General features: G+C 34.6%; 74 protein-coding genes, 10 tRNA genes and 1 pseudogene (2 of these 85 only partly in view). 33 read left to right on the top strand and 52 right to left on the bottom strand.

The window, feature by feature from the left end; genetic code table 11:
• From BFU36_RS02420 to BFU36_RS02360, 13 genes are all read right to left on the bottom strand, one after another.
• On the bottom strand, positions 1–24 hold the beginning of the coding sequence (locus BFU36_RS02420; RefSeq protein ID WP_069284551.1) for a prefoldin subunit beta. 357 nt of this gene lie to the left of the window's left edge; only the first 24 of its 381 coding nucleotides appear in the window; its start codon is at positions 22–24; its stop codon lies off the left edge, out of view.
• 2 nt (positions 25–26) lie between these two features.
• Positions 27–269, bottom strand: a complete 243-nt coding sequence (locus BFU36_RS02415; RefSeq protein ID WP_069281976.1) for a KEOPS complex Pcc1 subunit — start codon at positions 267–269, stop codon at positions 27–29.
• Positions 260–781 carry a hypothetical protein gene (locus BFU36_RS02410; RefSeq protein WP_069281973.1) on the bottom strand — a complete coding sequence of 174 codons (522 nt, stop codon included), beginning with the start codon at positions 779–781 and terminating at the stop codon, positions 260–262. The genes BFU36_RS02415 and BFU36_RS02410 overlap by 10 nt, the downstream gene beginning before the upstream one ends.
• Positions 762–974, bottom strand: a complete 213-nt coding sequence (locus tag BFU36_RS02405) for a 50S ribosomal protein L37ae (RefSeq protein WP_069281972.1) — start codon at positions 972–974, stop codon at positions 762–764. The genes BFU36_RS02410 and BFU36_RS02405 overlap by 20 nt, the downstream gene beginning before the upstream one ends.
• A 15-nt stretch (positions 975–989) precedes the next feature.
• On the bottom strand, positions 990–1817 hold the full coding sequence (gene rrp42 / locus BFU36_RS02400; RefSeq protein ID WP_069281971.1) for an exosome complex protein Rrp42: 828 nt from the start codon (positions 1815–1817) through the stop codon (positions 990–992).
• A 2-nt stretch (positions 1818–1819) separates the two neighbouring features.
• Entirely contained in the window at positions 1820–2557 is a 738-nt protein-coding gene (rrp41, locus tag BFU36_RS02395; protein ID WP_069284550.1) for an exosome complex exonuclease Rrp41, read from the bottom strand.
• Complete coding sequence (gene rrp4 / locus BFU36_RS02390) at positions 2523–3263, bottom strand: exosome complex RNA-binding protein Rrp4 (RefSeq protein ID WP_069281969.1); 741 nt, start codon at positions 3261–3263, stop codon at positions 2523–2525. Before rrp4 ends, rrp41 begins: the two co-directional genes overlap by 35 nt.
• A 1-nt stretch (position 3264) precedes the next feature.
• Complete coding sequence (locus BFU36_RS02385) at positions 3265–3966, bottom strand: ribosome assembly factor SBDS (protein WP_069281967.1); 702 nt, start codon at positions 3964–3966, stop codon at positions 3265–3267.
• Between the two features lie 21 nt (positions 3967–3987).
• The gene (gene psmA, locus BFU36_RS02380; RefSeq protein ID WP_069281965.1) at positions 3988–4713 is read right to left on the bottom strand and encodes an archaeal proteasome endopeptidase complex subunit alpha; all 726 of its coding nucleotides are present in this window, start codon (positions 4711–4713) and stop codon (positions 3988–3990) included.
• Between the two features lie 94 nt (positions 4714–4807).
• Entirely contained in the window at positions 4808–5239 is a 432-nt protein-coding gene (locus BFU36_RS02375; RefSeq protein ID WP_069281960.1) for an Rpp14/Pop5 family protein, read from the bottom strand.
• Entirely contained in the window at positions 5214–5768 is a 555-nt protein-coding gene (locus BFU36_RS02370; protein ID WP_231961220.1) for an RNase P subunit p30, read from the bottom strand. Before BFU36_RS02370 ends, BFU36_RS02375 begins: the two co-directional genes overlap by 26 nt.
• Positions 5740–6189, bottom strand: a complete 450-nt coding sequence (locus BFU36_RS02365) for an RNA-binding domain-containing protein (RefSeq protein WP_069281956.1) — start codon at positions 6187–6189, stop codon at positions 5740–5742. Before BFU36_RS02365 ends, BFU36_RS02370 begins: the two co-directional genes overlap by 29 nt.
• 2 nt (positions 6190–6191) lie before the next feature.
• A complete protein-coding gene (locus BFU36_RS02360) occupies positions 6192–6842 on the bottom strand; it encodes a 50S ribosomal protein L15e (RefSeq protein WP_069281954.1) in 651 nt (216 codons plus the stop codon).
• A 61-nt stretch (positions 6843–6903) separates the two neighbouring features.
• Between BFU36_RS02360 and BFU36_RS02355 the strand changes: the two genes are divergently transcribed.
• A complete protein-coding gene (locus BFU36_RS02355) occupies positions 6904–8112 on the top strand; it encodes a redox-regulated ATPase YchF (protein WP_069281953.1) in 1209 nt (402 codons plus the stop codon).
• Here the strand turns inward: BFU36_RS02355 and spn are convergent.
• The 8 genes from spn to BFU36_RS02315 are packed head-to-tail and all read right to left on the bottom strand — an operon-like array spanning position 8089 to position 13120.
• The gene (gene spn, locus BFU36_RS02350; protein WP_069281951.1) at positions 8089–9309 is read right to left on the bottom strand and encodes a bifunctional sugar-1-phosphate nucleotidylyltransferase/acetyltransferase; all 1221 of its coding nucleotides are present in this window, start codon (positions 9307–9309) and stop codon (positions 8089–8091) included. The two genes, BFU36_RS02355 and spn, sit on opposite strands and share 24 nt — an antisense overlap.
• Positions 9281–9907, bottom strand: a complete 627-nt coding sequence (locus BFU36_RS02345; protein WP_069284548.1) for a 30S ribosomal protein S3ae — start codon at positions 9905–9907, stop codon at positions 9281–9283. The genes spn and BFU36_RS02345 overlap by 29 nt, the downstream gene beginning before the upstream one ends.
• Positions 9897–10616: a tRNA (cytidine-2'-O-)-methyltransferase TrmJ gene (gene trmJ / locus BFU36_RS02340; RefSeq protein WP_069281950.1), complete on the bottom strand. Its 720-nt coding sequence runs from the start codon at positions 10614–10616 to the stop codon at positions 9897–9899. Before trmJ ends, BFU36_RS02345 begins: the two co-directional genes overlap by 11 nt.
• Positions 10606–11202 carry a HemK2/MTQ2 family protein methyltransferase gene (locus BFU36_RS02335; RefSeq protein ID WP_069281946.1) on the bottom strand — a complete coding sequence of 199 codons (597 nt, stop codon included), beginning with the start codon at positions 11200–11202 and terminating at the stop codon, positions 10606–10608. Before BFU36_RS02335 ends, trmJ begins: the two co-directional genes overlap by 11 nt.
• Positions 11154–11810 (bottom strand): 16S ribosomal RNA methyltransferase A, encoded by a 657-nt coding sequence (locus tag BFU36_RS02330; protein ID WP_083216341.1) that lies wholly within the window; start codon positions 11808–11810, stop codon positions 11154–11156. The genes BFU36_RS02335 and BFU36_RS02330 overlap by 49 nt, the downstream gene beginning before the upstream one ends.
• Complete coding sequence (locus tag BFU36_RS02325; protein WP_069281944.1) at positions 11807–12430, bottom strand: DUF655 domain-containing protein; 624 nt, start codon at positions 12428–12430, stop codon at positions 11807–11809. Before BFU36_RS02325 ends, BFU36_RS02330 begins: the two co-directional genes overlap by 4 nt.
• 42 nt (positions 12431–12472) lie before the next feature.
• Positions 12473–12814: a DNA-directed RNA polymerase subunit F gene (locus BFU36_RS02320; RefSeq protein ID WP_069281939.1), complete on the bottom strand. Its 342-nt coding sequence runs from the start codon at positions 12812–12814 to the stop codon at positions 12473–12475.
• A 3-nt stretch (positions 12815–12817) separates the two neighbouring features.
• Positions 12818–13120, bottom strand: a complete 303-nt coding sequence (locus BFU36_RS02315) for a 50S ribosomal protein L21e (protein ID WP_069284547.1) — start codon at positions 13118–13120, stop codon at positions 12818–12820.
• 94 nt (positions 13121–13214) lie between these two features.
• On the opposite strand from BFU36_RS02315, the gene BFU36_RS02310 reads away from it, so the two are divergent.
• The 3 genes from BFU36_RS02310 (at position 13215) to BFU36_RS02300 (ending at position 14248) form a co-directional block, all read left to right on the top strand.
• Positions 13215–13323: transfer RNA gene (locus BFU36_RS02310), tRNA-Leu, on the top strand.
• A gap of 332 nt (positions 13324–13655) precedes the next feature.
• Positions 13656–13940, top strand: coding sequence for a transposase (locus tag BFU36_RS02305; protein WP_069281937.1), 285 nt, complete (start codon positions 13656–13658; stop codon positions 13938–13940).
• A gap of 29 nt (positions 13941–13969) precedes the next feature.
• Positions 13970–14248 (top strand): zinc ribbon domain-containing protein, encoded by a 279-nt coding sequence (locus tag BFU36_RS02300; RefSeq protein ID WP_069281935.1) that lies wholly within the window; start codon positions 13970–13972, stop codon positions 14246–14248.
• A 322-nt stretch (positions 14249–14570) separates the two neighbouring features.
• Here the strand turns inward: BFU36_RS02300 and BFU36_RS02295 are convergent.
• The 3 genes from BFU36_RS02295 to ahcY form a co-directional block, all read right to left on the bottom strand.
• A tRNA-Leu gene (locus tag BFU36_RS02295) sits at positions 14571–14655 on the bottom strand.
• Positions 14656–14706: 51 nt separating this feature from the next.
• Positions 14707–14793, bottom strand: a tRNA-Ile gene (locus BFU36_RS02290).
• A 48-nt stretch (positions 14794–14841) separates the two neighbouring features.
• Positions 14842–16092 carry an adenosylhomocysteinase gene (gene ahcY, locus BFU36_RS02285; protein WP_069281930.1) on the bottom strand — a complete coding sequence of 417 codons (1251 nt, stop codon included), beginning with the start codon at positions 16090–16092 and terminating at the stop codon, positions 14842–14844.
• A gap of 146 nt (positions 16093–16238) precedes the next feature.
• Here ahcY and BFU36_RS02280 point away from each other — a divergent pair, with 146 nt between their 5' ends.
• A complete protein-coding gene (locus BFU36_RS02280; protein WP_069281928.1) occupies positions 16239–16964 on the top strand; it encodes a peptidylprolyl isomerase in 726 nt (241 codons plus the stop codon).
• Here the strand turns inward: BFU36_RS02280 and BFU36_RS02275 are convergent.
• The gene (locus BFU36_RS02275; RefSeq protein WP_069281926.1) at positions 16954–18009 is read right to left on the bottom strand and encodes an NAD(P)-dependent glycerol-1-phosphate dehydrogenase; all 1056 of its coding nucleotides are present in this window, start codon (positions 18007–18009) and stop codon (positions 16954–16956) included. The two genes, BFU36_RS02280 and BFU36_RS02275, sit on opposite strands and share 11 nt — an antisense overlap.
• 72 nt (positions 18010–18081) lie before the next feature.
• On the opposite strand from BFU36_RS02275, the gene BFU36_RS02270 reads away from it, so the two are divergent.
• Together BFU36_RS02270 and BFU36_RS02265 are read left to right on the top strand one after the other, a co-directional pair.
• The gene (locus BFU36_RS02270; RefSeq protein ID WP_069281924.1) at positions 18082–19989 is read left to right on the top strand and encodes a beta-CASP ribonuclease aCPSF1; all 1908 of its coding nucleotides are present in this window, start codon (positions 18082–18084) and stop codon (positions 19987–19989) included.
• A 41-nt stretch (positions 19990–20030) separates the two neighbouring features.
• Positions 20031–20105, top strand: a tRNA-Val gene (locus tag BFU36_RS02265).
• Positions 20106–20398: 293 nt separating this feature from the next.
• Here the strand turns inward: BFU36_RS02265 and BFU36_RS02260 are convergent.
• Both BFU36_RS02260 and BFU36_RS02255 read right to left on the bottom strand, forming a co-directional pair.
• A tRNA-Leu gene (locus BFU36_RS02260) sits at positions 20399–20483 on the bottom strand.
• Between the two features lie 33 nt (positions 20484–20516).
• Positions 20517–20786 (bottom strand): UPF0147 family protein, encoded by a 270-nt coding sequence (locus BFU36_RS02255; protein ID WP_069281922.1) that lies wholly within the window; start codon positions 20784–20786, stop codon positions 20517–20519.
• A gap of 51 nt (positions 20787–20837) precedes the next feature.
• On the opposite strand from BFU36_RS02255, the gene BFU36_RS02250 reads away from it, so the two are divergent.
• Positions 20838–21194 (top strand): Sjogren's syndrome/scleroderma autoantigen 1 family protein, encoded by a 357-nt coding sequence (locus BFU36_RS02250; protein ID WP_069281920.1) that lies wholly within the window; start codon positions 20838–20840, stop codon positions 21192–21194.
• On the opposite strand, the gene tmk is transcribed toward BFU36_RS02250, so the two are convergent.
• From tmk to BFU36_RS02235, 3 genes are read right to left on the bottom strand one after another with little or no spacing between them, the layout of a single operon-like run.
• On the bottom strand, positions 21172–21741 hold the full coding sequence (tmk, locus tag BFU36_RS02245; protein WP_069281918.1) for a dTMP kinase: 570 nt from the start codon (positions 21739–21741) through the stop codon (positions 21172–21174). The genes BFU36_RS02250 and tmk overlap by 23 nt on opposite strands.
• Entirely contained in the window at positions 21729–22814 is a 1086-nt protein-coding gene (locus BFU36_RS02240; protein WP_069281916.1) for a Clp1/GlmU family protein, read from the bottom strand. Before BFU36_RS02240 ends, tmk begins: the two co-directional genes overlap by 13 nt.
• Positions 22811–23344 (bottom strand): hypothetical protein, encoded by a 534-nt coding sequence (locus BFU36_RS02235; protein WP_069281914.1) that lies wholly within the window; start codon positions 23342–23344, stop codon positions 22811–22813. Before BFU36_RS02235 ends, BFU36_RS02240 begins: the two co-directional genes overlap by 4 nt.
• A gap of 33 nt (positions 23345–23377) precedes the next feature.
• Here BFU36_RS02235 and BFU36_RS02230 point away from each other — a divergent pair, with 33 nt between their 5' ends.
• Genes BFU36_RS02230 through BFU36_RS02215 form a run of 4 tightly spaced genes read left to right on the top strand, consistent with a single transcriptional unit; the run spans position 23378 to position 24967 of the window.
• Positions 23378–23905: an AAA family ATPase gene (locus tag BFU36_RS02230; RefSeq protein WP_069281912.1), complete on the top strand. Its 528-nt coding sequence runs from the start codon at positions 23378–23380 to the stop codon at positions 23903–23905.
• Positions 23896–24396 (top strand): CDP-2,3-bis-(O-geranylgeranyl)-sn-glycerol synthase, encoded by a 501-nt coding sequence (locus BFU36_RS02225; protein WP_069281910.1) that lies wholly within the window; start codon positions 23896–23898, stop codon positions 24394–24396. The genes BFU36_RS02230 and BFU36_RS02225 overlap by 10 nt, the downstream gene beginning before the upstream one ends.
• A gap of 9 nt (positions 24397–24405) precedes the next feature.
• Positions 24406–24735, top strand: coding sequence for a hypothetical protein (locus tag BFU36_RS02220; protein WP_069281909.1), 330 nt, complete (start codon positions 24406–24408; stop codon positions 24733–24735).
• A 13-nt stretch (positions 24736–24748) separates the two neighbouring features.
• Positions 24749–24967 carry a hypothetical protein gene (locus BFU36_RS02215; protein WP_069281908.1) on the top strand — a complete coding sequence of 73 codons (219 nt, stop codon included), beginning with the start codon at positions 24749–24751 and terminating at the stop codon, positions 24965–24967.
• Here BFU36_RS02215 and mcm read toward each other — a convergent pair.
• Positions 24964–27024, bottom strand: a complete 2061-nt coding sequence (gene mcm / locus BFU36_RS02210) for a minichromosome maintenance protein MCM (RefSeq protein WP_069281907.1) — start codon at positions 27022–27024, stop codon at positions 24964–24966. The two genes, BFU36_RS02215 and mcm, sit on opposite strands and share 4 nt — an antisense overlap.
• Positions 27011–27550, bottom strand: a complete 540-nt coding sequence (locus BFU36_RS02205; protein ID WP_069281906.1) for a hypothetical protein — start codon at positions 27548–27550, stop codon at positions 27011–27013. The genes mcm and BFU36_RS02205 overlap by 14 nt, the downstream gene beginning before the upstream one ends.
• Positions 27551–27583: 33 nt before the next feature.
• Here BFU36_RS02205 and BFU36_RS02200 point away from each other — a divergent pair, with 33 nt between their 5' ends.
• The 4 genes from BFU36_RS02200 to moaC are packed head-to-tail and all read left to right on the top strand — an operon-like array spanning position 27584 to position 30066.
• The gene (locus BFU36_RS02200; RefSeq protein WP_069281904.1) at positions 27584–28093 is read left to right on the top strand and encodes a THUMP domain-containing protein; all 510 of its coding nucleotides are present in this window, start codon (positions 27584–27586) and stop codon (positions 28091–28093) included.
• Between the two features lie 35 nt (positions 28094–28128).
• The gene (locus tag BFU36_RS02195; protein ID WP_069284546.1) at positions 28129–29370 is read left to right on the top strand and encodes an ORC1-type DNA replication protein; all 1242 of its coding nucleotides are present in this window, start codon (positions 28129–28131) and stop codon (positions 29368–29370) included.
• Positions 29371–29423: 53 nt separating this feature from the next.
• Positions 29424–29621: a hypothetical protein gene (locus BFU36_RS02190; RefSeq protein WP_069281902.1), complete on the top strand. Its 198-nt coding sequence runs from the start codon at positions 29424–29426 to the stop codon at positions 29619–29621.
• On the top strand, positions 29614–30066 hold the full coding sequence (gene moaC, locus BFU36_RS02185; protein ID WP_069281900.1) for a cyclic pyranopterin monophosphate synthase MoaC: 453 nt from the start codon (positions 29614–29616) through the stop codon (positions 30064–30066). The genes BFU36_RS02190 and moaC overlap by 8 nt, the downstream gene beginning before the upstream one ends.
• Here the strand turns inward: moaC and BFU36_RS02180 are convergent.
• From BFU36_RS02180 to BFU36_RS02160, 5 genes are all read right to left on the bottom strand, one after another.
• Positions 30063–31280, bottom strand: coding sequence for a replication factor C large subunit (locus BFU36_RS02180; protein WP_069281898.1), 1218 nt, complete (start codon positions 31278–31280; stop codon positions 30063–30065). The two genes, moaC and BFU36_RS02180, sit on opposite strands and share 4 nt — an antisense overlap.
• On the bottom strand, positions 31277–32266 hold the full coding sequence (locus BFU36_RS02175) for a replication factor C small subunit (protein WP_069281896.1): 990 nt from the start codon (positions 32264–32266) through the stop codon (positions 31277–31279). Before BFU36_RS02175 ends, BFU36_RS02180 begins: the two co-directional genes overlap by 4 nt.
• A gap of 6 nt (positions 32267–32272) precedes the next feature.
• Positions 32273–32722: a YbhB/YbcL family Raf kinase inhibitor-like protein gene (locus tag BFU36_RS02170; protein ID WP_069281894.1), complete on the bottom strand. Its 450-nt coding sequence runs from the start codon at positions 32720–32722 to the stop codon at positions 32273–32275.
• Between the two features lie 39 nt (positions 32723–32761).
• Positions 32762–33373: an archaeal proteasome endopeptidase complex subunit beta gene (gene psmB, locus BFU36_RS02165; RefSeq protein ID WP_409349228.1), complete on the bottom strand. Its 612-nt coding sequence runs from the start codon at positions 33371–33373 to the stop codon at positions 32762–32764.
• Positions 33374–33442: 69 nt separating this feature from the next.
• Positions 33443–34651 carry an amidase gene (locus BFU36_RS02160; RefSeq protein ID WP_069281891.1) on the bottom strand — a complete coding sequence of 403 codons (1209 nt, stop codon included), beginning with the start codon at positions 34649–34651 and terminating at the stop codon, positions 33443–33445.
• 588 nt (positions 34652–35239) lie between these two features.
• On the opposite strand from BFU36_RS02160, the gene BFU36_RS02155 reads away from it, so the two are divergent.
• The 9 genes from BFU36_RS02155 to BFU36_RS02115 all read left to right on the top strand — a co-directional run bounded on the left by BFU36_RS02155 (position 35240) and on the right by BFU36_RS02115 (position 39952).
• Positions 35240–36241 carry an acryloyl-coenzyme A reductase gene (locus BFU36_RS02155; protein ID WP_069281889.1) on the top strand — a complete coding sequence of 334 codons (1002 nt, stop codon included), beginning with the start codon at positions 35240–35242 and terminating at the stop codon, positions 36239–36241.
• Between the two features lie 23 nt (positions 36242–36264).
• Positions 36265–36888, top strand: coding sequence for a hypothetical protein (locus BFU36_RS02150; RefSeq protein ID WP_069281885.1), 624 nt, complete (start codon positions 36265–36267; stop codon positions 36886–36888).
• A 5-nt stretch (positions 36889–36893) separates the two neighbouring features.
• A complete protein-coding gene (locus tag BFU36_RS02145; protein WP_069281884.1) occupies positions 36894–37382 on the top strand; it encodes a hypothetical protein in 489 nt (162 codons plus the stop codon).
• Positions 37383–37411: 29 nt separating this feature from the next.
• Positions 37412–37508, top strand: a tRNA-Glu gene (locus tag BFU36_RS02140).
• 821 nt (positions 37509–38329) lie between these two features.
• Positions 38330–38419, top strand: a tRNA-Tyr gene (locus BFU36_RS02135).
• A gap of 58 nt (positions 38420–38477) precedes the next feature.
• Entirely contained in the window at positions 38478–38708 is a 231-nt protein-coding gene (locus BFU36_RS02130; protein ID WP_069281883.1) for an LSM domain-containing protein, read from the top strand.
• A gap of 15 nt (positions 38709–38723) precedes the next feature.
• The gene (locus BFU36_RS02125) at positions 38724–38909 is read left to right on the top strand and encodes a 50S ribosomal protein L37e (RefSeq protein ID WP_069281882.1); all 186 of its coding nucleotides are present in this window, start codon (positions 38724–38726) and stop codon (positions 38907–38909) included.
• On the top strand, positions 38909–39814 hold the full coding sequence (gene speE / locus BFU36_RS02120; protein ID WP_069281880.1) for a polyamine aminopropyltransferase: 906 nt from the start codon (positions 38909–38911) through the stop codon (positions 39812–39814). The genes BFU36_RS02125 and speE overlap by 1 nt, the downstream gene beginning before the upstream one ends.
• A 33-nt stretch (positions 39815–39847) precedes the next feature.
• Positions 39848–39952, top strand: a tRNA-Ser gene (locus tag BFU36_RS02115).
• A 7-nt stretch (positions 39953–39959) separates the two neighbouring features.
• Here the strand turns inward: BFU36_RS02115 and BFU36_RS02110 are convergent.
• A complete protein-coding gene (locus BFU36_RS02110; protein WP_069281878.1) occupies positions 39960–40157 on the bottom strand; it encodes a hypothetical protein in 198 nt (65 codons plus the stop codon).
• A gap of 677 nt (positions 40158–40834) precedes the next feature.
• Between BFU36_RS02110 and BFU36_RS02105 the strand changes: the two genes are divergently transcribed.
• Entirely contained in the window at positions 40835–41089 is a 255-nt protein-coding gene (locus tag BFU36_RS02105) for a hypothetical protein (protein ID WP_069281876.1), read from the top strand.
• Positions 41090–41217: 128 nt separating this feature from the next.
• A pseudogene (locus tag BFU36_RS14175) lies at positions 41218–41337 on the top strand (putative integrase); the annotation flags it as partial.
• 62 nt (positions 41338–41399) lie between these two features.
• Here the strand turns inward: BFU36_RS14175 and BFU36_RS02095 are convergent.
• Positions 41400–41472: transfer RNA gene (locus tag BFU36_RS02095), tRNA-Gln, on the bottom strand.
• A 155-nt stretch (positions 41473–41627) separates the two neighbouring features.
• Between BFU36_RS02095 and BFU36_RS02090 the strand changes: the two genes are divergently transcribed.
• Positions 41628–41720, top strand: a tRNA-Thr gene (locus BFU36_RS02090).
• Here BFU36_RS02090 and BFU36_RS02085 read toward each other — a convergent pair.
• From BFU36_RS02085 to gcvT, 9 genes are all read right to left on the bottom strand, one after another.
• A complete protein-coding gene (locus tag BFU36_RS02085; RefSeq protein ID WP_083216432.1) occupies positions 41702–41845 on the bottom strand; it encodes a ribbon-helix-helix protein, CopG family in 144 nt (47 codons plus the stop codon). The two genes, BFU36_RS02090 and BFU36_RS02085, sit on opposite strands and share 19 nt — an antisense overlap.
• A gap of 83 nt (positions 41846–41928) precedes the next feature.
• Positions 41929–43083: a SufD family Fe-S cluster assembly protein gene (locus tag BFU36_RS02080; RefSeq protein WP_069281874.1), complete on the bottom strand. Its 1155-nt coding sequence runs from the start codon at positions 43081–43083 to the stop codon at positions 41929–41931.
• Position 43084: 1 nt separating this feature from the next.
• Positions 43085–44524: a Fe-S cluster assembly protein SufB gene (gene sufB, locus BFU36_RS02075; protein WP_069281872.1), complete on the bottom strand. Its 1440-nt coding sequence runs from the start codon at positions 44522–44524 to the stop codon at positions 43085–43087.
• Between the two features lie 63 nt (positions 44525–44587).
• Positions 44588–45334: a Fe-S cluster assembly ATPase SufC gene (gene sufC / locus BFU36_RS02070; RefSeq protein WP_069281870.1), complete on the bottom strand. Its 747-nt coding sequence runs from the start codon at positions 45332–45334 to the stop codon at positions 44588–44590.
• Between the two features lie 17 nt (positions 45335–45351).
• Positions 45352–46347 (bottom strand): AbrB/MazE/SpoVT family DNA-binding domain-containing protein, encoded by a 996-nt coding sequence (locus BFU36_RS02065; protein WP_069281868.1) that lies wholly within the window; start codon positions 46345–46347, stop codon positions 45352–45354.
• 75 nt (positions 46348–46422) lie between these two features.
• Positions 46423–46788, bottom strand: a complete 366-nt coding sequence (locus BFU36_RS02060) for an Hsp20/alpha crystallin family protein (protein ID WP_069281867.1) — start codon at positions 46786–46788, stop codon at positions 46423–46425.
• Positions 46789–46794: 6 nt separating this feature from the next.
• A complete protein-coding gene (locus tag BFU36_RS02055) occupies positions 46795–47541 on the bottom strand; it encodes a proteasome assembly chaperone family protein (protein WP_069281866.1) in 747 nt (248 codons plus the stop codon).
• A gap of 2 nt (positions 47542–47543) precedes the next feature.
• Positions 47544–47951, bottom strand: coding sequence for a glycine cleavage system protein GcvH (gene gcvH / locus BFU36_RS02050; protein WP_069281865.1), 408 nt, complete (start codon positions 47949–47951; stop codon positions 47544–47546).
• 14 nt (positions 47952–47965) lie between these two features.
• Positions 47966–49006, bottom strand: coding sequence for a glycine cleavage system aminomethyltransferase GcvT (gene gcvT / locus BFU36_RS02045; protein WP_069281863.1), 1041 nt, complete (start codon positions 49004–49006; stop codon positions 47966–47968).
• A 35-nt stretch (positions 49007–49041) separates the two neighbouring features.
• On the opposite strand from gcvT, the gene gcvPA reads away from it, so the two are divergent.
• Both gcvPA and gcvPB read left to right on the top strand, forming a co-directional pair.
• Complete coding sequence (gcvPA, locus tag BFU36_RS02040; RefSeq protein ID WP_069281862.1) at positions 49042–50406, top strand: aminomethyl-transferring glycine dehydrogenase subunit GcvPA; 1365 nt, start codon at positions 49042–49044, stop codon at positions 50404–50406.
• A complete protein-coding gene (gcvPB, locus tag BFU36_RS02035) occupies positions 50390–51916 on the top strand; it encodes an aminomethyl-transferring glycine dehydrogenase subunit GcvPB (RefSeq protein WP_069281860.1) in 1527 nt (508 codons plus the stop codon). The genes gcvPA and gcvPB overlap by 17 nt, the downstream gene beginning before the upstream one ends.
• On the opposite strand, the gene BFU36_RS02030 is transcribed toward gcvPB, so the two are convergent.
• The 3 genes from BFU36_RS02030 to BFU36_RS02020 are packed head-to-tail and all read right to left on the bottom strand — an operon-like array spanning position 51909 to position 52986.
• The gene (locus BFU36_RS02030; RefSeq protein WP_069281856.1) at positions 51909–52337 is read right to left on the bottom strand and encodes a signal peptidase I; all 429 of its coding nucleotides are present in this window, start codon (positions 52335–52337) and stop codon (positions 51909–51911) included. The genes gcvPB and BFU36_RS02030 overlap by 8 nt on opposite strands.
• Positions 52318–52647, bottom strand: a complete 330-nt coding sequence (locus BFU36_RS02025) for a 3CxxC-type zinc finger protein (RefSeq protein ID WP_069281853.1) — start codon at positions 52645–52647, stop codon at positions 52318–52320. Before BFU36_RS02025 ends, BFU36_RS02030 begins: the two co-directional genes overlap by 20 nt.
• Positions 52648–52662: 15 nt before the next feature.
• A complete protein-coding gene (locus BFU36_RS02020; protein ID WP_231961218.1) occupies positions 52663–52986 on the bottom strand; it encodes a hypothetical protein in 324 nt (107 codons plus the stop codon).
• A gap of 19 nt (positions 52987–53005) precedes the next feature.
• On the opposite strand from BFU36_RS02020, the gene eno reads away from it, so the two are divergent.
• Complete coding sequence (gene eno, locus BFU36_RS02015) at positions 53006–54265, top strand: phosphopyruvate hydratase (RefSeq protein WP_069281851.1); 1260 nt, start codon at positions 53006–53008, stop codon at positions 54263–54265.
• On the opposite strand, the gene BFU36_RS02010 is transcribed toward eno, so the two are convergent.
• Entirely contained in the window at positions 54262–54513 is a 252-nt protein-coding gene (locus tag BFU36_RS02010; RefSeq protein ID WP_069284544.1) for a hypothetical protein, read from the bottom strand. The two genes, eno and BFU36_RS02010, sit on opposite strands and share 4 nt — an antisense overlap.
• Positions 54514–54610: 97 nt before the next feature.
• Here BFU36_RS02010 and cdvA point away from each other — a divergent pair, with 97 nt between their 5' ends.
• Both cdvA and cdvB read left to right on the top strand, forming a co-directional pair.
• Complete coding sequence (gene cdvA / locus BFU36_RS02005) at positions 54611–55408, top strand: cell division protein CdvA (RefSeq protein WP_083216340.1); 798 nt, start codon at positions 54611–54613, stop codon at positions 55406–55408.
• Between the two features lie 18 nt (positions 55409–55426).
• Positions 55427–55501, top strand: partial view of a cell division protein CdvB gene (cdvB, locus tag BFU36_RS02000; protein ID WP_069281849.1) — the 5' portion only. It continues 696 nt past the right edge of the window; the window shows 75 of its 771 coding nt (coding positions 1–75); its start codon is at positions 55427–55429; the stop codon falls past the right edge of the window.

Genomic DNA, 55501 nt, shown 5'->3' with positions numbered 1-55501 from the left:
TTCTGGGGGTAATTTTTCAGCCAAACTCATTTCACCTCTTCCAATGACTTTAGAATTGTATATAACCAGAGTATATAAGAGTTCATTATAGCTCTTGTCCTTGTTAGTGTAGGCGAGTTAATTATAATTCTAAGAGGATCTCTCTCAATTTTAACATATTTCGTATCTATTTTCTCAATTATTATTGAATTATAAATAATATCTTCAATATTCTTAAATTTCTCTGCATCGTCTGCTTCATCTTTTAACTTAATCTCTACTAGTGCCATAATTCTAAAGAAATTCTTAAGAACTTATTATTATTTTTATCCATAAAAGTGACCTCACAAAGATTACTGTCAACTTGTTTAAAAAATGATAGAATTTTACAATTATTCTTAGACTCTGACAAAATCGGATATCCAAGATCTAGTATAAAATCTTTGACGAAAGCACAAGTATTGTATAAAATACATATGGAGCCTCTCTCTATCTCATTTAACGTTATACCAAAATCGGAAGGAAGAGAAATTCCTCTAATCTTAAATATATACTTGGGTGAGAGCATTACTAAATCGTAAAGTATCATCTTATATGGATTACCTTTTAGTGTACTGATTAATAGTAAATATGGGGAATGAAGGGATAATGCTAATGCAAAAATTTCCTTTAAATCCCTTCTACCTCTATTTATCTTTAGAGAATCGGGTATAACAATTTCTAACGTGTTTAAAAAGTTCCTAACTCTAATATTAGCATCCCGCGAAGATGTTATAATAACGTTAATAGGGCGTATATGCAAGCCCTGCCCACTTTGCTCCACATTTCCTACAATACCAAATGCCAGATGCCAACCTAACAACTTTTCCAGCTGTCTTACAATAAGGACATTGATGATCTTGATACCTTCTCTCCATTATTTCTTTCCATTTCTTTCTTATCGTAGATCCATATCTTGGCCCAAATCTCCCAGCTATACCAGTTACCTTACCCATACTCTTTCACCTTATCTAAATATTTAATTGCTTTTTAAGTTCTTCTATTAACTTAGCTGCTGCTACCCGTGCTATATTCTCGGCTTGATCTATATCTTGTATCAGTAAACTTCCCTTTCCAGATTTCTGTATACCCACTATTTTATAATCAGCTGTATATGAAAATGAAATCTTAGCTTCTATTATCGATTCCTCCTCTAAATCTGGATCAACCACTAAGTATTTATCTACCTTACCTAGTGATACAGAAACCACAGGGTAGTTCATGGGTAATTTTCCTATTTTTTCTGACTTATTAATAGATATTGATCCATTAGACTGCTCTACCTTATACACAGATGTATTATATAGAGCAGCAATTGATGCTAACATACACGCGTCTAATACATTACCATTATAATCTAATACGTAGACGTCTAACCAAACAGTCCATACACTTTTACCTGGCTCAATGACAAGCTTTGTTAAATCGATAGCCTTTGAATCCCTTAAACTTCTATCTATTACCCTAGCCAATTCTATCGCATTTTCATCTGGAGGACCAGGTTCAAAAGTTTCATAAGCTAGTGGTAAGAGTTCCACATTAACTATTAAATTTCCTTGATTTGGAGTATCTTCATATGGCTTACCTAGCTCTAATTTTACACCGGCTAAAACCATCGTATTTCCCAGTTTTACCAAAGCAGACCCATCGGCCTTCTTAGCGTAATCAACAGTAATAGAAATTGGCCTATACTCGTTTAATTTCCTTCCATCTTGTCTAATGCCTTTATCAAATAGGCTTATAATACTTTCTTTCTTTATAATTGGGATTACGTTTTGATTAGAAGGCGTTGCAGACATAATTATACTCCCTCCTCCTTGAATTCTATAAATCTAGATCTTAACGCCTCCTTCTCAAGGTTATATATAACGTTTATACCCTTAATAGCTAGATTCAAGGCTTGTCTAAATTCGTCTGGACTCATATTTCCATTAAGCTGAAATAAAGTAACTTGATTTAATGAAGGCATTATCGCGATAGGCATATCTGCCTCTCCCCACATATCTTCAGGCTCGTTTAAGTCTAATACTATCACTCCATCTGCTTTGCCTACTGCAACACCTGCTATTAGATCTTTCATAGGTATTCCTGCGTCAGCTAAAGCCATAGAAGCAGCCATCAATGACACTAATCTTGATCCTGCATCAGCTTGCAATACTTCTGTGAATACATCTATAACCGTTCTAGGGAATAAATCAACTAGCACAGCTGATTCAAGCGCTTCACGTATAACTTTCGATAACTCTATTTCTCTTCTACTCATCACAGGGTTTTTCCTATCATCGGTGGAAAATGGAGCCATATGATATCTGACTCTTAATACAGCCCTATCTGGTAAAGATAAGTGTCTAGGATGCATTTCTTTAGGTCCGTAGACTGCAGCTATTACTTTTGTATTACCCATCTCAAATATAGCAGAACCATCAGCATTTTTCAAAACGCCTAATTCTATTCTTATATTTCTTAATTCATCTGCCTTTCTACCATCTAGTCTTTTTCCGTCATCAAGAATTAATCGTGGTTTCTGAATTTGAAGCACCTTTTTCACCCAGTTTTTCTTGTATGAATTTCTTAATTCTATCAGTTAATCCTTTTATATGTGACTCACTTTCAATCTTTCGTATAGCCTCAATTAGAACTTTTTCAGCTAGCTGGGAAGGACAATTAGCTAAGATCCTCCCATTATTAGCTACTAACATACTACATCCACTTTCTAACGTTAATGTTTCATACATACTCCTATTTTTACCTATTACACGAGGTACTTTTACCGGCATAATATCAACTACAATTCCTGAGGTTACTCTGCCTAAATCCTTTCCCTTAACTGAAAGAACTGGATCAATAGTTCTATCGTAGTTTTCGACTTTAGCTATTACATAATCTCCAATATCTAGATATTTCCTTAAATCTTCACCCGGCGTAACAGGTCTACCCAGCAAATTAGATGCGGGCAAGTAGGCATGATATGGGGCTTTAATGTCAACGATCCATCCATATATCTCTATATCATCTATTAAACCGATTACAATATCCCCTACTTTAGGATAATAATACGACCCTTCCAAGGGTATTATTTCAAATTGCGAATCTTTAACATCAAATAATCCTACTATTGTTGAATAGTACTTATTGCCAATTTTCAAGACATATGGACTCCATGGAATCTGAAAATCTCCTTCAGCTATTAATTCGCCGGGAACTACTATTGATCGAGGTTGTAACAAAATTTTTTGTTGGCTCATCTCATCTCACTTGTATAACTTTTACTTCTACTTCACCTTTAGTTAATCCATTTAATTTATCTATAACTTCTTGCTGAGCACCAGCAGGTATTTCTAATTCGGCTATTAATGTCCCATCTTCTAACCAATTCGACTTTTTAACATCTCCTAAATTATGAAGCTGTGATTTAACTTTCGAACTATATTGAGATGGAACCTTAATACTGATTAAAGCTCTCGCAATCTTTATAGGTATTATTCTAGAAATCTCTTTCACTATCTGCATTGCTTGAGATTCAACATCTCTATTTAAGTCTATTTGAACCCTTGCTTGTTGCATTGCTATTTCTATCCTTGTTGGGGGTATAGGTAAATTAGTCTTTGGGTCAACGGCATTCCTATGAATAAAATCTATTATTTGCTTCCTTTTAGTCTCAACCATTTCCTTTCGTTGCTCGGTTGTTACTGGTAACTCGCCCTTCATTAAAATTTCCTTAACAATTGTCTCAAAATCTGTAGTGCCAAAAACTTTCTTTAGTGAAGATGGTGAGGCTTTAAGCCCCTTTTTAACATCTTTATAGATGGTATCCGAAATAACTATATCCGATAAACTAATACTCTTGCCACTTCTGAAAGCTAACGCTTCTTTTGGCTTAACTAAAATTTCAAATCTTTCACCTTGAGCTTCATACTTAACTACTACATAATCACGCTCCTTAGCCATAAAAAAACTTCACCTTTTATCTTATAATTTCTGTAAATATGTGCTTTTCTCCTCATTGGTCATCTTAAGAAATACGCCAGTCTGTGTAGACGCATATCCTATTTCAACTGTGCTAGGAGTTAATCTCTCATTAGGTTTTAAGGTAGACATCAATGCCCTTAAAGCCAAAAGTATAGTTTCATCCATACTCATATCTTCTTTGTAATTCTTTTCCAAGAACTCAGTTGCCGTATAATAACCTTGACCTATAGCAACAGCATAATATGGCATAAATTGTCCACTGGGCTCAGTCATGTAAAGTTTAGCCGTGCTCTTATCTATACCTGCTATTACTAAAGCCACACCGAAAGGTCTTACGCCACCGTGTTGAGTGTACATTTGTTTCACGTCAGCAACGGCTTTAGTTAGGTAATCTATACTTATTGGCTCATCATAAATCAATCTGTGTTGTAACGCCATATTTCTAGCATAATCGATAAGAACTCTACCATCAGACGCTAAACCGGCAAAGCTGCAGCCTACGTGATCATCTATTAAAAAGACCTTCTCTATATTGTCGACATCAAGAAGATTTTGAGCACGCCTTTTTTCACTAGCTATTACCACACCGTTCTTTGACTTTAACCCTATAGCTGTCCAACCTTTCTTAACTGCTTCAAATGCATAATCTACTTGATATAGAGATCCGTCTGGTGAAAATATAGTTATGGCTCTATCGTATCCCATTGCTGCTGGTCCAAATGCCATATATTATCCCATCAAATACTAAGTAGTCCCTAATTTTAAAAATATTGTTCAGCTCGTCGCAGAGATCATCACTTCGCAGTCTGGAGCGGCTTCATCATTTAATACCAATTATCTTTTTCGCCCTTTTTAAACTACTCGTTGTTCTTCTGGGCACCACAAGTGCCTTAGTTCCACTAACTTCCTTCACTAAAGGTATACTAGCTATTACAACCTTATACCCAGCTCTATTGGTCGATATAATGCCCTCTTGAGTGTCCTCTCTGAAGAATATCACTCTAGGATTAGCTATTTCTAACCATATGCTCCCTAATAGTTCCTTAACCGCCTTACGTATTTCTTTCTCCACGTCAATTCCTTTCACATTTTTATCTGATATAACATAAAATACAATGTATCTCTTTGACTTAGAAATTTTTTTATTTTTTACAATCTTTACATTTAATAGCTTTCTTGAAATATACAAGAATGTGAGAGTAACTAGCCAAACAATTATTATAACGTCAAGTCCTAATTGCCATATATTCATTTAACAACTTTATCGGATTTAAAAGTGCAAACTTAAAAGCTTCCTCTTCATCAGCCCCAAGAATATTTAGGTAATCTATTTTAGAAATTGGACTCCATAACTCATTATAGTCTTCGGCATAAGAGGAGAAAATTACATTCGGAATCCATTTATAGGCATACATCAGCATTCTGTAAACTACTATTCTTGAGGATTTTAGAGGAACTTCAACAAATTTATTATGAAACCTAATTAAATTTAGCATAGTTTTTTTAAGGACTTTTATATTTTCCCCATCTATAACAATTACGTTTACACGTTTATCAATAATGGAATACCTTAGAGAATCTAAAGATAGAGGTTTTATGAAAATTAACTGTTTTCTTTCCCTTTTGAGATTTGCCAGAGTTCTCCTTAGTGCATCGATACTATCAGTCCTAATGGTAATCCTCTTAATACCTACTTTGCCATCCTCAGCGAAAGTTAAGTTATATCCCAGTTTTTGAGCATAAGGGAAAACGTCAGAATTTAGTATACATGGTTCTATCACTAACAACTTTTCTAAACTCCTCCTTTATGTTTTCAAAGGAATCATTAAAAGATAATACAACTCTTATTATATCGTCCCCCTCCTTTAAAACTAGCCTATTCTCAGCTATAATCCTTTGTTTATCAAATCTCAGATATAATTTACGAGAATCCCAGTGGGATTCAAACGTAGCGAAAAGGAACATTAAATCTGTAGGTTCCATCTTACTAAGAATAGTTTTCAAAAGATCATTACTATTTTTTCTGTCAAACTTGTATTCAATAATTATTATTTTATTCTTATAATGGCCAGTAACTATTGTTTCGCTCTTTTTCGAACTTAAAATAGAAGGAGCAAAAAAATTTTCCACAGAGCTAATTATTCTGTTATAATCTTCCGTTTCATGGACAAATATTGAAACAATAGCTTGATTCACTCTCATGATTACTTTCCTGGTATCCTATCGTACTCTTGTAACCTATTATACTTGTTAGCTTCATGACGCTTCTTCTCTTCCCTTTCTTTAATTTTCTTATTCCACTTGTACCTAGTAGTTCCTTTTAGTCCTCTAGCTTTCCTTAATCCTCTAACTTTCTTACCCGCTGATGTTAAACCTCTGAAAACTCTACGCCTATTAGCGGGATCTTGAAGCCACTTTAAATTAGGATCGTTCTTTATTACTGGATGAGATGGATCAACAAGAATTACTTCGTAATATTTATACAAACCATCTTCTGCAACGTAGTAACTGCCTAAAACTTCTAAGTTAGGATATTTTCTTGCCGCTTTCTCCTCAGCTATCCATCTGTATCCCTTAGATGGAGAATAACCATAAACACCCATCCTTTTAGGTCTTCTACCTTTATTTGGTCTTATCTTATTTGAACCTCCCCTTCTAACCCTTACTCTAACTACTATGAAGCCTTGTTTGGCCTTATAGCCTAAGGCTCTGGCCCTATTTAATCTCGTAGGTTTAACAATTCTAACGATAGAGGGCTGTTTTCTCCATTCAATTAATCTCTGCCTTATCACACTTTTTTTCCACTCATCAGATTGCCACGTATTCTCTACATGGTGGTACATTGATAATGCCATCTTTTATCCAAATTATTAGCTAAACAACTAATTAATAAAAGTGTCCACTAATCAGAATCATATGATAAGCATAGGAATAGTTGGAAAAACAAACGTAGGAAAGAGTTCTTTCTTTAGTGCAGCGACTCTAAAAGATGTAGAAATAGCCGATAGACCATTCGTTACTATTAATCCTAATGAAGCAATAGGGTATGTAAAAGTTAGATGCGTGCATACCGAATTTAATGTAAAGTGTAATCCTAAAAATTCAGTTTGTATAGATAATTATAGATTTATACCAATAAAACTAGTAGATGTCGCTGGGCTTATCCCTGGGGCACATGAAGGAAGGGGCTTAGGCAATAAATTCTTAGATGACTTAAGACAAGCTGATGCCCTTATCCACGTAATTGATGCCAGTGGATCGACTAATGAAGAAGGTCTCCCAGTAGAACCGGGTTCAAGAGATCCAGAGGAAGATATAAAGTTTATTGAAAATGAACTTGATGAATGGTTCTACTCCATTATAAATAAAGATTGGGCTAAATTTGCAAGAACAACTGACTTATCGGGAAAAGATCTCGTTGAAGCTTTGCTAAGTAAGTTATCTGGAATATCGGTGAACAGATCTCACATCATTGAAGCTTTAAAACAAACAAAGCTTGAAAATTTAAAGTTGTTACAATGGACTGAAACCGATTTAAAAGATTTCGCTAGAGTCCTCAGAATCATTAGTAAGCCTATGATAATAGCAGCTAATAAGTCTGATATGCCTCAAGCTAGAAGGAATATTGAAAAACTGAGAAAGAAATATCAATGGATTATCCCTACTAGTGCTATTTCTGAGTTAGCGTTAAGAAAGGCTGCTAAGTCAGGAATTATACATTACATCCCTGGAGAAAGTGATTTTATCATATTAAAAAAGGATATAAGTGAAAAACAAAAATCTGCATTAGAGTATATAAGAAAGAATGTTTTGGAAGTTTATGGCTCTACCGGTGTTCAACAAGCCCTAAATGTTGCAGTATTTGAAGCGTTAAAGATGATAGTTGTTTATCCAGTAGAGGATGAGAAAAGGCTTAGCGACAAAAACGGCAATGTATTACCAGATGCAATTTTACTTAAAAAAGGTTCAAATCCAAGAGACTTAGCGTATTCTATTCACACAGATTTAGCTAAAGGCTTTCTGTACGCTATAGATGTAAAAAGAAAGATGAGAATTGGAGAAGAATATCAACTGCAGGATGGAGATGTAATTAAGATTGTCTCAAGCACTGCTAAACCTTTTTAAGTAATTTGGGAAGAAGAACTCTCCGCGTTGTACATCTCTATCTACTACAGCCCCTGGAAAGATCCAAGCATAGGCTCCTATTTTTACTCCAGGCAATATCGAAACATTTATTCCAGTTCTAACATGTGCTCCAACAATCGCGCCTAGCTTCTTTCTATTACTGTTAACTCTTTCATTTTTTATGGTAACCTTAACCTCCTTCTCGTCAAATCTTAGATTTGCAGTAATCGTTCCTGCTCCAAAATTAACATCTTCACATATCACACTATCCCCGACATAGCTTAAGTGAGGTATTTTTGTGTCCTCCATTATTATGCTCTCTTTTATTTCATTAAAAGCCCCAATTTTTACATTACTCCCAATAACTGTATATGGTCGTATATATGCGTTTGGACCTATGGTGGAATTCTTACCTATATATGCTGGACCTTCAATATATGTGCCGGCCTTAATCCTAGAATTCTCCTCGATAATAACAGTTCCTTTTATCTTGACGTTATCTTCAATCTCTCCTAAGATCTTACTAAATGTCTGCCTTTGTAGGAATATCTTATTTATCTCAATTATGTCCCAAGGCTTTCCTATATCCATCCATAAACCATGATATGCTACTACTTTTACGTTCTCAGATATCTGATTTATTGCGTCCGTAAGTTCATACTCGCCCCTTACCGATGGTTTCAATTTATCTATAAATGAAAAAATATTCTGATCTAATTTATATATGCCTGCGTTTATTAGATTAGACTGAGGATTTTCTGGCTTTTCAACAATTCTAATTAGCTTCATATCAGCGTTATGAATAATAACTCCATAATTCCTTGGATCTTTCACTTGTGTAGCTAATATGGAATTTCCGTTCGATTCCAAAATCTGCTTAATCGCGTCCTCTTCAAATACAATGTCCCCATAAAGTACTAAGAACTCATCCTTGATGATTCCTTCTACTGCTCTAAGTGCCGAAGCAGTACCCTTACCTTCGCTTTGTTCAATAATTTTTATATTTTTAATTGTTTTAAAATAATCTTTGTGCTCAGGACTAATAACGACTATAATATCGTCGACATATCTTCTCAAAATTTCAATGTTTCTTAAAATAAGAGGATAATCAAGAATAGGTACAAAAGGTTTAGGTCTAGTATGAGTTATCGGTTCTAATCTTTCACCTTTACCCGCTGCTAATATTACTGCTTTCAACTTGCTTACCTAAATTTTCTGGAGTTTTCAAAACTTTAGTTTTTTCCACTTCAGCCTTTCTCAGAGGATATATCTTCTTAGCAGAATTAAATATCTCATTTGCAACCTTCCCAAATACTACTTCTTGGACAAAATCATCGAAGGTTAGCTCGCTAGCCTTCTTTAAAAATATTTCACTCATTATTTTTCTAATAGCCGTCTTCTGTGCCTGCTGGCATTTATACGTGGTTAGTACTAATCCTTTTACTCTCACAGTGTAGCCGTCCTTAGTAGTAACATCAACTATAGTATTTATTTTAGAGCTCTTCCTTCTAATTAGTGACCTTAAATAATCTCTTGATAGTTCATGACCATAAAACATCGTTAACAACCTATCTCCACTATAACTTGTGATTTTGAAGTATAAGTGAACGTAAACTTGACTAAAGTCTCCAGTTAAGTCATAAAGTGTTGTTTCCACTTTTCTACCTATTGTATAGTTTGCATCATAAGCGGGAGTAGAACCTAACGGTACTTCACCGAAAATTTTAGGTGCTATTATAGTATACCACTTCTTCATCTTCCATTTATCTTTTATCGCTCCGCTTTTAGCTGACATTACCCATCTCCTTATCATTGTGGATTATTCTGGTATAAAGTTTTCTCAGAAAATGAATTATGACTCTAGCCTCCTCTTCATCCTTTATACCTCTTACTAAAGACCTCTTCAATGCGATGTACATTTTATAATCATCATCAGTTCTCTTCAGTAACTCATAGAGATCTTTAGAATATTTATCTATTAATTTTATAGATTTTTCTGAAATAGTTTGATTACCAATATTATTAGTATTAAGAGACTTAAATTTCCAAATTTCGTATAAGATAATACCTACAGCATGAGACAAATTAAGAACAGGATAGCTAGGATTAGCCGGAATATACATGAGAAAATCAGCCTTAAATATTTCTTCTCTAGTCAACCCTACGCTCTCCCTCCCAAAGATTATTGCGACTTTCTTATCCTGAATTAAAGGCAAAATCTCCCATGGTCTAACCGATTTCCTTAAGATATCTCCCTTATTATCAGCAATACTTGAGGTGGCTATCTTAATATCTACGTCACTAATAGCCTCATCATAACTTTTAATAATTTTAGCTCTTTCTAAAAAATCAGCACCTCCTGCGGAGAACCTAAAGGCTTCTTGAACACTAACCCTAGGATTAACGATATAAAGCTCATCAACTGCAAAGTTCTTACATAGTCTAGCCACAAAACCAATATTATATTCACCTTCCGGCTCTACTAGAACTACCCTAATCCACATACTTTATCAACTCTAAAGTTACTATTCTTTCATATCCAAATACTTTCTCACGCTTCTGCAAGACTGAGTATCCTTTATTTTCAATAGTGCTTAATATTAAATCTTCGTTACTTAGCGAGGAAAAAACCAAATATATTCTTCTCGCTGTAGCAATTTTTAGAAACCTTAAAATAACTTCGCTGCCGTCTTTACCCCCGGACCAACTATAGCCTATCCATTTATCATACTCCTCAAATGGAAGATACGGAGGATTAAACACTATCGTATCAAATTTAAAGCTTCTTAAACACGTAAGTAAATCACAATTTACAATATCATACTTAATTGAATCTATACCATTTATCCGCAAAGAGCATAAAGTAGCTTCTACAGCATAAGGATTAATATCTATAAAAACCACCTTGGCTCCTCTCTTAATTGTATAAATGCCTAAAATTCCGGTACCAGAACCAACGTCAATGACTTTCTCACCTGTACTAACATTAATCATGTCAAGAATTAATTCCGTATCATCCGCTGGCTCATATACTTGCTCATTTACGCATAGTTTAATCCCATGGAATTCAATAATTCTATGACTTGACAAGGTTTGAAATCCCTCACTCTTAACTCACTTTCTGAATCAAACCCGCACAACTTAGAAACTTTGCGTATGCTTTTATTTCTATACTTGCTTACACACTCAATAATTTTGATGATATTATCATTATAGTCCCTAATTCGATCAAATATAGTTATTATTGAATAAACTTTAGGCATAGGAACAAATGATTGAGGGGGAATAACATCCCTAACGTTTATATTGTAAAAGAAATTAACTAAAAAGGAAATGTAAGTTGGATCATTTACTAACTTATCAACGAAATCTTTCTGAAGTATTAAAACTAATCTTCTTACTTGATCTAATTTAGCTACTTCCTTAAAGAAATCAGAAGTTATGTCATAAGGTAATGAGGAGACGATTTGCCCCCTAATTATAGGAAGATTTCTTCCATCTCCTATTATCAAGTTATAATCCCTTAAGTATTTGATTAACCTGCCATCTATCTCTATGCATAAATCAGGTTTTAAAAACTTAGTAATATTCCCCTTTCCGCACCCTATCTCAACTATAGGCCTTTTACTATAATCTACATAAGTAAGGAACTTATTAATGACACTTCTATCCTTAAGAAATACTTGTGAAAGTCTCACCTTAACTTTTCAAGATAACCCACGTAGATAAGTTGTTGTTCAGTTTTTTTATTTTCATCCACTATTGGATACGCAAATAAGTAATATTTCTCTTCACCTTTAACCTCATTTATAATCCTTTCTACTATTATTGATACTATATCTTTAACCCCTACTCTATCCTCGATATCCTTAAAACTCTCAAAGGGTTTCTTTTTCCTTTCCTCTAAGATTACTCTTAATGTTTTTTTACCTATATTCGGTAAAAGTTCCAATGCGTGCAACTTTAATGTAAGCGGTTCAGCTTTATTAAAAAATTCTACGAATGCCCTCTCTTTCTCTCTTACTATTTTTTGTACTACTCTAGGTAAGTTCTCTTTAGATAGGGAGGTAAGATCGTCATAAACTATATGCCCATCCACTTTTACTTCTTGTTCAGATTCTAAATCTATCCTCTGCTCTGGTGAAAAGTTTAAATTGAATGAACGCAAAGTAAGCTCTAATAACAAGAAGTAATCCTCACCAATAGCTTGAATTAACGGTTTGTCCCTATGAAACTTATGTTTATCCAGAGGATTACCTTCTCTCATATAGTCCAAAACATATACTATACGTTCTCTTACCATCCTCTTTCTTTGCAATTTGTGTCCCGAATAAATAATGTATATTTTAAAAGTAAAAACTCAACTCTTCACGTATTTCCTTATTAAATCAACTATCTTCTGTATATCTTCTGAAGTATACGTCTTACCAGCATCCATTATAAGAATACTTCTAACCTCATCAGCAGTTGTAGGACAAATGCTAGCTATAACAGCTCTGATATCCTCCCTACTGACAATACTTTTAAGCTCTTCCATCAACTTCTCAGCATCTTCTGCACTACATTTTTCCACATCATTTAAATAATCAAAAGTCTTTTGCAACAAATTAGAAGAAACACCTGACTTTATAACGTCTGATAATAATTTTTTAGCTACAGAATAGGGAATGTAATGCTCTTCAACAACGTAAATAGATGACAATTTTCAGCTCACCTTATAAGGAACTAGGTGTTCTGGCCTAATGATTAAAACCTTTTCCTTTTCACCTAAAGTAACAGAAACCTCATATGCCCTTCCTCTTCTCCCAACTATTTTTCCTACTTTACCTTGATATCTTCTATGTGGCATACCCGCATGTACCGAAGAGTTTATCTTTATAACCACTTGGTCACCCAGATTATAAGTGTACATTAGCCTACTCAAAGGAGGAACTGCTCCTCTTTCCCTAGGATTCTTTCTTAATAAATTTCTTGATCTCGTTCTATATCCTTTGGAATGCTTAACCATACTAATCCCTTCATAACCATTATATAACACATAATTAAGATTTTTGTTGGAAAAACATTTAAGGTATAACTAAGGTATACTATATGCAAATATTGCGGGGGTGCCCGAGCCTGGTCAAAGGGGGCGGACTTAAGATCTAGGCCCCATAAAAATAAGAGATCCGCTGGCGAAGGCCTGCACGGGTTCAAATCCCGTCCCCCGCACTTAATTATAGACTGATCAAAAAGTTATTAATTCAAACTTATTGAGGAAAATCGTAAGATTATTGCAAGATACTAAAAAATCATCTAAAATGTAAGCCTCGAAAACTAGAAGAAATATCATTGCAACGTACATTAACGTGTGTGGACAACAATTTGGTTGATATAAATTGAATTTTCTTTATTGTGGAAAAGTATTTTTAGAGTTATTTATTAGGGCGAGAACGGGTTTGATTTCCTAGCACTTAAATCAACGAGAAACACAATAGCAAGATGGCTGAAAATATTCTTCCACAATATACTCTAAATCCATCGCTTAAGTAAAAAATTTACAGTTGGACGAAATTGTTGTCCACACACGGAAGAGGATTGCTGGACTAGATAGGCCGAAGTCGTTAACGGAAAGGGTTCAAGAGTTTGACGCTAAGGAAGAGGTGTTAAGGGAAATGGTCTTCGTAAAGCTTTGCCGTAGGCTAATGCACTATTATAGGACTCTAGCTTCCCACTTAGCCAGAACGTTATGGCAACTAGGCGTTTTAACGGTCTTTGTTGGTTATCCTTACTTCATTTCTCAAGATAAGGGTAATAAGTTTACTTCAAAATATTTGGTCTTATCGTAAATTAATATGAGTTATAGTGAATAAGCTTTATGAGTATAAAGGTGTTTCTCGTCGTTGAATATAATACTTCTAGGCTCTGTACTTATCATGAAGTAGAGGTGGCTAGGAGACCTAGGAGAGTTATTAATTGTCCTTTATCCCACAAGTTGCATAGTGATGTTAATGGTGATTTGAATATTATGAAAATGGGAGTAAAGAAAGTAGTAGTAACGTTGAAAAAGCCATTGTCTTTCTTAGTAACATCTAACGGAATAACTCCCGTAAAGGGGAGTAATGCTTTGGACCTAAGTAGAACCCTCGCCCTTTAGGACGGGGAGGAGGTCAGAAGGATACGCGCGCCAGTCTTTTTAGTTTAGTGATACAGATAGAGGCTAAAATTCATTGCCTAGAGGGAAGGAGATTAATAAGTGACTACTATAACTTATATTTTAACTCGAGAAATCAAAAACATCCGGTAATAATAATCTAAGTATCAAATCCTCAATGAGAATTATCGTACTAAAGAAAGTGACAAATGCCGTAAATAGAAGTCTAGAAGCTCTCAAGTGTATACTAGCACTCTAAAAATGGAATTACTGTCAGAATTTTTTGTAACTTTATGATTTCATTATAATAAATTTGGGAAAAGCATGCGGGGGACGGGATTTGAACCCGTGCAGGCCTTCGCCAGTAGGGCCTGAGCCTACCCCCTTTGACCTAGCTCGGGCACCCCCGCAAATACAATTCTGAAGCAGAAGCTTAAAAAGTATAATCTGCGGCATCAAGGTGGGCCCGCGGGGACTTGAACCCCGGACCACTCGGTTTCTCAGCGCTCTTATGAGCCGAGCGCTCTACCTAGCTGAGCTACGGGCCCACAAATATATCAACAAAAATCTTGTTTTTAAGACTTACGCTTACATTTTTACGTACCATATTTCCATTGTTTCATATACTCCTTTTGCTCCTCAGTGAGCTCATCTATCTGTATGCCCATAGTCTTTAATTTTATCTTAGCTACTTGGTAGTCTAATTCCTCTGGTACATTATATACTTTATTTGATAGTTTACCCCTATTCTTTACAAGATACTCTACCGCTAACGCTTGGTTAGAGAAACTCATGTCCATAACCTCGCTAGGGTGTCCCTCTGCTGCAGCTAAATTAACTAATCTGCCTTCAGCTAATAAATACACTTTCTTGTTATTAGGGAGTTCATATTCATCAACATAAGGCCTTATATTCTTTACACTCTTTGCTACTTCTTTCAGCCCCTTGACATCTATTTCCACGTTGAAATGTCCTGCATTAGCAAGAATTGCACCGTTCTTCATCTCTAGAATATGCTGTATACCAATTACGTTAAGACCACCAGTGGCAGTTACAAACATTTCTCCTACTTTAGCAGCGCTTGACATAGGCATAACCTCAAACCCGTCCATTACTGCCTCTAAAGCCCTGATCGGATTCACTTCTGTAACTATTACTCTAGCACCTAAACCCCTTAGTCTGTTTGCTATACCTCTTCCTACCCAGCCATAACCTGCTACTACAGCAACCTTTCCAGCTATTAAAATATTGGTAGCTCTTAGTATGCCATCAATAGCGCTCTGACCCGTACCATATCTGTTATCAAATAGATATTTAGTGTAGGCATTGTTTACTGCTACGACAGGATATTTCAGAACACCTTGCTCTTCCATTGCCTTTAACCTAACTACGCCAGTAGTGGTTTCCTCAGTACCTCCAATTACTTTTATGTCAGTTAATTTTTCATGAAGATATGCATGCAAGTCTCCGCCATCATCCATAACTATATCAGGTTGATGTATTTTTGTTATATTTTCTATATTCTCGTAATATTCGTTTTCATTTTCACCCTTCCATGCAAACACATAAATATCATCATTGGCTAATGCTGCTGCTACTTCATCTTGAGTGGACAGTGGATTACTAGCTGCCAATGCAACCTCGGCTCCTCCTATTTTTAATGTTCTAACTAAAGCTGCCGTTTCCTTTGTAACGTGCAGAACTGCGCTCACACGAATACCAGTGAGTGGCTTCTCAACGGCAAATCTTTTTCTTATCTCTAATAAGGCTGGCATATGAATCTCAGCCCACTCGATTTGCCTTTTACCCATGTCTGCTAACGAGATATCTTTTACCTTATATTTCATTTCAGAACCACCTAAGTTATTTAATAGTTATAAAACTACTTATAGGGACAGAATATTTAATCATTATTAGTTGAGTAACTATATTATTGTAGCTACTGTTTCACTAGTTTTAAAAACCTTGATCTTAACTATTCATAGGGCTAATAATGTTTAAAGATAAAGATTTTATTTATATAGAATATACAGCAAGAGTAAAAGATACCGGAGAAATAATTGATACAACTAATGTAGAAGAAGCAAAAAAAGCTAACATATATGATGAAAATGAAACATATGGACCAAAACTTGTAATTTTAGGAGAAAATAGAATATTGAGAGGATTAGAGGAGGCGCTGTATAACTTTAATCTTAATGAACAAAAAACTATTGAAATCCCTCCAGAAAAAGCTTATGGTGAGAGAGATAACACTAAAATAAAGACGATATCCCTAGGAGAGTTGAGAAGGCAAGGAATAAGACCAGCACCTAACATGATTGTAAGATTATCAGATGGAAGCTTAGCTACGATAAGGAGTGTCAGTGGAGGGAGAGTTATATTAGATCTTAATCATCCATTAGCTGGAAGATCGTTAGTGTATGATGTTAAGGTTGTGAAAGTACTTGAGACTCCTAAAGATAAGATTATGGCACTGATCGAAAGAAGATTTGGACAAACTAATTTAAAGAACCTTAGTGTTGAAATAAATGACGAAAAGAAGAATGTTATCATCAATTTATCAAAGGATCTTTACTTATTACAAAATCTTCAACTTAATCTCTATTACTTGGCTTACGAGATAATTAATTATGTATCTCAAGACTACACAGTTCAATTTATTCAGCAGTATTCGAAGTCCACATTTTATCCAGAACAAAGCCAAACTAGTCAATAACTCCTGTTATTGTAGCTATTTTCTCAGCTGAATTCCACGTTAAACCTCTATCCCCTAAAATTGTATATCTTTCAGGCCTTATTGTGTGTGCAATAGTTAAGGCCTTTATAACTATCTCATCTGATAATCCTAACTCCTTAGCTTTGACCGGAAATCCTATTTTCTTTAATCTCCTTCGAATTGTTCTCCAATTTATATTGTGCAAATAAGCCATCATAATAGTACCTAATCCTACTAATTCGCCGTGTAATGCTTTCTCAGGCTCTAATATCTCTACTGCATGTGCGAACAAATGCTCTGATCCGCTTGCAGGTCTAGTACTACCAGCCATTCCCATTGCTACACCACTACTGATTAGTGCCTCCATTAGCATTCTTGTACCATATTTTATGTCCTTATTAATTATCCTTGTACATTGAAACGCATGTTTAGCTGACATCAGTGACAACGATGCAGTGTAATCTCCATAATATTCTCCCCTTATTTTTGAAGCTAGCTTCCAATCCCTCACAGATATTATTTTTCCAATAGTATCTCCTATACCAGCGTTGATTAGGCGCCTTGGTGCTGAGCTTAAAATTTCAATATCTGCGATGATAGCTAGAGGTTCCTTAGCCTTCACAGAAACAGCTTTAGATAAACCCTTAATTGAGGCAAAAGGTGACGTAATACCATCATGAGAGGGAGAAGTAGGAATGCTAATGAATTCTAGATTATTCCTGAAAGAAACATACTTGGCAACGTCAATTACCTTTCCTCCACCAATACCCAGCAAAACCTTAGCGTTTATTCTCTTTACTAATTCCTCTACATAATAAACTGAATCTAAACTTGCGTCACGGATAACTACAACCTCATACGAAATATCTTTAGGGAAATTCTCAGCAATCTTCTCAGCAATTTCTTTAGTATATTTCTCACCAGTTACTATAAGATAAGGAGGTTTTAAGTCCAATTGACTAAAATAGATTGGAATATTTTCTATAATATTATTACCAACTAATACTCTCCTAGGTAAACTTATTACATGCTCTTTACTAACCACAGATATTAAAGAGAAGATTTAAATATTAAAAATTAGCATACATAACTCTAGTTAATAGCTTCTTCTAAGCTGGTGAATAGTTTGGTATCAAGCAGAATGAGCATAGTAGCTTCTATATATAATGAGTTAAAAGATCTTGGAATAACTAGAATAGATTATGAAGGACCAGAGATAGCTATTTATGTAAAGAAACCAGCATTAGCTTTAGAAAAAAATGAAACTATAAGGAAGATAGCTAAAGAAATAAAGAAGAGAATAGTAATTAAAGCTGATAGCAGTGTTAGAAAAGACGAAAAAGAAGTTGTAGAGATAATAAAGAATTTAGTTCCTCAAGAAGCTCAAGTTACAGAAATAAAATTTGACGATGAATTAGGAGAGGTATTGATAAAAGCAAAAAAACCAGGGTTAGTAATAGGTAAAGGAGGACTAATTCAACAAAAAATATTTGCAGAAACCTACTGGAGACCAGTGATAGTAAGAGACCCTCCATTAAAATCTAGAACATACGAGAGCATATTAACACATATTTATAACGAGACTGAATACAGAGCTAAGATGCTTAGAACATTTGGTGAAAGAATACATAGAGAACTACTTTTTAGCAACGGCTACGTCAGAATAACGGCTTTAGGAGGTTTTCAGGAAGTAGGAAGATCAGCAGTATTAGTTGAAACCCCAGAGAGTAGAGTATTATTAGATGTAGGATTAAATCCTAGCGTGACACAAGGTGAGAGACTTTACCCAATGTTAGATCAGTTAAAGTTAGAAGAACTTGACGCCGTTGTAGTGACACATGCTCACTTAGATCACTGTGGAATGATACCATTTTTATTTAAATATGGATACGAAGGACCAGTTTATGCAACGCCACCAACTAGGGATATTATGGCATTGATGCAGTTGGATTCCTTAGATATAGCAGAAAGAGAAGGAAGACCTACACCTTATTCAGCTAAAGAAGTGAGAAAAGAGCTATTACACACTATCACTCTCGATTATGAAGAAGTTACAGATATCGCACCAGATATTAGGCTAACGTTCTATAACGCAGGACATATTTTAGGTTCAGCAATAGCGCATTTGCATATTGGTGATGGAAAGCATAATATAGTATATTCTGGAGACTTCAAATACGCCAGAACTAGGTTATTGGATAAAGCAAATGATGAGTTCCCAAGAGTCGATACACTAATAATGGAAACTACATATGGGGCTAAAGAACAAGAGAATAGAGAAGAGTCTGAACTTGAACTTTTGGAAGTGATAAATAAGACCTTAACAAAAGGAGGAAAGGTATTAATACCCGTCCTAGCTGTTGGCAGGGGACAAGAAATAATGCTGGTTATAAACGACATGATGAAGAAGAAACTAATTCCAGAAGTGCCAGTATATGTAACAGGATTAGTTGATGAAGTTACTGCTCTTCACAATGCTTACCCAGAATGGTTAGGAAGGGAGGTAAGAGACTCTATTCTGTATAAAGACGAAAATCCATTTACTTCAGAGTTCTTCAAAAGGATTGAAGGGTTTAAAGAGGACATAGCACAAGGAGAACCCTCGATAATAATAGCCACTTCCGGAATGCTTAATGGGGGACCTGCCTTAGAGTTCTTTAAAGCTCTAGCACCGGATAGTAAAAATTCAATAGTGTTTGTAAGCTATCAAGCTGAGGGAACTTTAGGGAGAAAAGTAAGAGATGGAGCTAAAGAGATTCAAATCATTGATAGAGATGGTAGAGTTGAAAACATAAAAATTGGTATGGAAATAAAAGCTATAGAAGGATTCTCCGGACACTCAGACAGAAGACAGCTGTTAGCGTTCCTAAGGAATATACAGCCTAAACCTAAAAATGTTATATTAAACCATGGAGAAGCTTCATCAATTAGATCTTTTGCAAACTACATTAAAGAAGAGAATAGATTAGGATATAAGCCAAATATCTACACGCCTAACATTCTTGATAGTTTAAGAGTGGCCTAAAGGAAAATTTTTAAAGAGTTAAGATTATAGATTATTCATAAGGGCCCGTCGTCTAGCCTGGTTAGGACGCCGCCCTTACGAGGCGGAGGTCCTGGGTTCAAATCCCAGCGGGCCCATGTGGTTATCTTACTTGCTCCTGCTTCTCGCTTTTTAAATTTATCTAATTTTTGTTAACATCAACTAAAGGGTTAGTTAAACCTCCCTTCTTTTGCGTTTTAGTTCTTGTTCTTTAACGCGTAAACGTAATCCGATCATTACTTAGTCTCTATATGGTTTAATCTGTATGCTTATGATACATACTATCTCCGGCTATGCTTAATTCATTAGACTAAGAGATATTTCAACAAGTATGCTACTTTGCTAGGAATAATTGGATTGAGCTAGATGCAATGCTCTATAGGGAAAAAGATGCGGGGGACGGGATTTGAACCCGTGCAGGCCTTCGCCAGCAGGGCCTAAGCCTGCCCCCTTTGACCTAGCTCGGGCACCCCCGCACACTATAATTTAGAACATATCTATTTAAAAAACTAGTCCTTAACTGTCTCTAAAATTGAAACAACATTCCATATTGATATCCTTGCGTGGGTAGGCATATTAGGATCTTGACTAATATCCTCGAGAATACCGATAGCGTTTGCTGCCCTAACTGCTGGACTCAAAGCTGAATCCTGCAAATTTCGTATTGCATCCGTTGCAGCTCTTCTAATATTTCTTGGCACACTGGTATCATTAACAATTTTTTGTAATAAAATTACTGCTTGTTTTATCTTAGCCTCATTGTCGTAAGGCATCGAAATCTCTTATCACCCCATATTTACTTTTAATAGTAGAGAGTTTAAGATTTATTTATGACAAATCAGACGGAAGAGGGAGTGAAAAGAGCTGCCGATTTATTAAGGCAAGGCGCCACTATGCTAGAAGAAGCTTGTCCATTATGTAAAATGCCGTTGTTTAGATTAAAAAATGGTGATATAGTTTGCCCGACACACGGTAAAGTGTATGTTGTCAAGAACGAAGAAGAAGAGAAGTCAGTAAAAAAGAAACTTGAGTTAGAGGAGATAGAGAGTATACTGATTAGTGGACTATACTCTAATGCGAAGAAAGTTAAAGAAGACCCATCAGATTCTGAAAGCCTTTTGCAGATTATAAGGTATCTAGACGCGTTGGAAAGGTTAAAGAAACTTAGAGCAAATGATTCTCTATAATATGTATTACATCTTGTAGTATTTTTTCTTTCTCTCTAGTTGCATCAATAACATAAAGTCCATATTCTTTTGCTAATTCTAAATACTTTTCTCTGACCTTAGATAAACTAGAGATCTTTTCGTTAAAATTAAATTTGTCGTTTTTAATTATTCTTGATAAAGCTATTTCAACTGGTAAATCTAGAAGTATCCCTATATCTGGTTTAGGAAATTTAGAATTCACCACTTTAATCCAATCTTCATCTCCGCTTAAAGCTCCTTGGTATGCAATGCTTGAAAAATAATATCTATCAAGAATAAACACATCAGCGTCTTGCTTAGATAACCAGTTGATATGGATTGCTCTGTCTGCAGCAAATAATAATGTTAGTGTAATAGGGTCTTTCCAACCTAATTTTTCTATAAGGTTTATTATTTCTTCAGAAAACGGCTCTCTTGTTACTATAACCCTTAAACCCTTTTTAAGTGTAAGATAATCCTTTAGCATATTAGATAACGTAGTCTTTCCAGAGCCGTCTATACCCTCTATCGCAATTATTTTTCGCATTTCCTAAACCTAATTCTTCTTTCTTCAAATTTATGATTTAGGCTTATATACCCTAATATTACCCCGCTAAATTTGTCTGCTTTAGTAAGTAACTTAATATAATTACCACTTATCTCCCTTAGGATAGCAGCTCCTATAACTCTTCCCCTATCTATAATACCTACTAAGGCTCCTTTTAATGTTTCAGAATCTATATAGTATCCTAAACAAGGACTTTCAACTGATAACTGTAAATACTCTCCCCAACTATTGTACAAAATATCTGATAACGATATGCCTATAATATCTTCTGAAGATAATGTAACTAATTTTGCATCGCTTTCAAAATATCTCTTATACTTCAATACTCTACTTATTTTCCTCCTGTTTTTATCTTTATGAAGACCAACCTTATTTAATATTTTTACTCTATTCCTATAATTTAGAGGCAGTATATCTCTAATTCTCGTATCAAATGTTATTATATAATCTGGATCAATTGAATAGATTAATTCAAATTTATGTAGCATTGCTTTTAATCCATGGATCCATCCATCAGTATCTATAACAGTAATCTTCTGGTGCGGTTCTTTTTCATAAATTCTTAAAATCTTGGAAACGTGTAGACGAGGATTAGTAGAAGGAGTTATGTCCCCAAAAAATTCTAAATCATTGTACTTGTAATATTCGATATCAAGAGAAGTCACTGTTGGGGTAGCTGATGATACGAACGTTGGCAAAAATAGTGAAGACTGTCCTACATCGGCATCAATTATTTTGATAAAAGGGACAGATAAATTGGAAATTAGATTAGTAAAATATGTTTTTCCAGAATCTATATCCCCTAAGAGTAGAACTGAACCACCTGTCTGGCTTATTTGTTCTGCTACTTCATCCCAATTGAGAGACAAATCAGTATTTAATACTTTACAGTTCATTTCGAACTTCGTGTTCTCATCAAAAATTAGTGTATATGTCTTAGATTCTGGTATTTTAACTAAATTATTTCTTTCAAATCTTATCCCAACTATTCTGATTTCTCCTTCAGTCACCTTTATATCACAAGGACCTTCAATCAATATTTCCTTTTTCATGATGAAGCCCTTAATGCTATACTATAAGCTGCTCTCAAGTCTCTATCGCTCAGTTGATTAAAATGAGTTTTCAAATTCGTATGTTTCTCATCGACATATTTTACGTTGTCAAAAATTTTGCAAAGTATTTCATAAACATCCCTACCATAACTATTACCCACTCCAACACCAATTATTTTTCTTCTTGCTGGGTAAATTAGTAATACTTCGCTTAATAGTTTGATTAATGAGGAAATATTAGGGGCTTTATGACATTCTATTACTTCTCCATCAAGTATTACAGCTATGCTAAGATAAGAAGAGTTAGTATCTATACCTATAAGTAACTCATTGAACTCCTCTTTTCCCCTTGATAACGCTATAATCTTTCCTAATGCCTTGAGGAAATCTTCCTTTGTTCTAACATTATTTACTGTAATGTTAACCTCTCCTTTCTCGCTAAGCTTCACGTTACGTTTTTTTAACTCGCTTAAGAATTCTCTATATATTTTTGGTGAATCAGTAGTTATTGATACATTTTTTATTTTCACATATAGTTATAGCATTATTAGGAGATTTAAACTTTGGATATCTTATCTTTCATATTTGAAAGGGGCAAGTTGGTTTCGATATATGGGGAGGCTGGTGTTGGGAAGACTGCTTTGGCTTTAGAAGTCGCGTTAAAACTTAGACCTTCAGTGTTTATATCCACTGAGGGAACCAATTATGAGGCAAGACTAGAGAAAATCAGAGTAGGTGAGGGAGTATATTTTGCCTCTGTAAATAACAACTATGAACTACAAAATGCAATACTTAGGGCTATTGAATATAAACCAAGACTGATAATAGTGGATACTATTAATTCTTTATATAGAATTAATCATGATCCTTTAGAATTATTGAGAAATCTTGTAGTGTTAAGATCAATTTCAAAATCTTGTTCCAGAGTTTTGCTTCTCTGGCAGTCTTCTTCTAGCAACAGAGTAGCAGGAGAAAAATTAATGAGAAAATTATCTGATGATGTATTAAGGTTAACTAAACAATATATTATAGGTTATTTAAGGAGATGCAAGTTTAAGATAACCGATAAAGGTGTAGTCGGATGTCTTTAATATTACAATTATTAATAAGCATAATATATTATTTGCCAGCCCTAACTGCAAATGGAAGTGCGCCATTTATTAAGAAAGGAACGCCGGTCGATCTAGGAAAGAGTTTCTTTGATAAGAGAAGAATATTAGGAGATGGGAAAACTTTCGAAGGATTAATTATTGGTTTAACTTTCGGCACTACTACGGGTTTAATTATTTCCAAATTATTGTCATTTGATTGGATTCTTATTTCTTTTGTTGAGTCCTTTTCTGCATTAGTAGGAGATATGTTAGGCGCGTTCATAAAGAGAAGATTAGGAATACCAAGAGGGGGGAAAGCAGTAGGATTAGATCAATTAGATTTTATTTTAACTTCAACACTAACCTTACTGCTATTTCATGTTAATTTATATTGGTATCAATTTGTTTTTATTTGCTTGCTAACCTTTCTATTACACACGAGTACTAACCGAATTGCTTATTTACTAAAAATTAAAAGTGTTCCTTGGTGAGTATTATCTATGCCGAAAAGATCTAGTAAACTTTACAACGAGGTTATAAACAGTTATGTAATCATTATTTTAATTCTCATAATGATAGTAGGAATTTTAGGAGTGATTGCCTTTCCCTATTATATATCCCCATTAAATAATGGGCAAGCTTTAAATACAGCAGGTTATTTAGCCTTAGGAATATTGGTAGTAATTTTTCTTTTACTTGGAATATACTTCATTGATAGAAATGAATATAATTTAGGTGCTATGACTATTCTAATATCCTTAATTATATTAGTCTTAGTTGTATGGAGTATCTACGGTTTCAATACAGTAAAATCTATATTTGGGATTTAGCATTCTAACTCTTATGGAGCCAATAAAAGTAAAATTATCGTCAGGGAGAGAAGTAGAGATCAATGATGATATCGTAGCAATTCTTAATGAATATGTAAGGACGCAAATAACTCTAGAAGAGTTAGCTAAGAGAATAGGACTGTCTGGTTGGGAAGAAGCTTACGAATTGATAAAAACTGTGCCAGCGTGGATTATGTGGACACCTCTTCCAGTATATAAGAAATTGGTCTAAACTTTTTTATAACACTCGGGCTTTGATTCATATATTATACCACTTTTTCTCATATCTATAATCAATTTTTCTACTGTAGATTTATCTATACCAATTTGCTGTGCCTCCTTCTCTACGTCTTTGACTTTAGCACAATCATTACTACCAGCTAAAGAATCTATTATCTCCAGAATCTTCATCATCTTTTCTCTGGCACTCTTAGGTTTCCCAGTCATAATAGTATCTATATCAATTTTACCGCTCTCGATATCAACTCCCACACTCTCTAGGAATAACCTCATAATGTTTATAGCCCTTTCGGCGTCTTCTTTAGTAACAATAGGCTTAAGTGCCATTTTAGCATAAGCCTCACTGAGCCTTATTAAGGATTCTAACTGTCTAGGAGTAATTAATATTGGACTATCCGGGCTATCCATACTTTTTTTCCTCATCTCCACGAAAAAGTCAACAATCAATTTTTTAGCTTCCTCAGTAATCTTTGGACTAACATATTTTCTAGCGTATGCAATATATTTCTTTAATAAGTCCATTTCTATAATATTTCTAGAAACTTTGCCTGAATGAACATCCACTATGTAATTTGCTAATTCCTTATCTTGTTCACTGGGCTGATCTTTTAATATAAATATTAGATCAAATCTGGATAAGATCGTCGGGGGGAGATTAATATTATCTGATACTGGTCTTCCAGAAATATATCTACCTAACTTAGGATTTCCAGCCGCTATCACAGAAGCTCTCGCGTTTAACTTAGCAATTATTCCAGCTTTAGCTATAGAGACCGTTTGTTGTTCCATCGCTTCATGAATTGCAACTCTATCTTCCTCCCTCATTTTGTCTATCTCGTCTATTACCGCAACTCCGCCATCTGCTAGCACTAGAGCTCCAGCCTCAAGATAATACTCTCCAGTACCTTTCTCTCTTACTACTGCTGCAGTTAAACCAGCTGCGGTAGATCCTTTACCCGTTGTATAGACCGCTCTAGGGGCTACTTTAGCAACAAATTGTAGCATTTGTGACTTAGCAGTACCGGGGTCTCCTATCACTAAAACATGTATATCTCCTCTGATACGAGTATCGGGATTATTCTTAGGAACTCCACCAAATAACGCTAAAGCTAAAGCTTCCTTTATCTCCCAGTGTCCATAAATTGATGGTGCAATTGACGCAATTATCCTATCCCTTATCCACGGATCTTTTGACAATTCTTTTATTTTTTCTTCATCTTCCTCAGATATGATTACTTCATCAAGAACTTTTTGAGAAACTTCTATACTGTTTACCTTCATAAATACATCAAATATTGACTTACTACCTCTTTTAACTAACGAATCTTGCTTTATCTCCAGTATTCCACTAACCTTAACCCTATCACCGGGTCTAGCTGAGTCGACTAAATCATCTTCTAAAATAATTTCTAATTGCCTTGGTAACTGACCAGAGGGTAAATCCTCAGGTCTTTCTTGTAAAACAGCCTTTTGCCAATCTACAAACCTAGTTTTGTCCGGGACTAATCTGAATTGACCCAACTTACCGCATCTAGGACATATACTTGGCATTTCAACGATCTCTGGCATTTCTCCCTCTTCTGGCCACTCAAACTCTGCCATACAGTCAGGGTGAATATGCTTAAAAATTGCCTTATATACTCTCTCCTTTACCGGTGTTACCTTTACTAAAATTCCTTCTACACTAATTAACTTATTTATCTCCGAGCTTCTTATTTTTCTAAGCTCAAAAACCCTAGGAATATTAATTATCCTTACGTGAACTTTATCAATATCTCTCTGATAGGTAGGATCTAATTGAGAAATATAGTCATACAGGGCGTTTTCAAGAATAGGAATTACGGTTTTAGTATTATTTATAATTTCTTCAGCTATTTTCTCATTAAACGACAGTATGTCAGAGAAATTTATTACTATACTTTTCCTTCTATATGCTATCATTTCATTTATTTTATCTTTATATTTTATTTTTCCCTTCTCATCCTTATACGTTGTCAGAAATTCAATAAAAAGGTCTCTATAGTCAGCTTCTTGCCTAGGTATTTCCAATTATATCACCATACAGTTCCTTGATAAGTTGTCTTATCGTATTATAGATTAAAAGCTCTTCTTCTGTCATATTATTGATCAAATTTTGATCTTCTATCTCAAGAAAAGCTAATTGCATCACCTTCCTAGACCGTATCTTATATATTTCATTAAGTATATTTTTAGCTTTTCTAATTTTATCAACATTATCAATACTACTCTCTTTATTAAGAATATCAATATACGATTTTACTTTAAAGAAGAAATCTCTACTAAGTGGTACTAGGGAAGCTGACGTATTCGCACTCTGTTTTTCTTGAAATAATATTCTGCCTAGGTCTTCTACAGATACCTCATCCTCAATTTTCACTATATTTTTTCTCTCAAGCACAGATGCTAGCCAATAAGGTAATTCATCTTGACTACCTTTAATTAGTTGCAAACCGCTTAAGGTAATTGAGCTACCGTTCCAGTCTTCAAGGACCATGACTTTATGTTTATATACCCTAGTTAATCTTCTAATTGCTTTGAGCCTAACTCCGATCACATTTTATTATCTTTAGCTTTTTACTTTAAATAGATGGAGGAGATAAAATGCTTAATAACTACAAAGACTGGAAAAGCTATTAAGTGTATACCAGAGATTTTAAATAGGTTACTAATTAAAGACCCTAACGCTAAAGTTATAGAATATACTAAAAACGTTTTACTGATTAGTTCACTATTAGACCCATTAACTATTTATGGGCTGTTAATTTCTCATCCACCCTCATGTGCAGAAAAAATCTTCCCTTTTCAATTAATTACAAAACCATTGGAGAAAGATTTAGTAGAAAAAACTATAAATTATATAAGACAGAACTTTAATGATTTAAAGAAGTTTTATGTTAGATGTATTAACAGAAACTCTAATATAAACTGTAAAACAATAGAAATTGCAATTGGCATTGGACTAAAGAATTTTTGGCAAGTAGATTTTAAAAATCCTGAAATAATAATTTATGTTAATGCGTTAAAAGATTTTTGTGGAATATCCTTTTTGAGGAAGGGGCAAGAAAAGTTTCGGCTAACTCTCTCAAACAAAATATAAGGTAATACCACATATTTTAGATTAGGGTGAAAGTATTGGTATCAACTAAAGACATCTTATCCGATACATTGCGTACGCCAACAGTCATAATAAAACATAAAGATAAACTATCACCAGATTACGTTCCTAATAGCCTACCTCATAGAGAAGATAAGATAAGAGAATTAGGATTCATATTCAAAAACTTACTGATAGAGGACATTAAAGATTCAGAAAGAGTTGTAATAGTAGGCAGAACTGGAACTGGAAAGACTGCCACAGTTAAATCATTTGGAAAGAATTTTGAAGAAATAGCTGAGAAAGAGTTTGGAGTAAGAGTAAAGTACGTTCACATAAACTGCTATAGGCATAGAACATTGTATCTGATAAGCCAAGAAATAGCAAATGCACTAAAACTTCCTATACCATTAAGGGGACTTTCCTCTCAAGAAGTATTTAAGGTAATTCATGAATACTTAGATAAAAGAAATATTCACGTGATTGTGACGTTAGATGAGTTTAGCTATTTCTTAAACACTGTATCAAACGATGAGATATATTTCTTAGTCAGACTATATGATGAGATCTCTGCTATAGTAAAGAGAATAAGTTATGTATTCATCGTTAATGATACACATACACTCTCTAGCTTAGATAAAAGTATAAGAGACCATATACTTAGAAGAGTAATTGAATTTCCACCTTATAAAGCATCTGAACTATACGATATTTTAAAGGCAAGAATAGAAGAAGCATTTAATGAAAATACAGTTGACGAGGAAGCCTTACAATACATATCAAACACTTATGGATTTGATAAAGGTGGAAATGGAAATGCTAGAATAGCGATAGAGACTTTAGGGCTAGCGGCAGAAATAGCTGAGAAGGAAGGATCTCCAATTGTCCTTCTTGATCACGCAAAGAAGGCAAATTCAACAATAAACCCCGAGGTACAGCAAATTTTAGATAGTTTAAGTTATCTGGAACTTCACCAGCTAATACTTCTGAAAGCACTAATTAGAATATTAAATAAAAATAGGGTTGATGAAATAAATATAGGTAATCTTGAAAATGAATACATAGAGTTATGTAAAGAACTAAGTGAGGAGCCTAGAAAACATACCCAAGTTTATGAGTATTTAAGAAAGCTAAAAGTGATAGGAATAATAAATACTAGACAGAGTGGAAAGGGAATGAGAGGACGAACTACGCTAGTCTCGTTATCATTACCTTTAGATAAAAGGTTAGATGATTTCATAACACAACAAATAATGGTGAAATTACAATCGAAAATTTAATTTTTGATAAACATAAATTAAAAATAATATATCTATTAGTAAAATATGGTGACATGAACATAACTAAACTGTATAGACTCAGTGGATTACATTATAATAAGCTAAAAAAAGAACTAGAAGATTTAGAAAAAATAGAGGTGATTGAAATTATAGGAAGCGATCAAAGAGCTAAGATTATAAAAATCAATTATTCTAACCCTAAAATATTAGTTTTAATAAACTTGCTCGAAGAATTGTATAAAGATGAGTGAACAAAAAGTTAGTATGATAGATATTTCAAGCAAAGAAGTAGTATTAAGGGAAGCTGAAGCTGAAGGATTTATAAAGCTAAGACATGAGACAATAGAAAAAATAAGGAAAAATCAAATAGAGAAAGGCGATGTAATTACAGTATCAAAAACCGCTGGGATATTAGCTGCAAAAAGAACCCATGAGTTAATACCACTATGTCACCCTATACCACTAGAGAAAATAGATGTTGAAATCGATATAGAGAATGAGGGGGTAAGAGTTAAATCAAAAGTTTTAGCACATTACAAGACTGGCGTAGAAATGGAGGCATTAGTAGCAACCTCAGTAGCCCTACTTACTATATGGGATATGGTAAAGAAATATGAAAAAGACGATATAGGAAAATATCCATTTACTGAAATAAAGGAAATTAAAGTAACAAATAAGGAAAAGAAACCATATTAAGATTTATTTAAAGACTCTATGTACTCCTTCTCTTTTGGACTAAATTTAAGTTGTTTTTCATACTTTTTGTAAAATAAAAGGAAATATGGAAATGTATCGTTTATCGTTTTATCATAAGAAGAATGTACGCTAATCTTTTTTATGATCTCATCTCTTAAATCTCTAATTTCTTTACTCTTAAACAGTTGTTGTATATAAGAGGGGAACTGATATTTTTTCCATTTAGGCTTCCAATTTGGTTTCTTTTTTTCGATCTCGGCTAATGCAACTCCAGAACTCATCATATCATATGCATAAGATAACAAATCCCAATCTCCAGCCTTAGCTCTCTTTAAGAAAATCGAAGCTTTAGATAAGGAATCATAAGCCCTCCATATATCCTCAATATTTTCGTATTGTATCGGAATATTTTCAGATACCCATCTTAACAACATATCGTAATCCACTTGAGAACTAGTAGCAGCACTCTTAGCTTGCCAAGCATAGCGTGCCCAAAATATATCCCTTAACGTCTCAAACGGGTCAAGTTCTCTCTCTTTCCTTCTCGCTAAAGATTTAACTAAATCTAACGTTATCTTCCCATATCCTTCTGCTATACCTTGTAGCATGTTAATCGCATATCTTGCATCACCCTCGCTAGTATCAATAATGTAGTCTAAAGCTTCATCATCACAATTAATCTTCTCTGATTGACATATCTTCTTAAGTATTCTTCTCAATGGATATTTCCCTAGCTTATTTAAGCTAATCATCTTTACTTTATTTCTAAGCTCTCTAAGCGATTGATTCCAAGGATCGTTGGCAGTCATTACTATTGGATATTTAGTGTTCTCAATTAATTCTAAAATACCTTGAATGGCCCCCATATCCTCTCTTAAATTTATACCATCTATCTCGTCCAATAGAATTAATTTTCCTTTAGTCCCAAAAATACTTCCGTAGATAGCAGCTTTTTCTGCTATATTTTTTATATCCTGTAGTCTTCTGGAGTCACTAGCGTTCATCTCTAACATTTCTAGCTTATAATCATGTGCTAGAGCTTCAGCAATAGTCGTTTTACCTACTCCAGGTGGCCCGTAAAGCAACACAGCTTTGGCATCTGGTTTGCCCTTCAACCATGAATCTATCCATGACTTTAACTCCTTTTTAGCTTCGTCTTGATTTTCCACCTCATCTAAAGATTTTGGCCTATATTTCAGAAACCACTGAATCATTTATTATCTCCCAAATATTTATTACCATATATTGCTATTTTAGCCAAGGTGGCTGATAATTGAATTTCATCATCAGCTCCTTCAATTATCCTAAATTCAGCCTCACCTATATAATCTAATAAAAGTACTCTCAGCTCATCAGATATTTGAAGATCTGACGAAGTTAGCTCTCTATGGATTTGCTTTATTATATCCTCTCCCGAAAGCCCATGAACCACTAGCAAAGTTTTTAACTTTTCTCTAGCTTGCATAAACTTTCCTTGAAGTGCTAAATTCAGCATCTCTCTTATTTCTTTAGGCTGAGCTAGTCCTAAAACTTTGTACACTGAGTCTACAGTTACCTTACCATAAGCTGAAGCAGCTTGTAATATGTTTATACTCTTCCTCATATCGCCCATAGTTATATCATATATTGTGTCTAAAGCCTTCTGATCATATTCTACTTTCTCGTTCTTTAAAATATACGCTAATCTGCTTACTATGTCTTCTCTCTTTAACGGATAAAATCTAAATAACGCTGTTCTCGATTGGATAGGTTCTATTATTTTACTAAGATAATTACAAGCTAGAATGAACCTAGTACTTTCAGTGTATAATTCCATAGTTCTCCTCAGCGCTTGTTGTGCGTCAGCGGTCATATTGTCCGCTTCGTCTAGCAAAACAACTTTAAAAGGCACATTAGTTGGAGCAACAGTTCTAGCGAACTCCTTAACTTTATTCCTTATTACATCAATACCTCTTTCATCGCTTGCGTTAAGCTCTAAAAAGTACTCAACATAACTTTCGCCATATAGATCATGAACCAGAGCTAAAGCTGCAGTAGTCTTTCCAGTACCGGGAGGTCCGGCGAACAGCAAATGAGGCATGTTTTTTTCTTTCACGAATTTTTTTAACCTTTCTACAATTTCCTTCTGATTTACAATATCATCCAAACTTCTTGGTCTGTACTTTTCAGCCCATAAGACTTCTTCTACTTTCCCAGACATTTAGCATCACTTTCTCTTATATTTACCCATAACATAACCTTTATCTATTTCATGACCCTTCATTAACGACTTTAACTCATTAGCATCAACGTTCTTCACTTCCTTTAAAATAGTATCTAATGCATATACGTAAAAGTAGTATCTATGTGGTGGGTGAGCTTTAGGAGGACAAGGACCATTATATCCAACCCTACCAAAATCATTTACGCCTTGTATACCAAATTCTGACTTATACACCTTAGGAACTCCTTCTGGCAATTTATTAGTTGGTATATTATAAATGACCCAGTGAATAAAAGTCCCGCCGGGTGCATCAGGATCCTCTACAATAACGGCATAACTTTTAGCGCTTGGTACAGCATCCCATTCTAAGGTCGGTGACAAATCCTCTCCATCACATGTATATTTGGATGGTATAAGGTCTTCAACCTTAAAAGAACTCGTTCTAACTATCATCAAGATATATATTAGCCTCAACTAGTAAATAAAAGTCATCTATATCTTCTTAAGGTAAAACTCATACTCTTCATGTCCAACACTATTAATCTTTGTCACAATAACGCCAGTCCCAGTAAAGGAATCCCTTTTTATAGCAGAGAATACTGCCCTTTTAGCTAAATCTACAGCCTTGTCTAAACTCATACTCTCATCATACTCATCCTCTAAAACACCCATAGCGACTGGAGAACCAGAGCCCGTAGCCACATACTGTTCTTCAGTGATATCCCCTAAGTAATCCAGATTATATAATCTTGGTTGATCATCGTAACCTCCAATTAATATTTGAACTAAATATGGAAAATACTTAGTAGCTGATAAGATATTAGCAAGCCTAGTCGCAATGCCTTTCACAGAAACTGGACCATATCTAGTTATCGAATTATAATGATATATATTCTTTAATACATCGTATATAAATTGTAAATCAGCTACACTACCTGCTGTTGTTATACCTATCTTGTCCGTTATATATAGTACCTTCCTAACCATTTTATTTGCCACAAAGAACCCTGCACTTGCCCTTCTATCTGCAGCTAGCACTACACCGTCCTTTACCCTTATACCAACAGTCGTTGTACCCTTAAGTATTTTATTTTTTATCTCCAAAAACATCCCCAGATTTCCTTACAGAAGACTTAAATAAAAAAGTGATGTTAGAAATGTTCAAGAACAAAATTAAGGAGAAACGCTCACTTTAATATTATATATCTCCATTAAGTTCTTAGAGAACTCTAGTAGATCACCATCCTTGTACAACTCTCCGCTAATCATTAACCCTATTGGCAAGCCATTAATTTTACCAAAAGGCACACTTATTGAAGGAGCTCCAACTACGTTAAATAGTTCAGTAATAGATATCAAAGAGTCTCTGAACTTAAGCTCATTATTTATGACCTCAGAGATTTTAGGGGCAGTAATTGTAGTAGTAGGGGATAATATAAAATCAACTTCTTTAAATATTTTTAAATATTCCTTTAATAACTCCCTTCTAAACCTTAAGGAGTCTATATAATCAACAGCAGAGATGTTCAGACCATTGACAAGTAGAGAATAAGTATCCCTAAAATAATATTTGTCCTTATAGTTAATCAGCCAATCTCTATGATAGGAGGAAGCTTCAGCTAACCCTATGATCCTCCTCACCTTACTCCCATTCTCCTTCAATAAGGGTAAATCAATATTTATTAGATCAAAGTAAGAGGAAATTTTATCTAAACCCTCCAATAAAACTTTAGAGACCTCATTATTTTCATTAAACATGAAGAGCCCTAGTCTCGGTCTACGTCTTAATTTCGATAAAACAACCTTTTTCCTGTCGTTAGGCAAAACTGTAGAAAACACTTTATAAATAACATCTACATCCCTAGCCAAGAATCCAATAGTATCCAAAGTCCAGCTAAACGGAATCACACCATCAGTGGGAATTAATCCCGTAGTTGGCTTAAAACCAATAACGCCACATAATGAGGCTGGAACTCTAACTGATCCTCCAGTATCAGTCCCTATCCCAACATCTACTAAACCCAAACCTACCGCTACTGCTGAACCTCCACTAGACCCACCACTAATCCTTTGGTCGTCATAGGGATTTTTTGCAGGACCAGCTATGCTTGAAGTATTAGTAGCACCTAGAGCAAACTCGTGAGTATTGGTTTTACCTAAAATTACTCCTCCTTCTCGTAGTATAATATCCACTATATAAGCATTTTTACTAGGAATATAATTTTCCAAAATCTTTGAACCAGCTGTAGTCCTAATATCTTTAGTTAGAATTACGTCCTTGACTCCGAAAGTTAAACCAGATAGCTTACCCTCAGACCTACCTTTAATCTCCTTAACAGTAATAAAAGCATTATATCGAGAATTTAATTCTTCTAACCTCATCTTCACTCACACAGAATAGTGGTTCTGGTAATTTGTTTGACAATAAGTCATCAATACCTTTTAATTCATTCCTCTCGTACAACATAATTCACCTTTTGATCATAACTCAATGGTAACTAACTTAAATTAATCTTTATTTTTTACTCAGTGACGTTTAACTATCAGTTTAGCAATTCTCACATCAGAAGTACAGTTAAATATGTCAATGGTAACTTAGTCATAAAAGTAAAGTGGATAGTCAAAGCCGTAAATGATAAGTGATAATGACGTCAAATTTTACTAGATCTATTCACACTCTTTAATTAATTTATACCTTAATAACCTTACTACTATTAACCATACTCAAGGAGTTGTCCCTTATTTTACTTCAAATCTTATAGCTAGTCAAAAGATAAATTCTAAATAAAGCCTGGAAGCAGTTATTCAATTTCTTGCTATCAATAAAAGAATTACTTAAACTTAATATTGGAAGTCCTTTTTATTGTTGTTATTTTTAGTATCTATTAATATATTATTGTCATTACTAAAGTCTAAACTAGAAAAACTGTGCATATACTTTTTATACTTTTTAAACAAAAGGTTTATCAAATGAAGGCGGTAATAGTTCCAGGAAAGGGAAAAGGTTATGTAATACAAGACGTCCCCGAACCTAAAATAGGTAAGGATGAAGTCCTAATTAAAGTAAATAGAGCTGCATTATGCTATAGGGATTTATTACAATTACAAGGTTATTATCCCAGAATGAAATATCCAGTGGTTTTAGGACATGAGGTGGTAGGTACTATAGAACAAGTTGGGGAAAACGTAAATGGTTTTAAAGAGGGAGATAAGGTAATATCATTACTTTACGCTCCAGATGGCACTTGTAAATATTGTAAAATGGGTGAAGAAGCGTATTGTCACTCTAGGCTAGGTTACTCTGAAGAACTGGATGGATTTTTTGCAGAAAAAGCCAAAATAAAGGTTAACAGCCTAGTTAAGGTAGGCAGCTCAGTATCAGATGAAGGTGCGGTATTAGTACCATGTGTAACCGGTATGGTTTATAGATCTTTAAGAAGGGCTAATTTACAAAAAGAGGAAACAGTATTAGTAACTGGGGCTAGTGGAGGAGTCGGAATACATGCAATTCAAGTAGCTAAAGCATTAGGGGCTAAAGTTATAGGCGTTACCACATCTGAAGAAAAAGCTAAAATTATATCTAAATTCGCTGACCACGTAATAGTTGGTAACAAGTTTTCCGATGAGGCTAAAAAAATTGATGACATAAACGTAGTAATCGATACTGTAGGTACACCTACTATTGATGAGAGTCTGAAAAGTCTTTGGATGGGAGGAAGGTTAATTCAGATTGGAAACGTAGATCCATCTCAAATTTATCAACTTAGACTGGGATACGTCATCCTCAAAGACATAAAAATAATTGGGCATGCTTCTGCAACTAAGAGAGATGCGGAAGAAACATTAAAGTTGACTGGAGAAGGTAAAATAACACCAGTTATAGCAGGGACAGTGAGACTGGACGAGATTGATAAAGGATACGAGATATTAAAGGATAAGAAGAAAATAGGTAAAGTCTTACTAAAACCTTAAATTTTTTACTTATATTAAATATTGTGAACCTTAAGATTTCATGGATAGAGATACAACAAGACCTATTACCCCACACTGATACGGACTCTGAAAAGGATTTAGAGTTTCTGGCAAATGAAATTCTAGAGGCTTACGAAATAGGAGGTACATCAGAGGAAATAGAGTTGGATGACAAATTATTTACCATCACCACAGCTTTAACCTCCAAACTCACCTCATCAGCCGACATAGCGAAAATCATCGAGTTATACCGATTAGGTAGATGGGGAAAACTACTATCCGGAGATATTTCGAGCGTTATAGGTGAAAGCGTCGCTTATACCTTACTAATACAAAAATTTGACATAAATATAAAAGATATATTACCTTTTAGAAACGTAAAATATACGAAGACGATAACAGATTTAGTAATAAACATTGAAAAATACCCTAAGTTAAGAGAGTTTTTAAGAGCCGATAGAGGACTCCTTTTCGTCAATGTTAGGGCTACTATGAGCTATAGAAGATCATACATACTTAAGAGACTAATTGAAAGTATAAGTATAATAGAAAATGTAAGATATCCCGACCACTTCGGACTAGTCTCTTACGTAGTGAAACTTAACGATGAGTATCATAGCATATGCCTAATCATTAGACCTAGGTGACACAAATGAACTGCGTAGAAAATCTGCATAGGGCTATAATATTGACTTGGATAGGAGATTATAAAACAGCAAATGAATTAGCAAAACAGTGCCTAAATATACTATCTGACGCTAGAGAAATAAACAAAAAAGTTAAGGAAGTCTTGAGAGAGACCGATAAAGAACACTTAATACCGAAGAAGTTAAGAGAAAAGGGTATAACGACCACTGACCTAATACAATTAGCACTCTTTCACTTGGCTAAGAGGTTATCTAGGAGAGAAGAGAGTGTATCGGAAATTATGGAGAAAAATGGAGTCAAATTCAGTATAATTCAAAATAGTAATAAAAAAGAGATAAGAGGTTATTGCGAGACTTGCAAGGGGTATAAATACTCATTACTCAAAAACGCATATGGATACTATATAATTTATGATGAAATAATCTTCTCAGAATTCTTTCAAGGAAACTTGAATGATGTAATCGATGAGATACTAAATAACATTAAATTTTAAAATGACTTTTCCTCTAATTTATGGTAACTGCCGCGGTAGTATAGCCCGGTCAAGTGCAGGTTATGCATGCCGAAAGTATGCGGGCCTCTCGAGCCCGTGACCCGGGTTCAAATCCCGGCCGCGGCATTTTAAGGTTATAGGAAAACACCCTAATACCCCCATATACGTTTCTATGATCTTATCTAAAGGACCTAGATAAGTCTACCTTTCCTTACCGTCTTGATCTTTCTCTATGATATAGACATAATACTTACCCTTAATCTCTTTAAAGAATTTAGAATTGACGTAAAAGTTAGGCATTTCAATACGTTATTTTTCGCTTATTTTTATAAACAGTTCTAACTATAAAAATCATGAGAAGAATTAAAAAGTTAAATAAAAATTACCCATTATAATACTTTTTTCAGGTACTAATATGAATACAATTTTTAGTAACTAAAGTGAGGAGTTTACACAATTTTCTTATGATAAATTTCACTCTCTTCTCATTTATGATAAAGGGAAAGCCTCGTGATTTATAGTAGTGAGGAAATAGAATAATAACTACCCTAATACTAATCAATCCTTGGGAAAAAATATGGAGGAGAACTGTTAATGGTTCTAAACCTTCTGGAACCGCCTTACTTTGATTTATGAAATTTATCTTTAGGAACGTATTCCCTTCTCATACTTTTTGAATTATTAGATATGAGTATAATGCAAAAGCTCCAACGTTTTGCTGACAACTTTGAAAAATTAAACAAATAGGAAGCTTCAAAAGCACTTAAGCTAATCCCTAATACACTTACTACATTTGCATATCAAGAAGATCTTCATTTAAAGATTTTGTGAAAAATTAACCTAATAACACACTGAAGTCCTCATGATATACCTTAGTTTATATGCTTTCATTTAGACGGTTGGGGATAAAACTTATAATGCCTTATAGATAATTAAAAATACGTGTACCCGCCGTAGCTCAGCCCGGTTTAGAGCGCCCGGCTGTAGATAGGGGGATAGAAACCGGGTGGTCCGGGGTTCAAGTCCCCGCGGCGGGACTTCTTTTCCAATTAACTTTTAAAGCTCAATTCATTCATTTCTGATAGGTGGAATTTTTTGGCAGAAACAGCTCACAAGGTACTAGCAGAATCACTAAACAATTTAGTATTAGTGAAGCTAAAGGGAAATAAGGAAGTAAGAGGAGTATTAAGAAGTTATGATCAGCACATGAATTTAGTATTATCAGATTCGGAAGAAATACAGAGCGATGGAAGCGGCAAAAAACTAGGAACAATAGTTATAAGAGGAGATAATGTAATATTAATCTCTCCACTACAAACGACGTAGAGAGGTAATGGAAAAATGAAAGGAACACCATCTTTTGGAAAAATGAATAAGACCCCAACGCATATAAGATGTAGAAGATGTGGTAGGAACTCATATAACGTTAGAAAACATTACTGTGCCGCTTGTGGATTCGGAAGAACAAGGAAAATTAAGAGATATAATTGGCAGAACAAGAAAGTTAACGGGGTTAGGCTAGTATAATGATGGGTTGGCACTGGCTATTAGAATGGCAGACTCCATATGAGTTTCATGGTCACTTAATAGACAAAGTTCTAGCTGAAGAGAAGAGTGAATATCAGCATGTAATGCTTGTTGAATTTAAGAGATTCGGAAAGGGGCTGATAATCGATGGTAAGGTTCAATCTACTGTCTATGACGAACACATATATCATGAGTTATTAGTTCATCCTCTTTTACTATCCCTTCAAAATCAACCTAAAGATATACTCATTTTAGGTGGAGGAGAAGGAGCTACTTTAAGAGAAGTACTTAGGTATAAGAGTGTGGAAAGAGTAGTAATGGTAGATATTGATGAGAAAGTAATAGATTTTGCCAAAAAATATCTAGAAGAATGGCATAAGGGTGCTTTTGAGGACAAGAGAACGCAGTTAATAATAGGAGATGGTTATAAATTCGTAAAAGAAACTAGCCAGAAGTTTGATGCTGTTATCCTAGATTTAACTGATCCAATTAAAGATTCTACGTCCTACATGTTATACACTAAGGAATTTTATGAAAGTTTAAAGAGAATATTAAAAGATGGTGGGGGAATTGCCACTCAAGCTACTTCTCCTTCATTTTCGGTTGAAGTTTATGTTACGATATATAATACAATAAAGGAAGTGTTTAGAATTGCTTCAGCCTCATATACTTATATGGCGTCTTTTGATGGATTATGGGGGTTTGTTTATGGCGGAGTAGATCCTTCATCTCTATCTCCCGCTGAGATAGATAAGAGAATTAAAGAGAGGATAAACGACAAATTAGCGTTTTACGATGGATACTCTCACGAAGTTTCATTTAAATTGCCTAAGAATATCTTGGAGGAATTTAAGAAGACAAATAGGATATCTACTGAAGTTAATCCTGTTTATGTTCCCGCATAAAGTTTATTTTATATCATTTTTTAATCTATAATTGCCGGGGTGCCCGAGCGGACTAAGGGGGTGGGCTCGAGAACTCCAGCGTAATAGGGGGACCCACTGCCTCTCTGAGGCGCACGGGTTCGAATCCCGTCCCCGGCGCATAGCTTTAATCATATTTTTCGTCATCCTTCTTCTCAATATACTTCATTAATATTAAGATAAATAAAGCCCACAATACTGAAATAATTACCATAAGATCTCCTAATAGATATTGACCAATAAACTCTAAGGCAATTCCTAAGGCTGCTAGAAATATAATACCCGAAACAATGTATAAAGTTTCCTCAAAATCTGGCTTATCCATAATTGATATTATTCTTGGTAGTTTATTAAATTTTTAAAGATAAATCTCTAAGCAATTTCACTTATTCATATCTGCATGAGGAAATCTGAAGGCAATCATTCGAAAGAGAATAGAAAACTTAGCCTCAATCGATGCTCTCTAAGCTAGAAACTCAGTTATTAACGTTTTTAAGGTCATTACAATTTTCAAGCTTAATACCATTTACGTAAACGTGGAGACCACTCCTAAAGCGTAAAGAATACTACTAGCCCAGACTCGTAATTTCTAAATAATACTCACCATTAACCCTCTTAGTCTCACTAACAATCAAATGATCCTCATAACATCAAGCTTAAGCTCATTATTAGATAACTTGTGAAGATAGTAAAGAGGTTTACGACAGTCAAGACGAAAAGGAGGAGGTATATAAAAACGAGATTCTGAAGTTCAAGATCTTTCTGGAGTATGTTCTGGAAAAGAGGAACAAGAAGATAAAGCTGAGCAAGGAGGTTAAGAGTAGCAGAGGAAGAAAACGGCGTAGTTCCTATAAATACGCCCAACGGCGAAGTTATCTCCGAGAAGGAGTTTTTTCTAGGGGTTAACGGAGGAGGCGATAGAAAAGATGCCGTGTATGGCAAAGTATTACGAGAAGGTGACGATAGCGTTGATAGACGCGTTAAGGGAATCAAACGCGTGAGATGATATCGGCCCCACTGAGAAGGAGGATTAAGGATGAGGAGTTAGAGCGTTTAGCAGGGCAGTATAGTTACACACTGTCGAGGAAAGATATTGAGGAGTTCAGAGAATTAGGTAAAGTTAAGTGTATGAGTAAGGGCGAGTTAGTGTCGAGGTTTGGGAAAGATGAGATAGAGGATCTGGAGGCGTTTTACTTAGTGCGACATGATTATAACGACTTTATTGGCGAAGAGGAAGACGTCTGTGTTAAGGAGTGACAGCGAAAAAATAAAATTGAATTTTTGTCTTAAGCGAGGAATTTTTGCTTCTTTCAACTCTACCTCTGATTGGGGCAATTACCCCAAATATTTAAGCTTTAATTACCGGAAAGGGGCAGAGTTAACATATGGCTTATAGAGTTTTTGTAGCTGGGCAATATAAAAAACGTCAGAGAGGGGATAAGTATTATGTTTACTGTGTAGAGAAGGACGATGGTGGTAAGATAAGGGAAACTTACATTGGTCCTTTAGACAAGATTGTTGAGTTTTACGTTAGGAATGGGGATGTGGGGGGTATCTTCCACAAAGGTAGCCGGGCCCGGATTCGAACCGGGGTCCCAGGGGCCAGAGCCCTGGATCCTTGACCGCTAGACTACCCGGCTATTATTATTTAACACTTTTACCTTAAAAAGTTTGATAACGTATCTTCAAAGCCGTTTTATGAATCATTATCAACAATTTTGTGTAACCTTTATTTAGTTTTGAGAAAACATAGGGCGATAAGTTTTAAATGTCTCAAAAACGATATTATAATCGTGCCGCCGTAGCTCAGCCTGGTTAGAGCGCCGGCCTTGTAAGTTAGAAGGCCTAAGATAGCCGGCGGTCGCGGGTTCAAATCCCGCCGGCGGCTTCTTCTAAATATTTTTCTATGGCTTTCCTGATCACTTCGCTTCTACTCATTTTTTTATTTACTGCAAACAAATCCAGTTTTATTAAGAGCTCCTCTTCCGCTTTGAAAGTTATTACTCTGACCATTTTTCATCAAAAAGTATATACGTCACGTACTATATTATAAGAAAACTTTGATAATAAGTTAATAGAGAGAGAGTAGACTGAAACTAATAACCAAGACTCCTTATAATCTCCTCTATTTTATTCACTAATGACTCAGAGTCCTCAGCCTCTATTATAAATCCCCTAATGATCAAACCTTCTGCTTCTTTTCTAGGTAAACCTCTAGTTTGAAGATAAAATATTTGATTTTCATCTATCTTTGATATTGCAGCTGAGTGTTTAGCCATGTTCACTCTCCCAGTTTTAACTTCTAGCATAGGTGCTACAATTGATTTTGCTTCACTACCTAAAATTAGAGACCTACCTATTATTGAGGTGGAGGAGTTCGTGGCAGACTCAGAGATTGTAGCTACCCCCCTTACCACAGTAAAGGCTTTACCAGCTGCAATAGCTTTCATTACACCATTACTTACACTTCTCTGCCCTATATGGACTACATTATTTACTACATCTATTTTATTTTCTGACAAACCTAAAGCTCTAGACGTAAATTTGCTCACGCTACCCTCTTCCAAATTAGTTATAAATTGAACGTGGCCCATTCTATTACCATTGACAAATATTGATGAGCTTAAATTACCCTTTATATTCGATTTTATGAACGCAAACAGTAAACTGTTATCACTTGAAGTATTAATGAATTGTAATTCCACTTCTGCATTCTTCTCTATATTTAACGATATAATTGGACTAGCCAGGGAGTTGTTTCCTAAGTTAGCTAAATCATAAATAACTCTGATTTTGGAGTTCTCAGGGGCGTCTATTACTATATGAGACGGTGAATATAAGTTATCTTCAGAGATATAATGATTGATGTAGAACTCTCCTTCTCTGTTTATTATCATTCGCCGAGAGAGGGATAGGGCCAACGCTACTAACTTATGCTCTTCTGTGCTAATTATATTATCATGAATTTCATCATCCAAAATAATACTTTTGCTAATTTGGATATCGTCATTCTTAATTTGGATGATGTTATTCTTGTCTTCTTCTATTCTATGAATTCTTTGCAAAGAAATTTTCGATAAATTCAATAACTCGTATGAATTCCAATCCGTATAATTCTTTATGGTAGGTGAATCGTGAATTACTTGATATGGTTTAGATAAGTATAATGAAAATGCTTCTTCCCTTTCAACTTTTCTGTCAAAATTTTCAGAAATTATTCTTTTAGCAGATTCAATTTCTACTACTCCCAATTTAAGCCACTGCGCCTAGCTTATCTAATTCTAACTTTATAACCTTATTTAACATTGTAGCATATTCAAATGGCAACTCCTTCATTATTTCATCTATGAATCCTAATACTAACATTGAAGTAGCTTCTTTTTCATCAACACCTCTAGTCATTAGATAGAATAGTTGATCCTCATTCATCCTAAATGTATGAGCTTCATGAGCTACGTCAGCATCTTCTTCTAAAACTTGATTGTGCGGATAAGTATAAGCTTTAGTCTTGTCATCTAGCATGAGAGAATCGCATTTAACAAATGCCTTTGACTGTATGGCTCCCTTACTTATTCTTATTAATCCTCTATATACGTTAACCCCGCCATTAAATCCAATGTTTTTGTTAACAACCTTACTTTTAGTGTAAGGGGCAGCGTGGATCATTTTGGATCCACTATCCTTCCACTCTCCTTCTCCACTGGTCATTGTAACTACTAAACTAGTTGATGAAGCATTCTTGCCCCTAAGTATCGTTGATGGATAAACGAAGCTATATTTGGATCCTAACGATCCCTCTACCCATTCTACGGTAGAATTCTCATCTGCCCACGCACGTTTATTGTTAAAGTTAATTACATTCTTACTCCAGTTCTGAATTGTAGTAAACTTAATATGAGCGTTCTTTTTCGCGTAAAGCTCAACCATTCCATCATGGAATGAGTATTTCTTGAATTGGGGTGCTGTACAACCTTCAATAAAGTGTATATAAGAATTCTCATCTGCTATTAGTAAAGTATGTTCAAACTGTCCTTCTAGCTCTGAACCAATAATGAAGAATCCCTCTACTGGCGTAGTTATCTTGACGTTCTTAGGTACGTAAACGAAAACTCCTCCGCTCCATAAAGCTCCATGAAGTGCTGAAAATTTATGATCGGATGCTGGGAAGATCTTCATAAAGTACTCTTTCATCATATCTGGATACTTATGTACTGCCTCATCTATCGGTAGCATTATGACGCCCTTCTTTTGTAGCTCTACTTTTACGTTTGAGTATATTGGCTCTGATTCTAGAACTGCAACCAAACCCCCTAAAAACTTCTTCTCGCTTTCTGGTATACCTAACTCGTCGTAATATTGCTTTATTTCTTTTGGTAGCTCATCCCAATTCTGAACCTTCTCTACACTAGGTTTAACATAAAGTTCTAATGCGGAAATATCTAAACTGTTTAATACATCTGGAAGCCAATTTGGTGTTGGTAGTTTCTCAAATAATTCCAAACTCTTTAATCTTAATTTAAGCATCCACTCCGGTTCTTTCTTAATTTTAGAAATCTCTTCTATCGTAGACCTACTCAATCCAGACTCTACTATTCTTCTATGAAATTCTAACTGCGTTAATCTATTATGCTTGGCATCTATGGTAGCGTTGATGATCTCGTTTAAATCTAATGATATTTTATCTTCAGTCATTTTGATAACCTATCTTTAACTCTGTTAAAGATAAATATAAGTCTATCTTTAATAAAAAAATATCTATGAATTATTCTCAATTATTGCTTCGTAACCTTTCTCATCTATCAATTTAGCTAACTCCATTCCTCCCTCAGCTATAATTTTCCCCCTGTATAATACATGAACCTTATCAGCTTTAACGTAGTCTAATATTCTCCTATAATGTGTTATGATTAGATAGCCAACATTTATCTCATCTTTCAGTTTATTAATGAAATATGAAATAATTCTTAATCCGTCTACATCAACCCCTGAATCTGGTTCATCTAAAATAGCTATTTTAGGCTTTAATAACAACATTTGTAATATCTCTACTCTCTTTTTCTCCCCTCCGCTAAAACCTTCAAATACTCCTCTATTTAACAAGGAATCCGCTAGTCCTACTTCCTTACTTAAGGATTTTATCTTGCTTATCACCTCTAGTGCTGAGGAACTAGTACCGCCTACCTTGTTATATTCAGTAACTAAAAGTGTTGATAATCTGACTCCTGCTATCTCTATAGGATTTTGGAAGGCTAAGAATAGACCCTTTTTCGCTTTTTCGCTCGTCTCCAAATTAGTTATATCTTCACCATCGAGTAATATTCTACCTTTAGTAATCTTATACTTAGGATGTCCCATCAAAGCCAATGACAATGACGTTTTTCCACTTCCATTAGGTCCCATTAAAGCATGAACTTCTCCGCTCTTAACTTCTAAATTAATGCCCCTAAGAATTTCTTTTCCTTCTACTTCTACATGTAGATCTTCAATTCTTAAAATAGTCATAGTATGTCTCTTTCTTTTTAGCTTGTTAAATCTTTTTCTATCCAAGGCAAATCCTCTAGGAAAATGCTACACATAGAGTTGTTGAGAGCATTTTCTAATAAATTCACTAAATCTTCTAAATACAAACTAAATGATTGTGGCAAATTATCTTTAATTTCAAATAAAGTTTGTCTTATTTGAGCAATTAAATTAAACCCATTTGATATTCTCTTTACGCTGGGAAATAAAATACTCATTATTATCTCATCTAATACATCATTAATGTTATTGAGTATTGTCTTTAAAGGCTCAACAAACTCTTTATTATCTATTTTACTAGCTGATATAATTAAGCGGGAAATTATGTAATCGACGTTCATAAGCAATGGTACATTTATTAATATGAAAGAATTTCTATAATATTCATTATTAGATTGGAACTTGCTTCCTATTATTCTTCTCAATAGCATTAAATGTATTTTCTTTAAGTCATCATTTGATAGTAAATCACTTACGTTACTACTATTACCCGATATAACACTTACCAGACTATCTATTCTCTTAGAAATGATGTTCAATATACGCCTAAGTAATGATTCTACGCCAAGTTTTTCAGTATCCAAAAGGCATTCTATTTTTATTCTCTTCTCTGAACTTTCAGTAACTTCTGCACCAACTAGTTGCTTCGATATTAACATAGCGTCTTCTATGTCCTTCTTATTAAACTCTTTCTTAGTTTCAAAGGAAATTTCATCATAACCTAAAGAGTATAAACACGGAATCACGGTAGAAATTGATTGCTTTAAGAAATCTAAATCAATCGAAATATATTTTTTATTAATATTTGACTTGGCTTTTTCAGCTACTAATCTTAAACTTCCATCATCAGAGGACTCTAAAATAACCTTATCACCAGCCTTTATATTCCATTTACTAACCCACTTTTTAGGTAAAGTAATGAATAAGGAAGATGAACCTAATTTCTGTACTTTTCTAGTCTCAATTTCCCTAGATTTTTTCTCCTCAGCAGTCAAAAATAGCCCCTCTATATTACATTACTTAAACACTGTTTATAAAAGTCTTTCAAATACTTAGAAAAGACATTTACGTTATTTTTTACGCTTCAAAGATATCCTTAATAACCACTTAGCTCTAGATAAGGTGAGAGTATCAGCATCAGCGTCGTCTGGTAAAGGAATATTTAATGCGTAGCTCTTGTTCAGCTTATCCTTACATTTTATTTTTAAGTATCCTTTTTCAATCTTTACGAAAACAGTAGATAAATCAAGATTTGGCACGTCGATTAAGTAGTAATAGTAATCATCATTCTCGTAAACAGTATATAACGGGGAGCTAAACTCCCCTAACTCTTCCTTTAACTCTTTTTCTATCCTCTCAAATTCTTTTTCTACTTTACTTATTTCCTTCTGCACAATCGATCTAATAAGATCATATAAATCCTTATATGCTGGCATGCAAGGTCACGCATAAGTGTATGGTCTTAGTCCACTATAATTAGGAATTTCTTGCCTCGTCTGTTGCATTAACCCTTTTATTTTACCTCTGATTTCTTCTGCTTCCTTAAGCAAAGAGGAAGTATCTACTTTAAACCCCACCATCTTAGACAAAATATCAATTGCTATTGCAGAAGCTTCAGGGTCCGGTAGATCTAGAAATGATTCAACTACTATTATAATATTTCTTATAGACTTTTTACTGGATTCTAGTAATATCGGTGCATAAGGTCCAGAAATATACCCTTCTTCAAACTTTTTCATTAAGTTTAAGGACTCTAACTCTTTGGCAAATTCTTCCGAATTAGCTATCCAATATGGAGTTGGCTTGTCTAAATCTAACCTATTTGAGATTGGTACACCTGTCATTGATATTATAGTACCTATACCGTATTTCTCTGCGTATTCTGTTACGAGTTGAGATAAGGGGTATAACCCATTAGCTGGAATTGCTACCCACGAATGTAATAAAATGAAATTATCTGAATGATACAAACGTAATGGAGATTTTGCTACACCATTAATTATATGTGATATTGGTGGTAGATATTTATGAGAGAAAACTTCTCCGAACTCCTTTAAATTAAGGTGGCTAATAAGAAATTCCCCAGCTATACTTCCTACTAATCCAGCATCAGGCAAACTTACTATTAAGTAGGTAGGTTTCTGCAACTGTGGGATGTACCTTTCTCTGATGTCAAAACTCTCTTGCATACTTAACCACCCTTTATTTTCTCTATATATTTATCAGCACTAAGTAATTTTTCTTTTTCTTCGACTCTAGAAACTCTCAACTTAAATATCCATCCCTCACCATAGGGATCCTTATTTATAATCTCAGGATGCTCTACTAATTTTTGATTAACCTCTACAATTATACCGCTTAATGGCGAATATATATCAGCTGATGCCTTCACGGATTCTATAACACCTACAGAATCTCCTGCATTAACCTCCCTATTCACTTGAGGTAGCTCTATGCCAACAATATCCCTTAACTTCTTTTGAGCATAATCCGTTATGCCAACCGTTGCAATACTATCTTCAAATTTTATCCATTCATCTGTCTCGGTATAAAATCTATCCCTTAAAACTATATACCTACCTACCTTAACTTCACTCATGAATAACTACCCTACTAAATAAATGGAAATTCGTCAACTTTTATATCATATTGTTTATCTCTTATGTTAACTGTTAGACTATAGCCTAGGAAGAAATACTTAGATTCTACATAGCCCATACCTATAGCTCTATTTAAGTAGGGGGAAAATGTACTACTAGTTACGTACCCTATTTCCCTCGACATAGAATAAATCTTAGATAGATGTCTAGGAATAAATCTTTCTCCTTTCTTCATCTTAAATCCTATCCTAAACCTATCTACCCCGGATTCCAATCGCTGAATTATAGCTTGTTTACCTACAAAATCTTTATTTAGCGAGAAAACCCAGTATCTAGCTTCAACTGGAGTTATCCTATCGTCAATATCCTCACCGTAAAGGACAAAGCCCATTTCTTGCCTTAAGCTATCCCTGGCTATCAGACCAGCTGGCTTAACACCAGTTTTCGATAATGAAAGGATTATTTGTTTTCCGACTTCTTCACTTGCCCATACTTCTACTCCATTCTCTCCAGTCCAACCGGATCTGCTTATTAAAAAAACATTATAATCCAAGAACTTAGAATTCAATTTAAATTGTAAGGGCATGAGATCAATCTTGCCTATAACATCCTCAAATTTCCTACCTTGAATAGCTATCATAACGTACTTGAACGTTAAATCTTCCACGTCTAAATTGGAGTTATTTCTTATCCATTTTATCACATTTTCTCTATTTATCGCGTTAGTAACTATTAACCATTCATTGGATGACACCTTGTAGACCATTACATCATCAATAAATCCGCCTCTATCGTTCAGAAAAGCAGTAGGTCCTATCATGTTCCCATCCTTAGAATTATTTATCTCCTTAGCTATTAACATATCAAATTCTTTAGGATCACCTTTAACTCTTAATCTGCCCATATGAGATAGGTCGAAGAACGCTACACTATTTCTCACAGCCATATGTTCTTCCATGTAATTCGTAAAACTCATTGGCATTTCCCAGTTGGCGAACTCTCCGAAATTCGCCCCTAACTTTTCCTCAACGTCATAAAGCGGTGAAACAAACATATATTATAAAAGTGTCTCAAAATGTATTAAGACTTATGGATAAGCATCCTTGGCTTCCAAACTTAAGTTCGGTAGAAGATATGCTAAAGGAGATTGGAATAAATAATATCGATGAGTTATTCAGAGACATCCCGGAGGAACTTAAATTAAAAAGACTACTCAACGTTGGAAAAGGTAAGCCATTATCGGAATATGAGATACTAGAAGAAATCAATAAAAAGGCTAATAGGAACGTTGACTTAGCTGCCCCACCATTTATAGGTGGGGGAATCTGCCCACATTACGTCCCTTACGCAGTTAAATTTATCACTAGTAGATCAGAATTTTATACTGCATATACTCCTTATCAACCAGAAATATCACAAGGACTACTACAAGCGTTATTTGAATATCAAAGCTTAATGGCTGAATTGTTGGAAATGGAGGTAGTAAATTCTTCAATGTATGACTGGGGTTCAGCGTTAGCTGAAGCTGTGTTAATGGCAAATAGAGTCAATGGTAAGAAAACTGTATTAGTACCAGAAAATTCCAATCCATTCCATAAGGAAGTATTAAACACATGGATACAAGGTAAGGACTTAAAGGTAGTTGAAGTTAAATATGATAGACAGAAAGGTGAAATTGATATAAATGATCTTGAGAAGAAGTTTAATGATGACGTTACTGCTGTTTATGTCCAGCAGCCTAATTTCTTTGGTGTTTTTGAAGAAAATATTGAGCATATAGTTGATCTTGCTAAACATAAGAAAGCCATTAGCATAATGGGTGTAAACCCATTATCGTTAGGATTAATAAAACCTCCTGGACAATACGATATTGATGTAGCTGTCGGGGATGGACAAGAACTAGGTTTGTCCATGAATTTCGGCGGACCTCTTATGGGAATATTTGCAGTAAGATGGGATGCTTCCCTAGTAAGGCAGATGCCTGGGAGAATAGTTGGAATTACTAGGGATTCAGAAGGAAATAGAGGGTACACTCTAATTCTTCAGACGAGAGAGCAGTTTATAAAAAGGGAAAAAGCTACGTCAAATATAACTACCAATGAAGGACTGATGGCTATAGCAAATGCTGTATATCTCAGCCTATTGGGAAAGGATGGAATAAGGGAACTTGCAGAAGAAATTTACTATAGGAGCCATTACGCGATGAAAAAATTAACTCAAATTAGTGGAATAACTAGAGCATTTAAGTCTGATTTCTTCGAAGAATTTGTGTTGAAATTTCCTACGAAATATGATATAATTAAGGAGATGCTAAAACGTCATAAGATACAAGGAGGGCTAAAAATATCCGAAAACACAGCGTTATTCTGTTTTACAGAAGTTCATAATAAGCAATCGATAGATACTTTAGCTTCAGTTTTAGCAGAGGCGATTGGAAATGTGGAAACAAGCTAAATGGGACGAACCATTAATATTTGAAATAAATCCGCACGAAAAAACGAGGCAGGGGGTATTAATCAATAAGGATGAGGAAATAAGAAACTTGGTTAAAGATATTGAAATTCCGCGTAATTTGATACGTGAAAGCTCCCCAGAACTGCCCTCATTATCTGAACCAGAAGTTATAAGGCATTACGTTAGACTTTCTCAAATGAGCTTTGGTGTAGATAACGGCATGGTACCTTTAGGATCTTGTACAATGAAATATAATCCGAAAATTGAGGAGGCTTCAAGTAAGATAACTGAAAGTCATCATCCACTTGAAGATGAAGATTTCGTGCAGGGTATTCTAGAGATGATGTATGAGTTACAGCAGTGGTTTGCTGAAATAACTGGAATGGACGAGTGCAGTCTTCAAGTACCTGCTGGGTCAGCTGGAGAATTAGCCGGTGTCCTAATGATGAAGAAATATCATAAAGTTAATAATAGAGCATATAAGGATGAAGTTCTAGTTGCTGATACCGCTCATGGGACTAATCCAGCTAGTGCGTCAATGGCTGGTTATAAAGTAATTTATGTTAGGTCTAATAGCGAGGGGTTAGTGGATTTAGATATCCTAAGAGAAGTAGTAAATCAGAGAACAGCAGGATTTATGTTAACTAATCCAAATACTTTAGGATTGTTTGAGGAGAATATTTTAGAGATATCCAAGACGATTCACAATGAGAATGCAATTCTATATTACGATGGAGCCAATTTGAATGGAATATTAGGAATTAGCAGACCAGGCGATATGGGGTTTGATATAGTACACTTAAACCTTCATAAAACCTTTGCTGTACCACATGGTGGTGGAGGTCCAGGTGCTGGAGTAATATGTGCCAAAGGTGAATTGAAAGATTATTTACCGTATCCGATAGTAGACAAAATAAATGGGAAATATAGTTTGAGTAAAATTCCAAAAAATACCATAGGAAAAATAGCCACTTTCTACGGAAATGTAGGGAACCTAGCGAGAAGTTATACTTATATTTTAGGATTAGGTCCTCAAGGAGTTCAAGCTGTAGGTAAGATGAGTACACTAGCTACAAACTACTTAATAGCCAAACTTAAGGAAGTTAAAGAATTAGAGTTAATTGCACCCAACAGACCTAGAAAGCACGAAGTAGTATTTAGTGCGAAACCGTTAGCTGATAAATATGGCGTAACTGCAAACGACATTGCTAAGGCTCTATTAGATAATGGATTTTATGCCCCGACCATTTACTTCCCGCCTATCATTGAAGAGTCGTTAATGATAGAACCTACTGAGACTGAAACGAAGGAAACACTAGATCAATTTGCAGATGTTTTGAAAAAGATTGTGGAAATTGCTAAAACTAATCCTAAAGCAGTAATGGATAGCCCTAGTAATACTTCAATAAAGAGACTTGATCAAGTATATGCTAATCATCCTACTAGTATAACGCCTACATATAGAGTGTTAAGGCTAAGAAAATTAGGCAAAATATCTTCACTTAAATAATAGAGGAAAACAATATTGAAATGTATCCAAGATATGGTATTGAAAATGTTACGTTATCTACTTCTAAAACTTTTCCAACAACTAGGTTATGAGGTATACCATTTATTGGCTCTAACCCTATTCTATTATCCGGTAAAGGATTAGTTATTTTATCTACACCTTGCGTTACATAATTACTATCTTGATTTATCCCTATTACCCTGTGAATTACGTAATTATTATAATATGGTGATCTATATATTATAATATTTCCTACTTGTACATTAACAGGCTGAGTATAGAAGGTCAGCGCTCCATTTTGAAATACAGGATACATTGAGACACCTTCTACGCTTGCACTCTGGACTATATTAGAGAACATTATGACGTATATTAAGGCTATAATTAGAATTATTGCAATATCACTCTTCTTCATCTTCATCAAGATCACTTAAATCCAATTCTATTACCTCTCCCTCTTCTTCTTTTTGGCTAGAATCCTTAGACTCGATTTTCTTTACGCCTTTTTTCCCTTCAATTTCTACGGAAGAACCTCCAGCCTTAATCTTAGATACTACTGCTTTCCATTTATTACCACAATTACTACATGTAAATGAACCCATTACGGTTATTGTTATTCTTCCGTAGGAATCTGGAAGTGGAGATATCAATTGCCACGTCTTATCTGGCTTCTCAGCCCTATTACCACAGTTTGGGCAAACGTATGGGTCAGATTGTTTCTTTTTTGGCATCAATTCTATAGTCTTTTAAAGGGATTTTAAAAATATCTGTATAACTATAGCAATAACCAGAAATGGCGAACCAGAATATATTACTTTTAATCCATTTTTATATAATAAAATAAAATCACAAAACAACGACATTATCAACACAATATCTAACCAAACAGATTGAGAGTAAACAAAACCAACTAAGTGAGGAGCTAGAATCCACGCTGTAAGGAATGCTCTTTCATTGCTTATCTTATCTTTAAGGATAATATAGTAAATTGGTGATAGAATACCATAAATGAAGAAGATAAGAGACTCAACGCTAACATTTATCATTAGCATTAATATCTGTTGATTCATACAGTATAAGGGGATTTATATGACTAACTATTTCTTGATAGATAGAATAAGAGGAATCGAAATAATAGATTCGAGAGGGAACCCAACTTTAAGAGTATTCGTAAGAACTAAGGGAGGAATAGAGTCTTTTGGAGATGCCCCAGCTGGTGCTTCTAAAGGAACAAAAGAGGCTATAGAAATCAGAGACCCAGCTACTCTAAGCGTCAAAAAGGCTGTAGAAATAGTTAATTACGTAGTAGACCCCTCGTTACACAGCTTTGATGTTAGAGATCAAACAAAAGTCGACAATACATTAATCCAAATGGACTCAACAGAGAATAAGAGCAAAATAGGAGGAAACTCTATGATAGCCACTTCTATAGCTGTTTTAAAGACAGCTGCTAAAGCCTTACAACTTGAAACTTTCCAATACATCTCTGGACCCAAATATTCTAGGATTCCGATTCCTCTGCTTAACATTATCAATGGGGGAGTTCATGCCGGAAATAAACTAAAGATCCAAGAATTCATAATAATTCCAGCGAATTTTAAGACCTTTAAGGAAGCTTTAATGGCTTCCCTTGAAATTTATAGAAGTCTAAAGAATTTAATAGCTGAAAGATATGGTAAGATCTTCACGGCAGTTGGTGACGAAGGAGGATTTTCTCCACCTCTAGAAAACACTAGAGATGCACTAGATCTTCTCGTTGCTTCTATCAAAAATCTTGGCTATGAAAAACAAGTATTCCTAGGCATGGATGCAGCGTCTTCAGAATTCTTTAACGAGAAGAAAAATACTTATACTCTAGACGATAAAGAATTTTCTCCAGATAAATTGGAAGAATATTACCTTCAGCTGGCTTCAGAATATCCTATAATTTACTTAGAGGATCCTTTTGAAGAAAATTCATTTGAAAAATTTAGCGAGCTTCAAAGCAAATTAAAGAACACAATCGTAACTGGAGATGATATTTATGCTACTAATATAAAATATTTAAAAACTGGAATAGATAAAAAATCTACTAGAGGAGTTATCGTAAAACCAAATCAAGTTGGCACTTTAACTGAAACATTCAAATTTATAGATTTAGCTAGAAGTAATTCAATTAAGACGATAATAAGCCATAGAAGTGGAGAGACAGAAGATAACTTTATAGCAGACTTAGCAGTAGGAGTCTCCTCAGATTTCATAAAGACTGGAGCACCGGCAAGAGGCGAAAGAATTAGTAAATATAACAGATTATTAGAAATAGAAAATAAATATGAAATAGAATATAATGGAAAATATTTTTGGCTTTAAGGCAATAATATACCTAGAACTACTAGAAATATTGCTATAGCTAATAGAAATAAGATAAATTCTTTAGTTGACATTGAAGGTACTGCTTTAGCTACTTTAACTAAACCATACACAACTCCTCCTATTATTATAATTAACAAGAGAACGAATCCTATAATAACCAGCGTATAGCTCAATGGTTCTACGTTTATTTTGCTGACGATATGAGATAGTTGGGATGTAATATTGCTAAGTGCTTGAAGTGTCATATCTGCATTCAAAAATAAAATTAATGTAGACTATGCTTTTTAAGGTTGATTACATAATATTTTCATCAAGATGATGAGGGTTAAAAGCTCTTATTGAATGATGAGTCTCTACCTTCTGACGAGCCCTAATGTTTATAAGTATTACTTAAAAGACCAAATATTTTTGAGGAGTATTACCATGCCCGTTTCGTACGAAGTGCTAACGAAATTCATAGGACAAAAAATTAAAGACATATATAGTAGAGAGCTTGGTTATTTAGTTCACGTTTACAGTGAGATAGATGGGACTATTACCGGAATAGAAGTATCTCAAGGAAACTCAATAATGACAGTAGAACCAGAAAGAATAAAGTTTGATGGAGATAGTATATCAATACTACCAGATTGGAAAGCAGAAGCTATGAGAATATTAACCTTAATGGAAAAAATCAGAAAGAGGCAGAGAGCATTAGAGGAGTTATTTAACAAACAAGAGATTCCTAAGAGCGAGTATGATGAGATGAAGAGAAAATTGGACACAGAGATGCTAAAGTTAAAGGACGAGCAAAGTAAACTGAAGGGAAAATTGAAGGTAAGATTAAATGAGATTGAAGATCAATTGTCACATTTAGATAAAGCTATAATTTCCTTAAAGATGAGTTATATCTCCTCAGAGGTCCCTGAAACAGCATATAAGAACTCTGTTGAGATACTAAGGCAATCTAAAGAGAGTTATACTCTAGAGAGAGATGATATAAGGAAGACACTAGATAGACTAGACTCATTAGATAAGGAATCTATAGAACTTAAGCCTTTAGGCTCCTTAACTACGCAACAGCAGAACGATACAAAGGCTGATCAATCCAAATCGGAAATACCATTGCCTATACCAGTAAAGGTAATAAATACTCTTTGATCAAGTTAGTGAGTTAGAATGCTAGAAAAGTTATCATTTATTTTTAATGCGGAGAAGAAACGAAAAGCTCAACTAGGTAAGATACTTACTGAA

Source organism: Sulfolobus sp. A20, from assembly GCF_001719125.1.
In the GTDB taxonomy this organism is placed as follows: Archaea; Thermoproteota; Thermoprotei_A; order Sulfolobales; family Sulfolobaceae; genus Saccharolobus.
The sequence above is the reverse complement of the archived record's forward strand: the minus strand, read 5'-3'. Positions and strand labels throughout refer to the sequence as shown.

Coding starts and splice junctions, on each gene's coding strand:
- psmA (WP_069281965.1), bottom strand. CDS start 4,713: ATGGCATTTGGACCAGCAGCAATGGGATACGATAGAGCCATAACTATA.
- moaC (WP_069281900.1), top strand. CDS start 29,614: ATGAGTGAACAAAAAGTTAGTATGATAGATATTTCAAGCAAAGAAGTA.
- BFU36_RS02155 (WP_069281889.1), top strand. CDS start 35,240: ATGAAGGCGGTAATAGTTCCAGGAAAGGGAAAAGGTTATGTAATACAA.
- BFU36_RS02225 (WP_069281910.1), top strand. CDS start 23,896: ATGTCTTTAATATTACAATTATTAATAAGCATAATATATTATTTGCCA.
- BFU36_RS02220 (WP_069281909.1), top strand. CDS start 24,406: ATGCCGAAAAGATCTAGTAAACTTTACAACGAGGTTATAAACAGTTAT.
- BFU36_RS02170 (WP_069281894.1), bottom strand. CDS start 32,722: ATGATAGTTAGAACGAGTTCTTTTAAGGTTGAAGACCTTATACCATCC.
- BFU36_RS02200 (WP_069281904.1), top strand. CDS start 27,584: ATGGAGGAGATAAAATGCTTAATAACTACAAAGACTGGAAAAGCTATT.
- rrp42 (WP_069281971.1), bottom strand. CDS start 1,817: ATGTCTGCAACGCCTTCTAATCAAAACGTAATCCCAATTATAAAGAAA.
- BFU36_RS02160 (WP_069281891.1), bottom strand. CDS start 34,651: ATGAGGTTAGAAGAATTAAATTCTCGATATAATGCTTTTATTACTGTT.
- BFU36_RS02145 (WP_069281884.1), top strand. CDS start 36,894: ATGAACTGCGTAGAAAATCTGCATAGGGCTATAATATTGACTTGGATA.
- BFU36_RS02010 (WP_069284544.1), bottom strand. CDS start 54,513: ATGACACTTCAAGCACTTAGCAATATTACATCCCAACTATCTCATATC.
- BFU36_RS02190 (WP_069281902.1), top strand. CDS start 29,424: ATGAACATAACTAAACTGTATAGACTCAGTGGATTACATTATAATAAG.
- BFU36_RS02415 (WP_069281976.1), bottom strand. CDS start 269: ATGGCACTAGTAGAGATTAAGTTAAAAGATGAAGCAGACGATGCAGAG.
- BFU36_RS02175 (WP_069281896.1), bottom strand. CDS start 32,266: ATGTCTGGGAAAGTAGAAGAAGTCTTATGGGCTGAAAAGTACAGACCA.
- BFU36_RS02110 (WP_069281878.1), bottom strand. CDS start 40,157: ATGGATAAGCCAGATTTTGAGGAAACTTTATACATTGTTTCGGGTATT.
- BFU36_RS02125 (WP_069281882.1), top strand. CDS start 38,724: ATGAAAGGAACACCATCTTTTGGAAAAATGAATAAGACCCCAACGCAT.
- gcvPB (WP_069281860.1), top strand. CDS start 50,390: ATGTGGAAACAAGCTAAATGGGACGAACCATTAATATTTGAAATAAAT.
- cdvA (WP_083216340.1), top strand. CDS start 54,611: ATGATGAGTCTCTACCTTCTGACGAGCCCTAATGTTTATAAGTATTAC.
- gcvT (WP_069281863.1), bottom strand. CDS start 49,006: ATGTTTGTTTCACCGCTTTATGACGTTGAGGAAAAGTTAGGGGCGAAT.
- tmk (WP_069281918.1), bottom strand. CDS start 21,741: ATGCGAAAAATAATTGCGATAGAGGGTATAGACGGCTCTGGAAAGACT.
- BFU36_RS02060 (WP_069281867.1), bottom strand. CDS start 46,788: ATGCCAGCATATAAGGATTTATATGATCTTATTAGATCGATTGTGCAG.
- BFU36_RS02345 (WP_069284548.1), bottom strand. CDS start 9,907: ATGTCAGCTAAAAGCGGAGCGATAAAAGATAAATGGAAGATGAAGAAG.
- BFU36_RS02315 (WP_069284547.1), bottom strand. CDS start 13,120: ATGGTTAAGCATTCCAAAGGATATAGAACGAGATCAAGAAATTTATTA.
- trmJ (WP_069281950.1), bottom strand. CDS start 10,616: ATGTGGATTAGGGTAGTTCTAGTAGAGCCGGAAGGTGAATATAATATT.
- ahcY (WP_069281930.1), bottom strand. CDS start 16,092: ATGAAATATAAGGTAAAAGATATCTCGTTAGCAGACATGGGTAAAAGG.
- speE (WP_069281880.1), top strand. CDS start 38,909: ATGATGGGTTGGCACTGGCTATTAGAATGGCAGACTCCATATGAGTTT.
- BFU36_RS02105 (WP_069281876.1), top strand. CDS start 40,835: ATGATATCGGCCCCACTGAGAAGGAGGATTAAGGATGAGGAGTTAGAG.
- BFU36_RS02180 (WP_069281898.1), bottom strand. CDS start 31,280: ATGATTCAGTGGTTTCTGAAATATAGGCCAAAATCTTTAGATGAGGTG.
- BFU36_RS02240 (WP_069281916.1), bottom strand. CDS start 22,814: ATGAAAAAGGAAATATTGATTGAAGGTCCTTGTGATATAAAGGTGACT.
- sufB (WP_069281872.1), bottom strand. CDS start 44,524: ATGACTGAAGATAAAATATCATTAGATTTAAACGAGATCATCAACGCT.
- BFU36_RS02360 (WP_069281954.1), bottom strand. CDS start 6,842: ATGGCATTATCAATGTACCACCATGTAGAGAATACGTGGCAATCTGAT.
- BFU36_RS02085 (WP_083216432.1), bottom strand. CDS start 41,845: ATGGTCAGAGTAATAACTTTCAAAGCGGAAGAGGAGCTCTTAATAAAA.
- BFU36_RS02300 (WP_069281935.1), top strand. CDS start 13,970: ATGAGTATAAAGGTGTTTCTCGTCGTTGAATATAATACTTCTAGGCTC.
- BFU36_RS02365 (WP_069281956.1), bottom strand. CDS start 6,189: ATGAGAGTGAATCAAGCTATTGTTTCAATATTTGTCCATGAAACGGAA.
- BFU36_RS02025 (WP_069281853.1), bottom strand. CDS start 52,647: ATGCCAAAAAAGAAACAATCTGACCCATACGTTTGCCCAAACTGTGGT.
- gcvPA (WP_069281862.1), top strand. CDS start 49,042: ATGGATAAGCATCCTTGGCTTCCAAACTTAAGTTCGGTAGAAGATATG.
- BFU36_RS02375 (WP_069281960.1), bottom strand. CDS start 5,239: ATGAATATATGGCAATTAGGACTTGACGTTATAATAATTGTTTGGCTA.
- BFU36_RS02215 (WP_069281908.1), top strand. CDS start 24,749: ATGGAGCCAATAAAAGTAAAATTATCGTCAGGGAGAGAAGTAGAGATC.
- BFU36_RS02405 (WP_069281972.1), bottom strand. CDS start 974: ATGGGTAAGGTAACTGGTATAGCTGGGAGATTTGGGCCAAGATATGGA.
- BFU36_RS02020 (WP_231961218.1), bottom strand. CDS start 52,986: ATGAATCAACAGATATTAATGCTAATGATAAATGTTAGCGTTGAGTCT.
- gcvH (WP_069281865.1), bottom strand. CDS start 47,951: ATGAGTGAAGTTAAGGTAGGTAGGTATATAGTTTTAAGGGATAGATTT.
- BFU36_RS02030 (WP_069281856.1), bottom strand. CDS start 52,337: ATGAAGATGAAGAAGAGTGATATTGCAATAATTCTAATTATAGCCTTA.
- BFU36_RS02280 (WP_069281928.1), top strand. CDS start 16,239: ATGTTTAAAGATAAAGATTTTATTTATATAGAATATACAGCAAGAGTA.
- sufC (WP_069281870.1), bottom strand. CDS start 45,334: ATGACTATTTTAAGAATTGAAGATCTACATGTAGAAGTAGAAGGAAAA.
- BFU36_RS02355 (WP_069281953.1), top strand. CDS start 6,904: ATGATAAGCATAGGAATAGTTGGAAAAACAAACGTAGGAAAGAGTTCT.
- BFU36_RS02055 (WP_069281866.1), bottom strand. CDS start 47,541: ATGCAAGAGAGTTTTGACATCAGAGAAAGGTACATCCCACAGTTGCAG.
- eno (WP_069281851.1), top strand. CDS start 53,006: ATGACTAACTATTTCTTGATAGATAGAATAAGAGGAATCGAAATAATA.
- BFU36_RS02250 (WP_069281920.1), top strand. CDS start 20,838: ATGACAAATCAGACGGAAGAGGGAGTGAAAAGAGCTGCCGATTTATTA.
- BFU36_RS02385 (WP_069281967.1), bottom strand. CDS start 3,966: ATGGCTAAGGAGCGTGATTATGTAGTAGTTAAGTATGAAGCTCAAGGT.
- rrp4 (WP_069281969.1), bottom strand. CDS start 3,263: ATGAGCCAACAAAAAATTTTGTTACAACCTCGATCAATAGTAGTTCCC.